Origin of the sequence: Klebsiella sp. CN_Kp097, from assembly GCF_040064495.1 — a bacterium.
In the GTDB taxonomy this organism is placed as follows: Bacteria; Pseudomonadota; Gammaproteobacteria; order Enterobacterales; family Enterobacteriaceae; genus Klebsiella; species Klebsiella aerogenes.
In genome coordinates, this window is sequence record NZ_JBEAIL010000023.1 from 57,672 (window position 1) to 112,697 (window position 55,026).

At 55.7% G+C, this 55,026-nt stretch carries 48 protein-coding genes (1 of these 48 cut by a window edge); 29 read left to right on the forward strand and 19 right to left on the reverse strand.

The window, feature by feature from the left end; all coding sequences use genetic code 11:
- From aroD to leuL, 9 genes are all read right to left on the reverse strand, one after another.
- Window positions 1-217, reverse strand: the start of a protein-coding gene (gene aroD, locus ABLV07_RS19240; protein WP_015704389.1) for a type I 3-dehydroquinate dehydratase. The gene continues 539 nt to the left of window position 1, outside the view; 217 of the gene's 756 nt are visible here — the first part of the coding sequence; the start codon lies at window positions 215-217; its stop codon lies off the left edge, out of view.
- 30 nt (window positions 218-247) lie between these two features.
- On the reverse strand, window positions 248-1,462 hold the full coding sequence (locus tag ABLV07_RS19245) for an MFS transporter (protein WP_320886032.1): 1,215 nt from the start codon (window positions 1,460-1,462) through the stop codon (window positions 248-250).
- A 10-nt stretch (window positions 1,463-1,472) separates the two neighbouring features.
- On the reverse strand, window positions 1,473-2,336 hold the full coding sequence (locus ABLV07_RS19250; protein ID WP_015368266.1) for a shikimate dehydrogenase: 864 nt from the start codon (window positions 2,334-2,336) through the stop codon (window positions 1,473-1,475).
- Window positions 2,337-2,347: 11 nt separating this feature from the next.
- Window positions 2,348-4,381, reverse strand: coding sequence for an FAD-dependent oxidoreductase (locus ABLV07_RS19255; protein WP_348853709.1), 2,034 nt, complete (start codon window positions 4,379-4,381; stop codon window positions 2,348-2,350).
- A 369-nt stretch (window positions 4,382-4,750) separates the two neighbouring features.
- Window positions 4,751-5,356 (reverse strand): 3-isopropylmalate dehydratase small subunit, encoded by a 606-nt coding sequence (gene leuD, locus ABLV07_RS19260; RefSeq protein WP_015704393.1) that lies wholly within the window; start codon window positions 5,354-5,356, stop codon window positions 4,751-4,753.
- A gap of 10 nt (window positions 5,357-5,366) precedes the next feature.
- Window positions 5,367-6,767 carry a 3-isopropylmalate dehydratase large subunit gene (gene leuC / locus ABLV07_RS19265; RefSeq protein ID WP_015368263.1) on the reverse strand — a complete coding sequence of 467 codons (1,401 nt, stop codon included), beginning with the start codon at window positions 6,765-6,767 and terminating at the stop codon, window positions 5,367-5,369.
- 2 nt (window positions 6,768-6,769) lie between these two features.
- On the reverse strand, window positions 6,770-7,861 hold the full coding sequence (gene leuB, locus ABLV07_RS19270; protein ID WP_015368262.1) for a 3-isopropylmalate dehydrogenase: 1,092 nt from the start codon (window positions 7,859-7,861) through the stop codon (window positions 6,770-6,772).
- Complete coding sequence (leuA, locus tag ABLV07_RS19275) at window positions 7,861-9,432, reverse strand: 2-isopropylmalate synthase (RefSeq protein WP_015368261.1); 1,572 nt, start codon at window positions 9,430-9,432, stop codon at window positions 7,861-7,863. The genes leuB and leuA overlap by 1 nt, the downstream gene beginning before the upstream one ends.
- Window positions 9,433-9,525: 93 nt before the next feature.
- A complete protein-coding gene (leuL, locus tag ABLV07_RS19280; RefSeq protein WP_020079614.1) occupies window positions 9,526-9,612 on the reverse strand; it encodes a leu operon leader peptide in 87 nt (28 codons plus the stop codon).
- Between the two features lie 603 nt (window positions 9,613-10,215).
- Between leuL and leuO the strand changes: the two genes are divergently transcribed.
- The 23 genes from leuO to mutT all read left to right on the forward strand — a co-directional run bounded on the left by leuO (window position 10,216) and on the right by mutT (window position 37,545).
- The gene (leuO, locus tag ABLV07_RS19285; RefSeq protein ID WP_015704394.1) at window positions 10,216-11,184 is read left to right on the forward strand and encodes a transcriptional regulator LeuO; all 969 of its coding nucleotides are present in this window, start codon (window positions 10,216-10,218) and stop codon (window positions 11,182-11,184) included.
- Between the two features lie 389 nt (window positions 11,185-11,573).
- Window positions 11,574-13,298: an acetolactate synthase 3 large subunit gene (gene ilvI / locus ABLV07_RS19290; protein ID WP_032706640.1), complete on the forward strand. Its 1,725-nt coding sequence runs from the start codon at window positions 11,574-11,576 to the stop codon at window positions 13,296-13,298.
- Window positions 13,299-13,300: 2 nt separating this feature from the next.
- Window positions 13,301-13,792, forward strand: a complete 492-nt coding sequence (gene ilvN / locus ABLV07_RS19295; RefSeq protein ID WP_015368257.1) for an acetolactate synthase small subunit — start codon at window positions 13,301-13,303, stop codon at window positions 13,790-13,792.
- Between the two features lie 197 nt (window positions 13,793-13,989).
- Entirely contained in the window at window positions 13,990-14,994 is a 1,005-nt protein-coding gene (gene cra / locus ABLV07_RS19300; protein ID WP_157195062.1) for a catabolite repressor/activator, read from the forward strand.
- A gap of 638 nt (window positions 14,995-15,632) precedes the next feature.
- Entirely contained in the window at window positions 15,633-16,091 is a 459-nt protein-coding gene (gene mraZ, locus ABLV07_RS19305) for a division/cell wall cluster transcriptional repressor MraZ (RefSeq protein WP_015368255.1), read from the forward strand.
- A gap of 1 nt (window position 16,092) precedes the next feature.
- Window positions 16,093-17,034 carry a 16S rRNA (cytosine(1402)-N(4))-methyltransferase RsmH gene (rsmH, locus tag ABLV07_RS19310; RefSeq protein WP_015368254.1) on the forward strand — a complete coding sequence of 314 codons (942 nt, stop codon included), beginning with the start codon at window positions 16,093-16,095 and terminating at the stop codon, window positions 17,032-17,034.
- Window positions 17,031-17,396 (forward strand): cell division protein FtsL, encoded by a 366-nt coding sequence (gene ftsL, locus ABLV07_RS19315; RefSeq protein WP_015704398.1) that lies wholly within the window; start codon window positions 17,031-17,033, stop codon window positions 17,394-17,396. The genes rsmH and ftsL overlap by 4 nt, the downstream gene beginning before the upstream one ends.
- 15 nt (window positions 17,397-17,411) lie before the next feature.
- A complete protein-coding gene (locus ABLV07_RS19320; protein WP_015368251.1) occupies window positions 17,412-19,178 on the forward strand; it encodes a peptidoglycan glycosyltransferase FtsI in 1,767 nt (588 codons plus the stop codon).
- Window positions 19,165-20,652: a UDP-N-acetylmuramoyl-L-alanyl-D-glutamate--2,6-diaminopimelate ligase gene (murE, locus tag ABLV07_RS19325; protein WP_015368250.1), complete on the forward strand. Its 1,488-nt coding sequence runs from the start codon at window positions 19,165-19,167 to the stop codon at window positions 20,650-20,652. Before ABLV07_RS19320 ends, murE begins: the two co-directional genes overlap by 14 nt.
- Window positions 20,649-22,007: a UDP-N-acetylmuramoyl-tripeptide--D-alanyl-D-alanine ligase gene (gene murF / locus ABLV07_RS19330; RefSeq protein ID WP_157195061.1), complete on the forward strand. Its 1,359-nt coding sequence runs from the start codon at window positions 20,649-20,651 to the stop codon at window positions 22,005-22,007. The genes murE and murF overlap by 4 nt, the downstream gene beginning before the upstream one ends.
- Window positions 22,001-23,083 (forward strand): phospho-N-acetylmuramoyl-pentapeptide-transferase, encoded by a 1,083-nt coding sequence (mraY, locus tag ABLV07_RS19335; protein WP_004204335.1) that lies wholly within the window; start codon window positions 22,001-22,003, stop codon window positions 23,081-23,083. Before murF ends, mraY begins: the two co-directional genes overlap by 7 nt.
- A gap of 2 nt (window positions 23,084-23,085) precedes the next feature.
- Window positions 23,086-24,402, forward strand: coding sequence for a UDP-N-acetylmuramoyl-L-alanine--D-glutamate ligase (gene murD, locus ABLV07_RS19340; protein WP_015704401.1), 1,317 nt, complete (start codon window positions 23,086-23,088; stop codon window positions 24,400-24,402).
- Window positions 24,402-25,676 (forward strand): cell division protein FtsW, encoded by a 1,275-nt coding sequence (gene ftsW / locus ABLV07_RS19345; protein WP_015368247.1) that lies wholly within the window; start codon window positions 24,402-24,404, stop codon window positions 25,674-25,676. The genes murD and ftsW overlap by 1 nt, the downstream gene beginning before the upstream one ends.
- Window positions 25,673-26,743 carry an undecaprenyldiphospho-muramoylpentapeptide beta-N-acetylglucosaminyltransferase gene (gene murG, locus ABLV07_RS19350; protein WP_015368246.1) on the forward strand — a complete coding sequence of 357 codons (1,071 nt, stop codon included), beginning with the start codon at window positions 25,673-25,675 and terminating at the stop codon, window positions 26,741-26,743. The genes ftsW and murG overlap by 4 nt, the downstream gene beginning before the upstream one ends.
- 47 nt (window positions 26,744-26,790) lie before the next feature.
- Window positions 26,791-28,266 carry a UDP-N-acetylmuramate--L-alanine ligase gene (gene murC / locus ABLV07_RS19355; protein WP_020079611.1) on the forward strand — a complete coding sequence of 492 codons (1,476 nt, stop codon included), beginning with the start codon at window positions 26,791-26,793 and terminating at the stop codon, window positions 28,264-28,266.
- Window positions 28,259-29,179, forward strand: a complete 921-nt coding sequence (locus tag ABLV07_RS19360) for a D-alanine--D-alanine ligase (RefSeq protein WP_045390016.1) — start codon at window positions 28,259-28,261, stop codon at window positions 29,177-29,179. The genes murC and ABLV07_RS19360 overlap by 8 nt, the downstream gene beginning before the upstream one ends.
- A gap of 1 nt (window position 29,180) precedes the next feature.
- Window positions 29,181-30,014 (forward strand): cell division protein FtsQ, encoded by an 834-nt coding sequence (gene ftsQ, locus ABLV07_RS19365; RefSeq protein WP_015368242.1) that lies wholly within the window; start codon window positions 29,181-29,183, stop codon window positions 30,012-30,014.
- Entirely contained in the window at window positions 30,011-31,273 is a 1,263-nt protein-coding gene (gene ftsA / locus ABLV07_RS19370) for a cell division protein FtsA (protein WP_002888625.1), read from the forward strand. The genes ftsQ and ftsA overlap by 4 nt, the downstream gene beginning before the upstream one ends.
- Window positions 31,274-31,335: 62 nt before the next feature.
- The gene (gene ftsZ / locus ABLV07_RS19375; RefSeq protein WP_004857884.1) at window positions 31,336-32,487 is read left to right on the forward strand and encodes a cell division protein FtsZ; all 1,152 of its coding nucleotides are present in this window, start codon (window positions 31,336-31,338) and stop codon (window positions 32,485-32,487) included.
- Between the two features lie 100 nt (window positions 32,488-32,587).
- On the forward strand, window positions 32,588-33,505 hold the full coding sequence (gene lpxC / locus ABLV07_RS19380) for a UDP-3-O-acyl-N-acetylglucosamine deacetylase (protein ID WP_015368241.1): 918 nt from the start codon (window positions 32,588-32,590) through the stop codon (window positions 33,503-33,505).
- Between the two features lie 322 nt (window positions 33,506-33,827).
- Entirely contained in the window at window positions 33,828-34,325 is a 498-nt protein-coding gene (secM, locus tag ABLV07_RS19385) for a secA translation cis-regulator SecM (protein ID WP_015368240.1), read from the forward strand.
- A gap of 61 nt (window positions 34,326-34,386) precedes the next feature.
- Window positions 34,387-37,092: a preprotein translocase subunit SecA gene (gene secA / locus ABLV07_RS19390; protein ID WP_015368239.1), complete on the forward strand. Its 2,706-nt coding sequence runs from the start codon at window positions 34,387-34,389 to the stop codon at window positions 37,090-37,092.
- 60 nt (window positions 37,093-37,152) lie between these two features.
- Complete coding sequence (gene mutT, locus ABLV07_RS19395) at window positions 37,153-37,545, forward strand: 8-oxo-dGTP diphosphatase MutT (RefSeq protein ID WP_015368238.1); 393 nt, start codon at window positions 37,153-37,155, stop codon at window positions 37,543-37,545.
- 67 nt (window positions 37,546-37,612) lie between these two features.
- On the opposite strand, the gene yacG is transcribed toward mutT, so the two are convergent.
- The 3 genes from yacG to coaE are packed head-to-tail and all read right to left on the reverse strand — an operon-like array spanning window position 37,613 to window position 39,180.
- Window positions 37,613-37,807 (reverse strand): DNA gyrase inhibitor YacG, encoded by a 195-nt coding sequence (yacG, locus tag ABLV07_RS19400; protein ID WP_015368237.1) that lies wholly within the window; start codon window positions 37,805-37,807, stop codon window positions 37,613-37,615.
- A 9-nt stretch (window positions 37,808-37,816) separates the two neighbouring features.
- On the reverse strand, window positions 37,817-38,560 hold the full coding sequence (gene zapD / locus ABLV07_RS19405; RefSeq protein WP_015368236.1) for a cell division protein ZapD: 744 nt from the start codon (window positions 38,558-38,560) through the stop codon (window positions 37,817-37,819).
- The gene (coaE, locus tag ABLV07_RS19410) at window positions 38,560-39,180 is read right to left on the reverse strand and encodes a dephospho-CoA kinase (RefSeq protein WP_042894009.1); all 621 of its coding nucleotides are present in this window, start codon (window positions 39,178-39,180) and stop codon (window positions 38,560-38,562) included. The genes zapD and coaE overlap by 1 nt, the downstream gene beginning before the upstream one ends.
- Window positions 39,181-39,517: 337 nt before the next feature.
- On the opposite strand from coaE, the gene ABLV07_RS19415 reads away from it, so the two are divergent.
- Window positions 39,518-40,561: a GMP reductase gene (locus ABLV07_RS19415; protein ID WP_015368234.1), complete on the forward strand. Its 1,044-nt coding sequence runs from the start codon at window positions 39,518-39,520 to the stop codon at window positions 40,559-40,561.
- A 30-nt stretch (window positions 40,562-40,591) separates the two neighbouring features.
- Here the strand turns inward: ABLV07_RS19415 and hofC are convergent, their stop codons facing one another.
- From hofC to nadC, 4 genes are all read right to left on the reverse strand, one after another.
- Window positions 40,592-41,797 (reverse strand): protein transport protein HofC, encoded by a 1,206-nt coding sequence (hofC, locus tag ABLV07_RS19420; protein ID WP_047041548.1) that lies wholly within the window; start codon window positions 41,795-41,797, stop codon window positions 40,592-40,594.
- Window positions 41,787-43,172, reverse strand: coding sequence for a type II secretion system protein GspE (gene gspE / locus ABLV07_RS19425; RefSeq protein WP_142689465.1), 1,386 nt, complete (start codon window positions 43,170-43,172; stop codon window positions 41,787-41,789). The genes hofC and gspE overlap by 11 nt, the downstream gene beginning before the upstream one ends.
- Window positions 43,173-43,182: 10 nt before the next feature.
- Entirely contained in the window at window positions 43,183-43,614 is a 432-nt protein-coding gene (gene ppdD / locus ABLV07_RS19430) for a prepilin peptidase-dependent pilin (RefSeq protein ID WP_032706647.1), read from the reverse strand.
- 180 nt (window positions 43,615-43,794) lie between these two features.
- Entirely contained in the window at window positions 43,795-44,688 is an 894-nt protein-coding gene (nadC, locus tag ABLV07_RS19435; RefSeq protein ID WP_015368230.1) for a carboxylating nicotinate-nucleotide diphosphorylase, read from the reverse strand.
- Window positions 44,689-44,825: 137 nt separating this feature from the next.
- On the opposite strand from nadC, the gene ampD reads away from it, so the two are divergent.
- Together ampD and ampE are read left to right on the forward strand one after the other, a co-directional pair.
- Window positions 44,826-45,389 (forward strand): 1,6-anhydro-N-acetylmuramyl-L-alanine amidase AmpD, encoded by a 564-nt coding sequence (ampD, locus tag ABLV07_RS19440; RefSeq protein WP_015704411.1) that lies wholly within the window; start codon window positions 44,826-44,828, stop codon window positions 45,387-45,389.
- Window positions 45,386-46,240, forward strand: coding sequence for a beta-lactamase regulator AmpE (gene ampE, locus ABLV07_RS19445; RefSeq protein ID WP_015368228.1), 855 nt, complete (start codon window positions 45,386-45,388; stop codon window positions 46,238-46,240). The genes ampD and ampE overlap by 4 nt, the downstream gene beginning before the upstream one ends.
- Before the next feature lie 178 nt (window positions 46,241-46,418).
- Here ampE and ABLV07_RS19450 read toward each other — a convergent pair whose 3' ends face one another.
- The 3 genes from ABLV07_RS19450 to aroP all read right to left on the reverse strand — a co-directional run bounded on the left by ABLV07_RS19450 (window position 46,419) and on the right by aroP (window position 50,320).
- The gene (locus tag ABLV07_RS19450) at window positions 46,419-47,369 is read right to left on the reverse strand and encodes a family 43 glycosylhydrolase (RefSeq protein WP_015368227.1); all 951 of its coding nucleotides are present in this window, start codon (window positions 47,367-47,369) and stop codon (window positions 46,419-46,421) included.
- Entirely contained in the window at window positions 47,369-48,775 is a 1,407-nt protein-coding gene (locus tag ABLV07_RS19455) for an MFS transporter (RefSeq protein ID WP_348853708.1), read from the reverse strand. The genes ABLV07_RS19450 and ABLV07_RS19455 overlap by 1 nt, the downstream gene beginning before the upstream one ends.
- A gap of 171 nt (window positions 48,776-48,946) precedes the next feature.
- Window positions 48,947-50,320, reverse strand: coding sequence for an aromatic amino acid transporter AroP (gene aroP, locus ABLV07_RS19460; protein WP_161798754.1), 1,374 nt, complete (start codon window positions 50,318-50,320; stop codon window positions 48,947-48,949).
- A gap of 645 nt (window positions 50,321-50,965) precedes the next feature.
- Between aroP and pdhR the strand changes: the two genes are divergently transcribed.
- From pdhR to ABLV07_RS19475, 3 genes are all read left to right on the forward strand, one after another.
- A complete protein-coding gene (gene pdhR / locus ABLV07_RS19465; protein ID WP_015368223.1) occupies window positions 50,966-51,745 on the forward strand; it encodes a pyruvate dehydrogenase complex transcriptional repressor PdhR in 780 nt (259 codons plus the stop codon).
- 140 nt (window positions 51,746-51,885) lie between these two features.
- On the forward strand, window positions 51,886-54,549 hold the full coding sequence (gene aceE / locus ABLV07_RS19470) for a pyruvate dehydrogenase (acetyl-transferring), homodimeric type (RefSeq protein WP_015368222.1): 2,664 nt from the start codon (window positions 51,886-51,888) through the stop codon (window positions 54,547-54,549).
- Window positions 54,550-54,563: 14 nt separating this feature from the next.
- On the forward strand, window positions 54,564-55,026 hold a 463-nt coding region (locus ABLV07_RS19475; RefSeq protein WP_348861485.1), incomplete at its 3' end, for a biotin/lipoyl-containing protein.

Genomic DNA, 55,026 nt, shown 5'->3' on the forward strand with positions numbered 1-55,026 from the left:
GGGTATGACGGATTTCCGCCAGTGCGGCCAGCACCTGGGGGATTTCCCGGACGTGAGTAAAATGGTCAACGCGCCATTCGATAATATCAGCGCCCGCGTCAACCAGGCCTTGAGCATTAGTCAGCAGTTCATCCAGCGTTTTTCCGATCAGCGGTACGCAAATTAAGGTTTCGCCTTCCTTGAAGGTGATGTTCTTTACGGTTACTGCAGTTGTCATGTAGGTATCCATTATTGTTGTCGTTGAACCTCAGGCGGTGACGGTGGTGCGAGACACTCTTTGCGCCGCGCGAGCCTGAAGTTGACGATAGCCGATGTACAGGGCGATCACAAAGCCGATGACGGCGATCAGGAAATCAAACCACATAATGCTGGCAATGCTAATCTGCGAAAGCTTTGCGGTGATAAGCGGGATCGTGAAGCTCGCGATGCTGCCTGCGGTGTAGAAGATCCCTGTTGCCTTGCCTTTGCCGTTCGGAAAGCTCATTGCCATGATGGTCGCCCCCAGCTGCAGTACCCCGCCCGCGGCGGCAAAGCCGATAATGAAGGCAAAACCGGTAACCATCACCGGTGTCGGGAATAAGCACACTAACAGCAGTGAGACCATCGACAGACAGGTGTAGATGATCATGGCTACCGCGGAACTGAACACCTCTTTGACGAAGGCGGCGGTCACGAAGACGCAGACCAGTGAACCGACGGTATAGATACTCAGCAGCTTGATCGCCGAGGCATAAGGCATACCGACCACGAACTGGCCATATTGCGCCAGCCACTGGCTTACCAGGTAAAAGGTCGCCATGCCGATATAGCCGTACAGGGTAAAGATTACCATGTCCAGTTTGTTGGCTTGCGGTTTAGCGGAAGCCGCTGCCTGCGCCGCGGGGATCTCTTCTTTTTTGGCCGCCTGGCTATCGGGGAACGGCATCTTGAGCAGATAGATTGCGCTCAAGATAAACAGAGCCGCCGCAATCACAAACGACCAGCCAAACCACAGATTTGCCCATATCAGCAGGCTGATAATGAACGGCAGCAGGAACTGCCCTGCGGAAACGAAGGCTTTGATGAGCACGTTAGCGCGGCTGGCGGAGTGCGGGAAAGACTCCATCAGCGCCGGATAGGTTCCGGAGTCGAGGAAGCTGTTCGCCAGACCAGCCATGATGCCGAACACGTAGGCCAGATAGATATTTTTGGTCAGCAGAATGCCGACGAAGAAGATCAGATAACTCAGGATCCCTAGATAGATAAAAGGCTTACGACCAAAGCGATCCGACAAAAAGCCGGTCACGATCGTCGCCAGCTTACCGATACCTAATGAGGAGATAACGATCGATACGCCGGCAGCGTCTGTTCCCCACTGTACCTGAAGATGGGCCATGTTGAGGGTGATTAACAGCACCCCCATGCCGTGGATCAGGTAGTTGAGATACAGCCCTGCCGCAGTAGGGATGTATTTATTTTTCATCTCTGGCCTCTTAGAACAGAATGCTCTTGACGTATTCAACCGGCATCTCTTTGCCCGTCCAGATTTCGAACGCGCGCGCGCCTTGCCACAGCATCATTCCCAGTCCGTTGAGGGTCCGGCAGCCTTTTTTCTCCGCCACTTCCAGCAGATAGGTTTTACGCGGGTTATAGACGACGTCGGAGACAATCAGATCCGGGCGCAGGAAGCTGTCGTTTGGCAGCAGCATTTGGCCTTCGAAAGGCTTCATACCGACGCCGGTGGCGTTGGTGAGGATCACGCTGCTGTCGATTTCGGCGCGCAGCTTGGCATGATCGTCGAGATCGAAAAGGTGGATCTCGCAGTCGGTGTTATCGCGGATCTTGGCGACGGTCTGCTCGGCATTGGCGAAGAACTTGTCTTTGCGGTTGAAGATCGAGATGGCCTTCACGCCGTCGAGCGCGGCCTGTACGCTGATGGCGGTAGCCGCGCCGCCTGCGCCGAGGATGGTCATCTTTTTGCCGATGATATCGATACCAGCCTCCGACAGCGCGCGCATATAGCCGGTGCCGTCGGTAATGTGGCCGGTTAACACGCCATTATCGTTGACCACGGTATTGACCGCGCCGACCAGCTGCGCCGCCGGCGAGAGCTTATCGAGATACTGGCAAATTTCGGTTTTATTCGGCATTGAGACGTTGTAACCGCGCAGCTTCAGCGCGCGGAAACCCTGTACGACATCTTTTAGCTCCTGGTTATCGACTTCGAACGCCAGGTAGGCGTAATCCAGGCCAAGATGGGCAAAGGCTTCGTTGTGCATAGTCGGCGACATGCTATGACGAATCGGGGTAGCGATTAAGCCAATCAGTTCGGTATGACCGGTAAGACGTTCTGCCATGATAAATATCCTCAATATGTTAAAAATGGAATCTGTTGCGCTTCGCGATTGCCGAGTACGCCCATGTCTTCGAGTATCTCCAGCACGTTGCGGCCTTCGCGCACGCCGTCGATAATTCGCCGGGCCGACAGGCTGTCGCCGATATTCATGATTTTTACGTTGTTGGCGGCGGCCCACTGGGCGATGTCGTCGAGACCAGCGCGGTTAGCGCGCATTCCCAGGCAGACAAAGCCGTAGTCGAAGGGAATATCGAACGTGCCGCTGGCGGTACTCACGGTGAAATGGTCTGGCGCTACGGCGGTTAATCGGGTCCGCATGTGCTGTTCCACCTGGTGTTCTTCCAGCATGGTCAACATCGCGTTTTTGGTAATAATGTCGAGGTCCTGTCCCGGCGCGTCTTGCATTTCAATTAGCACCGTCTCGGCGCCGCGCGCGGAGAAGTATTCAATGACGTCCAGGCCGACGGCGCCGCCGCCAACCACCACGATGCGTTTACCTGCGGCATCGGCAAAGGTGTCCAGATTGTTTATCATTCCGGTTATCGAGAACAGGCGACCACCTTCGGCGTCAATGTTCTCGCGCAGGCCGTCGATAGGCGGCAGCAGAGGAACCGAGCCGGTGGCATTGACGATGAGCTGTGGATGCAGCGCGGCGACTGAAGCGACATCGGCGCGTTTACCGACCTGCAGCATCAGATTGCTTAGCCCGGAAAGGCGGTTTTTCATAAACTGCGGGAAATCAGCGATCCGTTTTTTCTCCGGCAGCAGCGCAATGGTGCTGGCCAGGCCGCCGACGTGGCTTTTCTCTTCCAGCAGCCAGGTGTTGCAGCCGACTTCCGCGGCGGTACAGGCGGCTTCCATTCCGGCCGTGCCGGCGCCGATCACCACGACGTTGGTTTCTCGTGAGACACGCTGCTGCTTGTAAGCGTCGCCGTGGAGAATGTCCGGATTGATCGAGCAGCGCAGCGGGCGAGAGCGAGCGATACGGTGATCCGCACAGCCGATATTGCAGGAGATGCATTTGCGCATCAGACGCTCATTGCCGCTTTGTACTTTCTGCACCCATTCTGGCTCGGCAATCAACCCACGACCAATGGCGATCAGATCGGCATCGCCGGTAGCGAGGATATCTTCGGCGATTTTTGGCGAACGAATGTTGCCGGCGATGACCGTCGGCTTATGGAATTTGTCGCGTACCGCGCGAGAGAGGTAGCGCTTCCAGCCGTCTTCCAGCGACATCTGATCGATTTGCAGGTTCAGACTATCGTTCTGCGCGGCAGAGACGTTAATGATGTCGACTTTGTCCTGGCACAGTTCGAGGATGCGCAGCGAATCTTCCAGCGTGTTGCCGCCCTTTAAGAAATCGTCGGCGCTGATGCGCAGGCTGATTGGGAAACGCGGCCCGACGCAGGCGCGAACCTTATCGATAATCAGGCTTAATATGCGGGTGCGGTTTTCGATACTGCCGCCAAATTCGTCGGTACGTTTATTAAATAACGGTGACAAAAACTGGCTAATTAAATAGGAATGGCCGCCATGAATTTCTACACAGTCAAATCCGGCGCGGCGCACGCGCTCCGCGGCGTCGCCGAATTTGTCCACCGCGTGATAAATTTCCTCATGGGTCATTGGCCGCGGAATATTACCGTGCTTTTTCGACGGCGTGCTGGAAGCGGATAACGGCGTCTGTCCATTCAGGCGATAAGCATAAGCCGAAGCGCCCGCGTGGTTCAGCTGAATCGCTACGCAAGCGCCGTGTTTATGAAGGGTTTCGGTTAATTTAAACAGGCGTGGGATATATTGATCGTTATCGATGCGTAACTGCGTTGTACCATTGGAGGCGAAGGGAAAATCGATGCAGATATTTTCCACGGTAATGAGCCCGGTGCCGCCTTTCGCCCGCAGCTCGTAGTATTCAAGCTGTTCCTGCGAGACCTCGCCGTTGAGGGTAGCCATATTGGTGCCCATCGGCGGCATAATAATACGGTTTTTTATGGTCATCCCGTTGATGGTCAGCGGGCTGAATAGGTGAGGATAGTAGCTCATTTAGGCTCTCCACAAGAACGCCCGGCGACCCACGAGGTGATGTAGGCGGCGTGGCGTATCTAAAGTTAATATTTCTCTGTCTGGAAAGATAACGAGCCGGGGAGGGGAAAAATAATGCTTTTTTTTGCGCTGAGCTATAGGGGTTTTCTATGGAGTTAACCGTTAATTCACATATTGCTCGGTTTGTTTTAAATACTTCCGTTGATTATTTACTTGTCATTGTGGATATATACAAAAATAGCCTGCTAATGCCGGTATAAATGCACGATGAGGGATGGGAAGGATAAAATTATCTATTAATTATAGGTATTAATATGCGCCTGAGAGGGGCAAAAAGAGAAAGCCCGGCTTGTTCACCGGGCTTGAAGATTAGTTCATAAAGGCGGGCTGTTGGCGTTCGTAGGCGGAAATCGCCTCTTCATGCTGCAGCGTCAGGCCGATGCTATCCAGGCCGTTGAGCATACAGTGGCGGCGGAAGTCGTCGATTTTAAAGCTGTAGGTTTTATCCCCGGCTTTAACCACCTGCGCTTCAAGGTCTACTTCAAAGCTGATGCCCGGGTTCGCCTGTACCAGCTTGAACAGCTCGTCCACCTGCTCATCGCTGAGCGTCACCGGCAGCAGTTGGTTATTAAAGCTGTTGCCGTAAAAGATATCGGCAAAGCTTGGCGCAATTACCACTTTGAAACCGTAATCGGTCAACGCCCACGGCGCGTGCTCGCGCGAGGAGCCGCAGCCGAAGTTTTCACGCGCCAGCAGGATAGACGCTCCTTTATATTGCGGGAAGTTCAGCACGAACTCCGGGTTCGGTTGCTGCCCCTGGTCGTCGAGGAAACGCCAGTCGTTAAACAGGTGCGCGCCAAAGCCAGTACGCGTCACTTTCTGCAGGAACTGCTTTGGAATGATCGCATCGGTATCGACGTTTGCGGCATCCAGCGGAACCACCAGGCCAGTATGTTGGGTAAATTTCTCTGCCATGATGGTCTCCTTATTTCAAGTTACGGATATCGGCGAAATGGCCGGTAACCGCTGCTGCCGCGGCCATCGCCGGGCTGACTAAATGGGTGCGTCCGCCGCGGCCTTGACGGCCTTCAAAGTTACGGTTGCTGGTAGAGGCGCAACGTTCGCCGGGATTCAGGCGGTCGTTGTTCATCGCCAGGCACATGGAGCAGCCCGGTAAACGCCACTCAAAACCGGCGTCGATGAAAATCTTATCCAAACCTTCGGCTTCCGCCTGCGCTTTCACCGGGCCGGAGCCGGGAACGACCAGCGCCTGTACGCCCGGCGCCACTTTACGTCCTTTGGCGATTTCCGCCGCCGCGCGTAAATCTTCGATTCGCGAGTTAGTACAGGAACCGATAAAGACTTTGTCGATCGCGACCTCGGTCAACGGTACGCCAGATTTCAGACCCATATAGGCCAGCGCTTTTTCGGCGCTGGCGCGCTCGACCGGATCGCTGAACGACGCCGGATCCGGGATAATATCGGTAACCGAGATGACCTGGCCTGGATTGGTGCCCCAGGTGACCTGCGGCGCAATCTCTTCCGCCTGCAGCGTCACCACGGTATCGAAGGTGGCGTCATCATCGGTTTTCAGCGTTTTCCAGTATTCCACCGCGTCGGCGAAATCCTGGCCCTTCGGCGCGTGCAGGCGGCCCTGCACGTAATTGAATGTCGTCTCGTCAGGCGCGACCAGACCCGCTTTGGCGCCCATTTCGATTGCCATATTGCACAGAGTCATACGGCCTTCCATGCTCAGATCGCGAATGGCTTCGCCGCAGAATTCGACGACATGGCCGGTACCGCCGGCGCTACCGGTTTTACCAATGATTGCCAGCACAATGTCTTTCGCGGTAATGCCCGGCGCCGCTTTGCCACGGACTTCGATTTTCATGGTCTTCGCGCGCCCCTGTTTCAGGGTCTGAGTCGCCAGCACATGTTCAACTTCAGAGGTGCCGATACCGAATGCCAGCGCGCCGAATGCGCCATGGGTCGCGGTATGGGAATCGCCGCACACGATGGTCATCCCCGGCAGGGTGACGCCCTGTTCCGGGCCCATCACGTGTACGATGCCCTGGAACGGGTGATTTAAGTCATACAGCTCAACGCCAAATTCTTTGCAGTTCTTAATCAGTTCCTGCATCTGGATGCGGGCCATTTCGCCGGAGGCGTTGATATCTTTGGTCTGCGTCGAGACGTTGTGATCCATGGTGGCGAATGTTTTACCCGGCTGACGCACCTGGCGGCCATGGGCGCGCAGCCCGTCAAACGCCTGCGGAGAGGTGACTTCGTGCACCAGATGGCGGTCGATATACAGCAGCGGGGTTTCGTTCTGCGCTTCGTACACCACGTGCGCATCAAACAATTTTTCGTATAACGTCTTCGCCATGATTACACCCCTTCCGCGACATAGCGGGCAATGATATCGCCCATTTCATCTGTACTGACCGCTGCCGTACCGCGCGCTAAGTCGCCGGTACGAATGCCTTCTTCTAACGCGCGGTTGATAGCGCGTTCAATGGCGCTCGCCGCGTCGCCCGCATCCAGGCTGTAGCGCAGCAGCAGCGCCAGCGACAGGATTTGCGCAATCGGGTTGGCGATATTTTTGCCCGCGATGTCTGGCGCCGAGCCGCCCGCTGGTTCATACAGTCCAAAACCTTGCTCGTTGAGGCTGGCGGACGGCAACATGCCCATAGAGCCGGTGATCATCGCGCACTCGTCGGACAGGATGTCGCCAAACAGGTTGGAGCACAGCAGTACGTCGAACTGCGACGGATCTTTGATAAGCTGCATGGTGGCATTATCGATATACATATGCGCCAGCTCGACATCCGGATACTCTTTGCCAATCTCGTTGACGATTTCGCGCCACAAGATAGAAGACTGCAGGACGTTGGCTTTATCGATTGACGTCACTTTATGGCGACGCTTGCGCGCCGATTCAAAGGCAATACGCGCGATACGCTCGATTTCAAAGCGGTGGTATACCTCAGTATCGAAAGCTTTTTCATGCTGGCCGCTGCCTTCACGACCTTTCGGCTGACCGAAGTAGATGCCGCCGGTCAGTTCGCGCACGCACAGAATGTCGAAGCCATTGGCGGCGATATCGGCGCGCAGCGGGCAGAATGCTTCCAGCCCCTGATACAGTTTAGCCGGGCGCAGGTTGCTGAATAATTTGAAGTGCTTACGCAGCGGCAGCAGCGCGCCGCGCTCCGGCTGTTCGGCCGGCGGCAGATGTTCCCACTTCGGGCCGCCGACGGATCCGAACAGAATCGCGTCAGCCTGCTCGCAGCCATCAACGGTGGCTTGCGGCAGCGGCATGCCCTGACGGTCGATGGCGATGCCGCCCACGTCGTACTGGCTGGTGGTGATACGCATTGAAAAACGGTTACGAACGGCTTCCAGTACTTTCATCGCCTGGTTCATCACTTCCGGGCCAATTCCATCACCCGGCAAAACGGCAATATGATAATTCTTCGACATTACACGGTTTCCTTGTTGTTCTCTTTATTCTGAGCCTGGCGTTGCAATTCTTTTTCGACTTCGGCGGCGCGCCAGATGTTGTTAAGCACATGTACCATCGCTTTTGCTGAAGATTCGACGATATCGGTCGCGAGGCCGACGCCGTGGAAGCGGCGACCGTTGTATTCCACGACAATATCCACCTGACCCAGCGCATCTTTGCCGTGGCCTTTGGCGCTTAAGCCATACTTCACTAAGTCGATGTTGTAGTCTGTCACACGGTTGATTGCCTGGTAGATAGCGTCAACCGGGCCGTTGCCGTTGGCGGCTTCGGTTTTGATGTCATCACCGCAGGCCAGCTTGATAGAGGCGGTAGCGATATCGCTGGAGCCAGACTGGACGCTGAAGTAGTCCAGACGGAAATGCTCTGGCTCTTCCTGCTGTTTATTGATAAATGCCAGCGCTTCCAGGTCGTAGTCGAAGACCTGGCCTTTTTTATCCGCCAGCTTCAGGAACGCGTCATACAGATGATCCAGGTTGTAGTCGCTCTCTTTGTAGCCCATCTCTTCCATACGGTGTTTCACCGCCGCGCGACCGGAGCGTGAAGTCAGGTTCAGCTGTACCTGGTTCAGGCCGATGGATTCCGGGGTCATGATTTCGTAGTTTTCGCGGTTCTTCAGCACGCCATCCTGATGAATACCGGAAGAGTGGGCGAAGGCGCCGGTACCGACGATAGCTTTGTTAGCCGGGATCGGCATATTGCAGATTTGGCTGACGGTCTGGCTGGTACGCCAGATTTCATGGTGATTGATGTTGGTGTGCACGTTCATGATGTCTTTGCGCACCTTGATCGCCATGATGACTTCTTCCAGCGCGCAGTTACCGGCGCGTTCGCCGATACCGTTCATCGCGCCTTCTACCTGACGAGCGCCAGCGTGGACGGCGGCGAGGGCGTTGCCGACGGCGATACCTAAATCATCATGGGTGTGGACTGAAATAATTGCTTTATCAATGTTTGGTACGCGTTCATACAGGCCGCTGATGATGTTGGCGTATTCGAATGGCATGGTGTAGCCGACGGTATCCGGGATATTAATGGTCGTGGCGCCGGCGCGGATAGCCGCTTCAACGACGCGAGCCAGATCGTCGATCGGCGTACGGCCTGCGTCTTCACAGGAGAATTCCACGTCGTCGGTATAGTTACGCGCACGTTTCACCATATAAATAGCGCGTTCGATGACTTCATCCAGCGTGCTGCGCAGCTTGGTGGCGATATGCATCGGAGACGTGGCGATGAAGGTGTGGATGCGGAACGCTTCCGCCACTTTTAAGGATTCCGCCGCCACGTCGATATCCTTCTCAACGCAGCGCGCCAGCGCGCAAACGCGGCTATTTTTGATGGTGCGAGCGATGGTCTGTACCGATTCAAAATCGCCCGGGGAAGAAACCGGGAAACCGACTTCCATTACATCGACGCCCATACGCTCGAGGGCCATGGCGATCTGCAGCTTCTCTTTCACGCTCAGGCTGGCCTGTAACGCTTGTTCCCCATCACGTAAGGTCGTATCGAAAATAATGACTTGCTGGCTCATGGTTGAGATCCTTAATCTGTTGCCTGGCGCCTTGCTTCGAGCATAAAAAAACCCGCGCAATGGCGCGGGTTTAGTGTCTTGCTGGAAGATGACTTAACGCTGAACGTCGCCCAACAGCCTACCGCGCACAATGGATGCGTTTAGTAGTAGTAGGCTGGTGAAGCGAGTGGTGCGAATCATGCGTCATACTCCAGTTGAAATCGATATGCTTTTAGAGTTACTGGATAGCGGTTTTGATGTCAACCCCAGGCAAGATAAAAACTGTTTTTTACCTGTCAGGTGAATTAGCTAATTGTGCTGGATTATCCCTCATTTCGCCGACGATCCTATTTGAGACATTCATCGACTGCTGGAAAAATAAAACAATTAGAAAAAATAATTTTCATTCAAGGACTCAATGTCAATGGGGGATGCCTGGTTGATAAGGTAATGAAACATAAAGTGTTATATGCCTTTTACCTTTATGCGCTGCCGCATTGAGTCGTTCGAAAGGATAACGAAGTGTTAATTTTAATCAGGTAAAAAATAGATAGTTAATTAATACTTAAATTGCAATTAACTATTGGTGGTGTTGTTTATTCCTGTGATCTATGGGTACACTTTATATCATCAAGTAAATGATATGTTTTAGGCGGGTTCCGGTGATATCCAGTGAGGTTTTTCGTCGCTACTCATAACCTTGATATATTCCTAAAATTCCATTTTGCCCTTTTGCAGATTTAATATGCATGATAAATGATATTGTCTTAATTAATTACTGCACTTTGGTAAAAGGAATTTAGCGTGACGGTGGAGTTAGATATGTTAATTGAAAATACTGAATATAAATCAGCCCCGGGACAGGAAGTCGTCAAACCACAACTGCGGATGGTGGATCTCAACCTGCTGACCGTCTTTGATGCGGTGATGCAGGAACAAAATATTACCCGTGCGGCCCACACTCTCGGCATGTCCCAACCGGCGGTGAGTAACGCGGTATCTCGTCTCAAGGTGATGTTTAATGATGAACTGTTTGTTCGCTATGGGCGTGGCATTCAGCCAACGGCGCGGGCCTATCAGCTGTTCGGCTCAGTACGCCAGGCATTGCAACTGGTGCAAAATGAGTTGCCGGGTTCCGGTTTTGAACCGCTGAGCAGTGAGCGCGTATTTAACCTCTGCGTTTGTAGCCCATTGGATAATTACTTAACCTCGCTAATATTTAATAAAGTTGGTGAAATCGCGCCAAATATTCATCTGGTCTTTAAATCAGCGCTACATCAAAACACCGAACATCAGCTGCGTTATCAGGAAATTGAATTCGTTATCGGTTATGAAGAGTTCCGTCGCCCGGAGTTTGCCTGCATACCTTTATTCAAAGATGAAATGGTTCTGGTGGCCAACCGTAAACATCCGCGTATTTCCGGGCCGCTAACGGAAGCGGATATTTATCAGGAAGAGCACGCGGTCGTCGCATTGGATCGTTATGCGTCATTTAGCCAGCCGTGGTATGACTCCGTGGATAAACAATCCTGTATTGCTTATCAGGGTAATGCCATGGTTAGCGTATTAAACGTGGTGTCGCAAACCCACATGGTGGCAATAGCGCCACGTTGGTTGGCCAATGAATTCGCTGATAAATTAGATTTGCAGATCTTACCGTTGCCGCTGAAGGTCAACAGCCGTACCTGCTTCCTCTCCTGGCACGAAGCGGCCGGTCGTGATAAAGGCCATCAATGGATGGAAGAGTTATTGGCGAATATCTGTCAGCGCTAATCGACGTTATCGACCAACGGCGGCGAAAGCGCCAGCTTATCTGAGTAAACTTTAAAAAAGCAGAATATTATTCTGTTTATCACCGCGGGTTCTCGCAACCCGACGGTGAAAAATGGATGATTTTCTGCCGTAAGCCGTTTCTCCCGAGTATTGGCTATCTCATTTTGTTATTCCTGAAGCAATCCTCCATATATTTCTCCAGATGCTTTCTTTTCTGCTTTTAAGAGGCGCGCTATACGCTCTCAGGCGAATTGCCTGCCTGTTGGCGAGCAGTTATGTTAATGCACAGCAAGTCGTTCACCTCAATGCGCTGTCTTGACGGCGCATCATACGACGCGCGCGGAAAATGACTTCCGCCGTCGTGAAAACAATAAGCCTGGAGGCAAACCATGGAGATGTTGTCAGGAGCCGAGATGGTCGTCCAATCGCTTGTCGATCAGGGCGTCAAGCAAGTATTCGGCTATCCCGGAGGCGCGGTCCTCGATATCTATGATGCATTACATACCCTCGGCGGCATTGACCATGTGCTGGTCCGCCATGAGCAGGCGGCGGTGCATATGGCCGACGGACTGGCGCGCGCAACCGGCGAAGTCGGGGTGGTGCTGGTGACCTCCGGCCCGGGAGCGACTAACGCTATTACCGGTATCGCCACGGCTTACATGGATTCTATTCCGCTGGTCATTCTTTCCGGGCAGGTCGCCACCTCGCTGATTGGCTACGATGCCTTCCAGGAGTGCGATATGGTCGGTATCTCGCGCCCGGTGGTTAAACACAGCTTCCTCGTGAAACAGACTGAAGATATTCCCGGTATTTTAAAGAAAGCCTTCTGGCTGGCGGCCAGCGGCCGACCGGGGCCGGTAGTGGTCGATTTGCCGAAGGATATTCTCAATCCGGCGAAAAAGCTGCCTTATGTTTGGCCGGATGCGGTCAGCATGCGTTCCTATAACCCGACAACCAGCGGTCATAAAGGGCAGATCAAACGTGCGTTGCAAACGCTGGTGGCGGCGAAAAAACCGGTCGTATACGTTGGCGGTGGGGCAATCAATTCGCAGTGTGAAGCACAGCTGCGTACGCTGGTCGAAAAGCTGAAGCTACCGGTGGTCTCTTCATTAATGGGTTTAGGCGCTTTTCCGGCGACTCATCAGCAGGCGCTGGGGATGTTGGGGATGCACGGTACCTATGAAGCCAACATGACCATGCATCATTCCGACGTTATTTTTGCAGTCGGCGTCCGCTTTGACGATCGTACCACCAACAATTTGGCTAAGTACTGCCCGAACGCCACGGTGCTGCATATTGATATCGATCCCACGTCGATCTCCAAGACCGTCCCGGCGGATGTGCCGATCGTCGGCGACGCGCGCCAGGTGCTTGACCAGATGTTTGATCTGCTTGAGCAGGAAGAGAGCCAGCAGCCGCTGGATGAGATCCGCGACTGGTGGCAGCAGATCGAACAGTGGCGTTCCCGTCACTGTCTGCAATACGACACGCAAAGCGGCAAGATCAAACCACAGGCGGTAATCGAGGCTATCTGGCGCCTGACCAACGGTGATGCTTACGTGACTTCCGACGTTGGACAGCATCAGATGTTCGCCGCGCTCTATTATCCATTCGATAAACCACGGCGTTGGATTAACTCCGGCGGCCTCGGCACGATGGGCTTTGGCCTGCCAGCGGCACTGGGCGTGAAGATGGCGCTACCGCAAGAAACCGTTATCTGCGTGACCGGCGATGGCAGCATCCAGATGAACATTCAGGAGCTTTCCACCGCCCTGCAGTATGAACTGCCGGTGCTGGTGCTGAACCTGAATAACCGCTACCTCGGAATGGTAAAGCAGTGGCAGGATATGCTCTATTCTGGCCGCCATTCGCAGTCCTATATGGAATCGCTGCCGGACTTCGTTCGCGTCGCCGAGGCTTATGGCCACGTTGGTATTCGTATCAGCGAGCCGCAAGAGCTGGAAGCGAAGCTGGCGGAAGCCCTGGAGCAGGTGCGTAATAATCGTCTGGTGTTCGTTGATGTTACGGTTGATGGTAGCGAGCATGTTTATCCCATGCAGATCCGCGGCGGCGGCATGGACGAAATGTGGTTGAGCAAAACGGAGAGAACCTGATTATGCGCCGGATATTATCTGTATTACTGGAGAACGAATCGGGAGCGTTATCCCGGGTGATCGGCCTCTTTTCGCAGCGCGGCTACAATATTGAAAGCCTGACGGTAGCGCCAACCGACGATCCGACGTTGTCCCGCATGACCATCCAGACGGTGGGCGACGAAAAAGCCATTGAGCAGATTGAAAAGCAATTACATAAGCTGGTGGACGTGCTGCGGGTCAGCGAACTGGGTCAGGGCTCCCACGTCGAACGTGAAATCATGCTGGTGAAAGTGCAGGCCAGCGGTTATGGCCGCGAAGAGGTGAAACGCAACACCGAGATCTTCCGTGGGCAGATCATTGACGTCACGCCATCTATTTATACCGTGCAGTTGGCCGGAACCAGCGATAAGCTGGATGCGTTCCTGGCTTCTTTACGCGATGTCGCGCGCATTGTTGAAGTGGCGCGATCCGGAGTAGTCGGCCTGTCGCGCGGCGATAAAATCATGCGCTAACCCCTGACAAACTGACGTAAAAACAGCCCGACACGAACTGTCGGGTTATTTTTTTGCGAATTCCGTAGGAACTGTGGACGAAAGCGGTTGCCGCGCTATCTATTCTGCGTTTAGATGTTATAAAAATGGAACTCTATACTCTAATGAGTATGTCTATTTAATGGTTGTTTTTTGTACTTCTTACCCAAGGGGCAATTGTGAAACTGGATGAAATCGCCCGGCTGGCCGGTGTTTCAAGAACCACCGCGAGCTATGTGATTAATGGCAAAGCGAAGCAGTATCGCGTCAGCGATAAAACGGTCGAGAAGGTGATGGCGGTGGTGCGCGAGCACAACTACCACCCGAATGCGGTCGCTGCTGGCCTGCGCGCAGGACGCACGCGTTCAATCGGTCTGGTGATCCCGGATCTCGAAAATACCAGTTATACCCGTATTGCGAACTATCTGGAGCGCCAGGCGCGTCAGCGCGGCTACCAGTTGCTGATCGCCTGCTCGGAAGATCAGCCGGATAACGAAATGCGCTGTATTGAGCATCTGCTGCAGCGTCAGGTGGATGCAATTATCGTTTCGACTTCGCTGCCGCCGGAGCACCCGTTCTATCAGCGCTGGGCGAACGATCCTTTCCCGATTGTCGCGCTCGACCGCGCGCTCGATCGTGAACACTTTACCAGCGTCGTCGGCGCCGATCAGGACGACGCTGAGATGCTTGCCGCCGAGCTGCGCAAATTCCCCGGTGACCGATTGCTCTATCTGGGAGCGCTGCCGGAGCTGTCGGTGAGCTTCCTGCGCGAGCAGGGGTTCCGTTCAGCCTGGAAAGACGACCCGCGCGAGGTGAACTTCCTCTATGCCAACAGCTATGAACGCGAAGCCGCGGCCCAGCTGTTTGAAAAGTGGCTGGAAACGCATCCGATGCCGCAACTGCTGTTCACCACCTCTTTCCCGCTGCTGCAGGGGGTGATGGATGTCACGCTGCGCCGTGAGGGCAAACTGCCATCTGAGCTGGCCATCGCCACCTTCGGTGATAACGAACTGCTCGACTTCCTGCAGTGCCCGGTGCTGGCGGTCGCGCAGCGTCATCGCGACGTTGCCGAGCGCGTTTTAGAGATTGTACTGGCAAGCCTGGATGAACCACGTAAGCCGAAACCGGGCTTAAGTCGTATACGTCGTAACCTCTATCATCGCGGAAGTTTGAATCGTCGCTGATTCATTTGCGAAAAAAGGTTAAGATTCTTCGTAGGTTATTCGCCAGATGGATCAGCATCTGGCGATATTCCATACAATTTACGTAGAGATTCGTAAATCTATTCGCTTTCAGACAAATCCCTAAACTTCTTTACGCCTTATTTTGTTTTATTCTGGAGCAGGCTTTTTTTGTATCCAAATGGTGCAAGAAAAAGCGCAGCGGCATTAATTTGAATTGTTTTGTTACATTCTTCGTAATAATTGCTGAATTAACAATCGCTTTATCCCACCTTCCCCGCCGCTGAGAGCGTCAGGCCGCGGCACAAGTGCTTCTCCGTCCACAACCGGCACTGTTAACGGACATCAGAATGACCTAAAATGCCGCTCGCGTCGCAAACTGACACTTTATATTTTCCCGTTGAAGATATTTTGTCGTTTTTAACTGTTACGGGTTTGTTGGTTATTTTCTTACACGTATTCATAACGTTAATTTGCCTCGTTTGTTGGTGATTTATTCATCAGGGCTAATATCGGCTGTAAATAATGGGTTTTTGCGCTCCGTTGGCATTAGTGCTGGCTTGACAAGCTTTTCCTCCGCTCCGTAAACTCCTTTAGGTGGGAATTTGTGGGGTAAAGTGGCGAAAAGGGGTGAGGCTGGCATGTTCCGTGGAGCAACGTTAGTCAATCTCGACAGTAAAGGCCGTTTGGCCGTACCGACGCGCTACCGCGACGGGCTGATCGAGGATGCTTCTGGTCAAATGGTATGCACCATTGACATTCATCACCCGTGCCTGCTGCTTTATCCTTTGCCTGAATGGGAAATCATCGAGCAAAAATTGTCGCGTTTGTCGAGCATGAATCCCGTTGAGCGGCGCGTACAGCGCCTGCTTTTGGGGCATGCCAGCGAATGTCAGATGGATAGCGCCGGACGATTGCTAATCGCGCCGGTGCTGCGGCAACATGCCGGGCTGACAAAAGAAGTGATGCTGGTCGGACAGTTTAATAAATTTGAACTGTGGGATGAAACGACCTGGTATCAACGGGTCAAGGAAGATATCGACGCTGAGCAGTCCGCTACCGGTGAACTGTCGGAGCGCCTGCAGGATTTGTCTTTATAAAATGATGGAAAATTTTAAACATACTACGGTACTTCTGGATGAAGCCGTTAACGGCCTGAATATTCGTCCAAATGGTATCTACATTGATGGAACCTTTGGCCGCGGTGGTCACTCGCGTCTGATCCTCTCCCAACTGGGGGCGGAAGGGCGCCTGCTGGCAATCGATCGCGACCCGACGGCTATTGCCGTTGCGCAAACCATCGATGACCCACGCTTTTCCATCGTACATGGTCCTTTCTCGCAGCTGGCTGACTACGTCGCCGAGCGCAATCTTACCGGCAAGATCGACGGTATTCTTCTCGATCTTGGCGTTTCTTCACCGCAGCTGGACGACGCGGAACGCGGGTTCTCCTTTATGCGCGATGGTCCGCTGGACATGCGCATGGATCCGACTCGCGGTCAGTCCGCCGCCGAATGGTTACAGACCGCCGAAGAAGCCGACATCGCCTGGGTAATCAAAACCTTTGGCGAGGAGCGTTTCGGTAAACGTATCGCGCGCGCGATCGTTGAGCGTAACCGCATTGAGCCGATGACCCGTACCAAAGAGCTGGCGGAAGTTATCGCGGCGGCAACGCCGGTGAAAGATAAGCACAAACATCCCGCGACCCGTACCTTCCAGGCGGTGCGCATCTGGGTGAACAGTGAACTGGAGGAGATAGAGCAGGCGCTAAAAAGCTCGCTCGGCGTGCTGGCCCCCGGTGGTCGGCTGTCGATTATCAGTTTCCATTCGCTGGAAGACCGCATTGTGAAGCGCTTTATGCGTGAGCAAAGCCGCGGTCCGCAGGTTCCAGCAGGGATCCCGATGACTGAAGAGCAGCTCAGGAAACTGGGCGGCCGTCAGTTGCGAGCACTAGGCAAGTTGATGCCGGGCGAAGAAGAGGTGGCAGAGAATCCACGCGCCCGTAGTTCAGTGCTGCGTATCGCAGAGAGGACGAACGCATGATCGGCAGAGTGACAGTAGCCTTAAGCAAAGTTAAAGGATCGTTAGGAAGCAACGAGCGCCATGCCTTGCCTGGCGTTATCGGGGACGATCTTCTGCGGTTTGGGAAGCTGCCACTCTGCCTGTTCATTTGCATCATCATAACGGCAGTGACCGTGGTGACGACGGCGCACCATACCCGTCTGTTAACCGCGCAGCGTGAACAATTGGTTCTGGAGCGTGACGCTCTGGATATTGAATGGCGCAACCTGATCCTCGAAGAGAACGCCCTTGGCGATCACAGTCGGGTTGAGCGGATCGCGACAGAGAAGTTGCAGATGCAACACGTTGATCCATCACAAGAAAATATAGTGGTACAGAAATAAGGATTATTGCGACGCATGAAAGCAGCGCCGAAAACGCCAAAAGCAAAACGTCAGGAAGAACAGGCCAACTTTATTAGTTGGCGTTTTGCGTTGCTGTGCGGATGTATTTTAATCGCTCTCGCCTTCCTGCTTGGCCGCGTCGCGTGGCTGCAGGTGGTGAGCCCGGATATGCTGGTGCGTCAGGGAGATATGCGTTCCCTGCGTGTGCAGGAAGTGTCAACCGCGCGTGGCATGATTACCGACCGCTCCGGCCGCCCGCTGGCGGTCAGCGTGCCGGTAAAAGCCATCTGGGCCGACCCGAAAGAGCTGCATGATGCCGGAGGCGTGACGCTCGATAACCGCTGGAAAGCGTTAGCCGATGCGCTGAACATGCCGCTGGACCAGCTGGCATCGCGCATCAACAGCAACCCGCGGATGCGTTTTATCTATCTGGCGCGTCAGGTGAACCCTGACATGGCTGACTACATCAAAAAACTGAAGCTGCCGGGGATTCATCTGCGTGAGGAGTCTCGCCGTTACTATCCGTCAGGCGAAGTAACCGCTCACCTCATTGGCTTCACCAACGTCGATAGCCAGGGGATTGAAGGGGTTGAGAAAAGCTTTGATAAGTGGCTGACCGGCCAGCCGGGCGAGCGTATCGTGCGTAAAGACCGCTATGGTCGCGTGATCGAAGACATTTCTTCCACCGACAGCCAGGCGGCGCATAACCTCGCGCTGAGCATCGACGAGCGCCTGCAGGCGCTGGTTTATCGCGAACTGAATAATGCGGTGGCGTTCAACAAAGCGGAATCAGGCACCGCCGTTTTGGTCGACGTCAACACCGGTGAAGTGCTGGCGATGGCGAATAGCCCGTCGTACAACCCGAATAATTTCGCGGGTACGTCCAAAGATACCATGCGTAACCGCGCCATCACCGACGTATTCGAACCGGGTTCAACGGTCAAACCGATGGTGGTGATGACGGCGCTGCAGCGCGGCATCGTCAATGAAAATACCGTGCTGAACACCATTCCATATCGAATTAACGGCCACGAAATCAAAGACGTGGCGCGCTATAGCGAATTAACCCTGACCGGGGTGCTACAGAAGTCGAGTAACGTCGGCGTTTCTAAGCTGGCGTTAGCGATGCCGTCCTCAGCGTTAGTAGATACTTACTCACGTTTTGGGCTTGGAAAGGCGACCAATTTGGGGTTGGTCGGAGAACGCAGTGGCTTATATCCTCAAAAACAACGGTGGTCTGACATAGAGAGGGCCACCTTTTCTTTCGGCTACGGGCTAATGGTAACTCCGTTACAGTTAGCGCGAGTCTACGCAACGATTGGCAGCTACGGCATTTATCGCCCGCTGTCGATTACCAAAGTTGATCCACCGGTTCCGGGCGAGCGCGTGTTCCCGGAATCACTGGTTCGTACCGTCGTTCATATGATGGAAAGCGTGGCGCTGCCCGGCGGCGGCGGCGTGAAAGCGGCGATCAAAGGCTATCGCATCGCGATTAAAACCGGTACGGCGAAAAAAGTGGGGCCGGATGGCCGCTACATCAACAAATATATTGCTTACACCGCAGGCGTTGCGCCCGCCAGCCACCCGCGTTTCGCGCTGGTGGTGGTGATCAACGACCCGCAGGCAGGTAAATACTACGGTGGCGCCGTTTCCGCGCCGGTATTCGGTGCCATCATGGGCGGCGTATTGCGCACCATGAACGTCGAACCGGATGCGCTGGCAACGGGCGAAAAAAGTGAATTTGTGATTAATCAAGGCGAGGGAACAGGTGGCAGATCGTAATTTGCGCGACCTTCTCGCTCCGTGGGTGCCAAATGCGCCGGAGCGAATTCTGCGAGAGATGACGCTGGACAGCCGCGTAGCGGCGTCCGGCGACCTCTTTGTCGCGGTACAGGGTCATCAGGCGGACGGGCGTCGTTATATCCCGCAGGCGATAGCGCAAGGTGTTGCTGCCATTATTGCTGAGGCGCAGGGCGAGGCCGCAGACGGCGAAGTTCGCGAGATGCACGGCGTGCCGGTCATCTACCTGAGCCAACTAAACGAGCGGTTATCCGCGCTGGCCGGGCGTTTTTACCAACAACCTTCGCAGCAGATGCGTCTGGTGGGCGTCACCGGTACTAACGGTAAAACCACGACTACGCAGCTGTTGGCGCAGTGGGCAAAGCTGCTCGGCGAAACCAGCGCGGTGATGGGTACCGTCGGTAACGGCCTGCTGGATAAAGTGGTGCCGACCGAAAACACCACCGGCTCTGCGGTCGATGTTCAGCACGTGCTTTCCGGCCTGGTAGGGCAGGGGGCGACTTTCGGTGCGATGGAAGTCTCTTCTCACGGGCTGGTTCAGCATCGCGTGGCGGCGCTGCAGTTTGCCGCCTCGGTGTTTACCAACCTGAGCCGTGACCACCTCGACTACCATGGCGACATGGAACATTACGAAGCGGCGAAATGGCTGCTCTATTCCACTCACCATTGCGGCCAGGCCATTGTTAACGCTGACGATGAAGTCGGGCGTCGCTGGCTGGCGAAACTGCCGGATGCGGTGGCGGTGTCGATGGAAGATCATATCAATCCGAACTGCCACGGCCGCTGGCTGAAGGCGACCGCGGTCAACTATCACGACAGCGGCGCGACCATTCAGTTTGACTCGAGCTGGGGCAAGGGCGAAATCGAAAGCCGCCTGATGGGCGCCTTTAACGTCAGCAACCTGCTGCTGGCGCTGGCGACGCTGCTGGCGCTGGGCTATCCGCTGGCGGATCTGCTGAAAACCTCTTCGCGTTTACAGCCGGTGTGCGGCCGTATGGAAGTGTTCAGCGCGCCGGGCAAACCGACCGTGGTGGTTGATTACGCCCATACGCCTGACGCGCTGGAAAAAGCGCTGCAGGCCGCGCGTCTGCACTGCAGCGGCAAGCTGTGGTGCGTCTTCGGCTGCGGCGGCGACCGCGACAAAGGTAAGCGCCCGCTGATGGGCGCTATCGCGGAAGAGTTTGCCGATATCGTGGTCGTGACTGACGATAACCCGCGTACCGAAGAGCCGCGGGCGATTATCAATGACATTCTGGCTGGCATGCTTGATGCCGGGCAGGTGAAGGTGATGGAAGGCCGCGCGGAAGCGGTGACCGGCGCGGTGATGCAGGCGAAAGCGAACGACGTTGTGCTGGTAGCGGGCAAAGGCCACGAAGACTATCAGATAGTCGGCAACCGCCGTCTGGATTATTCCGACCGCGTTACCGTCGCGCGTCTGCTGGGAGCGGTAGCATGATTCGCTTTACATTAAGCCAGCTCGCCGAGATCACCCGCGGCGAACTGCAGGGTAGCGATATCGCTATCGATGACGTGACGTCCGATACCCGCAAAGTCACGGCAGGTTGCCTGTTTGTGGCGCTGAAGGGCGAGCGATTCGACGCGCATGATTTTGCCGAACAAGCGAAAGCGGCGGGCGCAGGCGCGCTGCTGGTTAGCCGCCCGCTGGCCTGCGATTTACCGCAGGTGGTGGTGAAAGATACCCGTCTGGCTTTCGGCGAGTTAGCGGCCTGGGTGCGTCAGCAGGTGCCGACCCGCGTCGTTGCGCTCACCGGTTCGTCCGGTAAGACCTCGGTGAAAGAGATGACCGCGGCGATCCTCAGCCAGTGCGGCAACACGCTGTATACCGCCGGTAATCTGAACAACGATATCGGGGTTCCGATGACGTTGCTGCGTCTGAATAAAGATCACCAGTATGCGGTGATTGAACTCGGCGCCAACCATCAGGGCGAAATCGCCTGGACCGTCAGCCTGACGCGTCCGGAAGCGGCGCTGGTCAACAACCTCGCCGCCGCGCACCTCGAGGGCTTCGGCTCGCTGGCGGGCGTGGCGAAAGCGAAGGGTGAAATCTTTACCGGCCTGCCGCAAAACGGCACCGCGATTTTGAATGCCGACAACAATGACTGGCTGAACTGGCAGAGCGTGATTGGCGATCGCAAAGTGTGGCGCTTCTCGCCGAACGCGGCGAACAGCGACTTCACGGCGACCAACGTGAATATCACCAGTCATGGTACCGAATTTACGCTGCAGACCCCGTTCGGGAATGTCGACGTACTGCTGCCGCTGCCGGGGCGCCATAACATCGCTAACGCGCTGGCGGCAACATCGCTGGCGATGGCGGTCGGCGCCGATCTGGCCGCGGTGAAAACCGGGCTGGCGCAGCTGCAAGCGGTGCCGGGACGTCTGTTCCCGATTCAACTGGCGGAAAACCAGCTGTTGCTGGATGACTCCTACAACGCCAACGTCGGTTCGATGACCGCCGCGGTACAGGTGCTGGCGGAAATGCCGGGCTTCCGGGCGATGGTGGTCGGCGATATGGCGGAGCTCGGCGCTGAAAGCGCGGCCTGTCATCGCGAAGTTGGCGAAGCGGCGAAAGCGGCGGGGCTGGATTGCGTCCTCAGCGTCGGTTCCCTGAGCGCGGATATCAGCAGCGCCAGCGGCGTGGGCGAACATTTTAACGATAAAGCCGCCGTGGTAGCTCGCCTGCGCGAGCTGCTGGCAGAGCATAAAATCATGACCATTTTAGTGAAGGGTTCACGTAGTGCCGCTATGGAAGAGGTAGTACGCGCATTACAGGAGATTGCGACATGTTAGTATGGCTGGCCGAACATCTGGTCAAATATTATTCCGGCTTTAACGTCTTTTCCTATCTGACGTTTCGCGCCATCGTCAGCCTGCTGACCGCGCTGTTCATCTCTCTGTGGATGGGCCCGCGCATGATCGCCCGTCTGCAAAAACTGTCCTTTGGTCAGGTCGTTCGTAACGACGGCCCGGAGTCCCACTTCAGCAAACGCGGTACCCCAACCATGGGCGGGATCATGATCCTTACCGCGATTACCGTTTCCGTCCTGCTGTGGGCCTATCCGTCCAACCCGTACGTCTGGTGCGTGCTGACGGTATTAATCGGCTACGGCATCATCGGGTTTGTCGATGATTACCGTAAAGTCGTGCGCAAAGACACCAAGGGCCTGATTGCCCGCTGGAAGTATTTCTGGATGTCGGTGATTGCGCTGGGCGTAGCGTTCGCGCTGTATCTGGCGGGGAAAGACACCCCGGCGACCGAGCTGGTAGTGCCATTCTTTAAAGACGTGATGCCGCAGCTGGGACTGTTTTACATCCTGCTGGCTTACTTCGTCATCGTCGGTACCGGCAATGCGGTCAACCTGACCGACGGCCTCGACGGCCTGGCGATTATGCCGACCGTCTTCGTCGCCGCCGGCTTTGCGCTGGTGGCGTGGGCCACCGGGAACATGAACTTCGCCAACTACCTGCATATTCCTTATCTGCGTCACGCCGGCGAGCTGGTTATCGTCTGTACGGCGATTGTCGGCGCGGGCCTGGGTTTCCTGTGGTTCAACACCTACCCGGCGCAGGTCTTTATGGGCGATGTCGGTTCGCTGGCGCTCGGCGGCGCGCTGGGCATTATCGCCGTACTGCTGCGCCAGGAATTCCTGCTGGTGATTATGGGCGGCGTTTTCGTCGTGGAAACCCTGTCGGTTATCCTGCAGGTCGGCTCGTTCAAGCTGCGCGGCCAGCGCATCTTCCGTATGGCGCCCATTCACCACCACTATGAACTGAAAGGCTGGCCGGAACCGCGCGTTATCGTGCGCTTCTGGATTATTTCGCTGATGCTGGTGCTGATTGGCCTGGCGACGCTGAAGGTACGTTAATCATGGCAGATTATCAGGGTAAAAAAGTCGTCATTATTGGGCTGGGTATGACCGGCCTGTCATGCGTGGACTTTTTCATGGCGCGCGGCGTAACCCCGCGCGTGATGGATACCCGCGTCGCCCCAGCCGGGCTTGATAAGCTGCCGGAAGCCGTTGAGCGCCACGTGGGCGGTCTTAACGACGATTGGCTGCTGGCGGCGGATCTGATTGTCGCAAGCCCCGGGATTGCCCTTGCGCACCCTTCACTGAGCGCTGCGGCCGACGCTGGCGTGGAAATCGTCGGCGATATCGAGCTGTTTTGCCGCGAGGCGCAGGCGCCGATTATCGCCATTACCGGCTCTAACGGAAAAAGCACCGTCACTACCCTGGTGGGCGAGATGGCGAAGGCGGCGGGCGTGAACGTCGGCGTTGGCGGCAATATCGGCCTGCCGGCGCTGATGTTGCTGGATCCGGCGCGCGAACTGTACGTGCTTGAACTTTCCAGCTTCCAGCTGGAGACGACCTCCAGCCTGAAAGCCGTCGCGGCAACCATCCTCAACGTGACTGAGGACCATATGGACCGCTATCCGCTGGGGCTGCAGCAGTATCGCGCGGCGAAACTGCGGGTCTATGAAAATGCTAAAACCTGCGTGGTGAATGCCGATGATGCGCTGACCATGCCGGTACGCGGCGCTGACGAACGCTGCGTCAGCTTCGGCGTCGATGTTGGCGACTATCACCTTAACCGCCAGCAGGGCGAAACCTGGCTGCGGGTGAAGGGTGAGAAAGTGCTGAACGTGAAGGAAATGACCATCAGCGGCCAGCACAACTACAGCAATGCCCTGGCGGCGCTGGCGCTGGCGGATGCCGCGGGCTTGCCGCGCGCCAGTAGCCTGAAGGCGCTGACCACCTTCACCGGCCTGGCGCACCGTTTCCAGCTGGCGCTGGAGCATAACGGCGTGCGTTGGATCAATGACTCCAAGGCGACCAACGTCGGCAGTACCGAGGCGGCGCTAAACGGCCTGCATCTCGACGGCACGCTGTATCTGCTGTTGGGCGGCGACGGTAAATCCGCCGACTTCACGCCGCTGAAACGCTATCTTGGCGGCGATAACGTTCGTCTGTACTGCTTCGGCCGCGACGGCGCTCAACTGGCGGCGCTGCGTCCGGAAATCGCGGTGCAAACCGAAACCATGGAACAGGCGATGCGGCAGATCGCTTCGCAGGTCAAATCAGGCGATATGGTCTTACTGTCGCCAGCCTGCGCGAGCCTGGACCAGTTTAAAAACTTTGAACAACGGGGTGATGTCTTTACCCGTCTGGCGAAGGAGTTAGGTTGATGCGTTTCTCTCTCCCACGCCTGAAAATGCCACAGCTGGGCCTGCCCCGGTTGAAGCTGCCGCGACTGCCGGGAATGTTTATTTTTGCCTGGCTGTTCGCCGCGCTGAAAGGTTGGGTGATGGGCTCGCGCCCGAAAGATAACGATAGCCTGGTCATGTATGACCGGATGCTGCTGTGGCTGACCTTCGGCCTGGCGGCGATCGGTTTTATCATGGTGACCTCGGCATCAATGCCGGTCGGACAGCGTCTGGCGAACGATCCGTTCCTGTTTGCTAAGCGTGATGGTCTGTACATTGTGCTGGCCTTCGCGCTGGCGATGATTACGCTCCGTCTGCCGATGGAGTTCTGGCAGCGCCACAGTACCGCGATGCTGATCGCCTCGATTGTGATGCTGCTGATCGTACTGGTGGTGGGGAGTTCGGTTAACGGCGCCTCGCGTTGGATCGCGCTCGGGCCGCTGCGTATTCAGCCGGCGGAGTTTACCAAGCTATCGCTGTTTTGCTACATCGCCAACTATCTGGTGCGTAAAGCGGATGAGGTGCGTAACAACCTGCGCGGCTTCTTAAAACCGATGGGCGTGATTTTCGTACTGGCGATTCTGCTGCTGGCGCAGCCTGACCTCGGTACGGTTGTCGTACTGTTCGTGACCACGCTGGCGATGTTGTTCCTGGCCGGCGCCAAGCTCTGGCAGTTTATCGCCATTATCGGCATGGGGATCTCGGCGGTGGTGCTGCTGATCCTCGCCGAACCGTATCGTATTCGCCGCGTCACTTCCTTCTGGAACCCGTGGGAAGACCCGTTTGGCAGCGGCTATCAGCTGACCCAATCGCTGATGGCCTTTGGTCGCGGCGAGATGTGGGGACAGGGCCTCGGCAACTCGGTGCAGAAACTGGAGTATTTACCGGAAGCGCACACCGACTTTATCTTCGCCATTATCGGCGAAGAACTCGGTTATATCGGTGTGGTACTCGCGCTTTTAATGGTATTCTTCGTCGCCTTTCGCGCCATGTCGATTGGTCGCAAAGCGCTGGAGATTGACCACCGCTTCTCCGGCTTCCTGGCCTGTGCAATCGGCGTGTGGTTTAGCTTCCAGGCGTTGGTTAACGTCGGGGCGGCGGCGGGGATGCTGCCGACCAAAGGTCTGACCCTGCCATTGATTAGTTATGGTGGTTCCAGTCTGCTGATTATGTCGACGGCCATTATGTTTTTATTGCGAATTGATTATGAAACGCGCCTCGAGAAAGCGCAGGCGTTTACACGGGGTGTTCGATGAGCGGTCAGGAAAAGCGGTTAATGGTGATGGCGGGCGGCACTGGCGGACACGTGTTCCCGGGGCTGGCGGTCGCGCACCATTTAATGGACCAGGGCTGGCAGGTTCGCTGGCTGGGCACCGCCGATCGTATGGAAGCGGATTTAGTGCCGAAACACGGCATTGATATCGATTTTATCCGCATCTCCGGCCTGCGTGGCAAAGGGCTAAAAGCGCAACTGTTAGCGCCGGTGCGGATCTTCAACGCCTGGCGGCAGGCGCGGGCGATCATGAAACGTTTCCAGCCGGATGTGGTGCTGGGCATGGGCGGTTATGTTTCCGGGCCTGGCGGCCTGGCGGCATGGTCGCTCGGGATCCCTGTGGTGCTGCATGAACAAAACGGCATTGCCGGCCTGACTAATAAATGGCTGGCAAAGATTGCGAAGAAAGTGATGCAGGCGTTTCCCGGCGCCTTCCCGCATGCAGATGTCGTCGGGAATCCGGTGCGTACTGACGTTCTCGCGCTACCGCTGCCGGGACAGCGTCTGGTGGGCCGGCAGGGGCCGATTCGCGTGCTGGTGGTTGGCGGCTCTCAGGGCGCGCGCGTGCTGAACCAGACTATGCCGCAGGTGGCCGCGAAGCTTGGCGATGCGGTGACTATCTGGCATCAGAGCGGGAAAGGCGGCATGGATACCGTGCGCCAGGCGTACGCCGCCGCCGGTCAGCCGCAGCATAAAGTGACTGAGTTTATTGATGATATGGCGGCAGCCTATGCCTGGGCCGATGTGGTTGTTTGTCGTTCCGGCGCGCTGACGGTCAGCGAAATCGCCGCCGCAGGTTTACCGGCATTGTTCGTCCCGTTCCAGCACAAAGATCGTCAGCAGTACTGGAATGCGCTGCCGCTGGAAAAAGCCGGCGCGGCGAAAATTCTCGAACAACCCGAGTTCACGGCGGATGCTGTGGCGGCCACCCTGGCCGGTTGGGATCGGGAAACCCTGATGGATATGGCGGAACGAGCGCGTGGCGCTTCGATTCCGGATGCTACCGAGCGGGTAGCGGAAGAGGTCAGCGCCGTAGCTTTGGCGCGCTAATCGCGGTGATTTTCACCGCCCGAATAAAGAAGTTGATGGCGTAAAGAATGAATACACAAGATTTGGCAAAACTGCGTTCCATAGTGCCCGAGATGCGTCGCGTCCGGCACATTCACTTTGTCGGCATCGGCGGTGCCGGTATGGGCGGTATTGCCGAAGTGTTGGCGAATGAAGGCTACCAGATTAGCGGCTCCGATCTCGCGCCGAATCCGGTGACTCAGCAATTGTCGCAGCTTGGCGCCACCATTTATTTCAACCATCGCCCGGAAAACGTGCGCGATGCCAGCGTTGTCGTGGTGTCCAGCGCGATCTCCGCGGATAACCCGGAAATCGTCGCCGCGCACGAAGCGCGCATTCCGGTGATCCGCCGCGCGGAAATGCTGGCGGAACTCATGCGTTTCCGTCACGGGATTGCGATTGCCGGTACTCACGGCAAAACCACCACCACCGCGATGGTATCCAGCATTTACGCCGAGGCCGGCCTCGATCCGACCTTCGTCAACGGCGGGCTGGTGAAGGCGGCGGGCGTGCATGCCCGTCTTGGCCATAGCCGCTATCTGATTGCGGAAGCGGATGAGAGCGATGCGTCGTTCCTGCATCTGCAGCCGATGGTCGCCATTGTGACCAACATTGAAGCTGACCATATGGATACCTATCATGGCGACTTCGAGAACCTGAAGCAGACCTTTATTAACTTCCTGCACAACCTGCCGTTCTACGGGCGCGCGGTGATGTGCGTGGATGACCCGGTGATTCGTGAACTGCTGCCGCGCGTCGGCCGCCAAATCACCACCTATGGTTTTAGCGATGACGCCGACGTACGCATTGAAGAGTATCGTCAGGTCGGCGCGCAGGGCCATTTCCGCCTGGTACGCCAGGACAAAGAGGTCATGCAGGTGACGCTGAACGCGCCGGGTCGCCACAATGCGCTTAACGCTGCCGCGGCCGTTGCCGTCGCGACGGAAGAGGGCATTGAAGACGAGGCGATTCTGCGCGCGCTGGAAAGTTTCCAGGGCACCGGCCGCCGCTTCGACTTCCTTGGCGAATATCCGCTGGCGGAAGTCAACGGCAAGAGCGGTAGCGCGATGCTAATCGACGATTACGGTCATCACCCGACGGAAGTCGACGCCACTATCAAAGCGGCGCGTGCCGGCTGGCCGGATAAAAATCTGGTGATGGTATTCCAGCCGCACCGTTATACCCGTACTCGCGATCTGTACGATGATTTCGCCAACGTGCTGACCCAGGTCGATGCGCTGCTGATGCTGGATGTGTATCCGGCGGGCGAAGCGCCGATCCCAGGCGCCGATAGCCGCTCGCTGTGCCGTACGATCCGCGGTCGCGGCAAAGTTGACCCGATTCTGGTTTCCGATCCGGCGCAGGCCGCGGAGATGCTGGCGTCGGTATTGACCGGCGACGATCTGGTGCTGGTGCAGGGCGCCGGCAACATAGGAAAAATCGCACGTCACCTGGCTGAAATCAAACTGGTACCGCAAAAAACGGAGGAGGACCGCCATGGCTGATAAAATCGCGGTTCTCTTCGGCGGAACCTCCGCTGAACGTGAAGTCTCGCTGAATTCAGGCGCGGCGGTGTTGGCCGGGCTGCGTGAAGGCGGGGTGGATGCCCACCCGGTCGATCCGCGCGACGTTGATATCACCCAGCTAAAAAACATGGGCTTTCAGAAAGCGTTTATTGCCCTGCACGGGCGCGGCGGCGAAGATGGCACGCTGCAAGGCCTTCTTGAGCTCATTCAACTGCCGTACACCGGTAGTGGCGTAATGGCTTCCGCCATTTCGATGGATAAACTGCGCAGCAAATTACTGTGGCAGGGGGCGGGATTACCGGTCGCGCCGTGGGTTGCATTGACCCGCGCCCAGTTCAACGCAGGACTTTCTGCTGGCGTTAGTGAGCAGATTGCGGCTCTGGGGCTGCCGGTTATCATCAAGCCGAGCCGCGAAGGGTCCAGCGTCGGCATGTCGAAAGTTAGCGAAAGTTGTGCAATGCAGGATGCATTGGCGCTGGCTTTTCAGCATGATGATGAAGTTCTGATTGAGAAATGGCTTAGTGGCCCGGAATTTACCGTCGCTATCGTCGGTGAAGAAATTTTACCGTCAATTCGTATCCAGGCGGCTGGAACCTTCTATGATTATGAGGCGAAGTATCTCTCTGATGAGACGCAATATTTCTGCCCTGGTTTTGAGGAACCTGCCCGCGAGACAGAAATCCAGAGCCTGGTGCTTAAAGCCTGGAATGTTCTGGGTTGCAAAGGATGGGGACGTATTGACGTGATGCTGGACAGCGATGGCCAGTTTTATCTGCTGGAAGCGAACACCTCACCGGGGATGACCAGCCATAGTCTGGTGCCGATGGCGGCCCGCCAGGCGGGGATGAGCTTCTCGCAGCTTGTTGTACGAATTCTGGACCTGGCGGGGTGATATGTCGCAGGCGGCGCTGAATACGCGGAACCAGGAAGAAGAATCGATTGCTTCTTCGCGTCGGAATAATGGAACCCGGCTGGCAGGGATCGTTTTCCTGCTGGCGGTGTTGTGTACCGTGTTGGTCAGCGGATGGATGGTTCTTGGTTGGATGGAAGATGCGCAGCGTCTGCCGTTGTCGAAAATGGTCGTCACCGGCGAACGTCACTACACGCGTAACGATGATATCCGTCAGGCTATTCTGGCGTTGGGCTCGCCGGGCACCTTTATGACTCAGGATGTCAACATCATCCAGAGCCAAATTGAGCGCCTGCCGTGGATTAAACAGGCGAGCGTAAGAAAACAATGGCCCGATGAATTGAAGATTCATCTGGTTGAATATGTGCCGATTGCGCGCTGGAATGATCAACATATGGTAGACGTCGAAGGAAATTCTTTCAGCGTGCCGGCGGATCGTACCAGCAAACAGAACTTACCGATGTTATACGGCCCGGAAGGCAGCGAAAATGAAGTGCTGCAGGGATACCGCGACATGGGACAGGTGCTGGCAAAGAATAAGTTCACGTTGAAAGTGGCGGCAATGACCGCGCGTCGCTCCTGGCAGTTGACGCTTAATAACGATATTAAGCTCAACCTTGGCCGCGGCGACACCATGAAACGGCTTCAGCGCTTTATGGAACTCTACCCGGTTCTTCAGCAGCAGGCACAGACCGACGGCAAACGGATAAGCTACGTTGATTTGCGCTATGACTCGGGTGCGGCGGTAGGTTGGGTACCTGCTCCCGTAGAGGAAAATAATCAACAACAGAATCAGGCACAGGCAGAACAACGATGATCAAGGCGACGGACAGAAAACTGGTAGTTGGACTGGAGATTGGCACCGCGAAGGTTGCCGCTTTAGTAGGGGAAGTTCTGCCCGACGGTATGATTAATATCATTGGCGTGGGCAGTTGCCCATCGCGCGGCATGGATAAAGGCGGGGTGAATGACCTCGAGTCGGTAGTGAAATGCGTACAGCGCGCTATCGACCAGGCTGAACTGATGGCCGATTGCCAGATCTCATCAGTGTATCTGGCGCTTTCAGGTAAGCATATTAGCTGTCAAAATGAGATTGGCATGGTGCCTATCTCCGAAGAAGAGGTGACGCAGGATGACGTGGAAAACGTCGTTCATACCGCGAAATCGGTACGCGTACGCGACGAACATCGCGTTCTGCACGTCATCCCGCAGGAATACGCCATCGACTACCAGGAAGGCATTAAAAATCCGGTAGGGTTATCCGGCGTGCGTATGCAGGCGAAGGTACATCTGATTACCTGCCATAACGATATGGCGAAAAACATTGTTAAAGCGGTTGAACGTTGTGGTCTGAAAGTTGACCAACTTATTTTCGCCGGTTTAGCGGCCAGTTATTCCGTATTAACGGAAGACGAACGTGAGCTGGGTGTCTGCGTCGTGGACATCGGCGGTGGTACAATGGATATCGCCGTGTATACCGGCGGCGCGCTGCGTCACACCAAAGTGATCCCTTACGCGGGCAACGTGGTGACCAGCGATATCGCCTATGCCTTCGGTACGCCGCCGAGCGACGCCGAAGCCATCAAGGTTCGTCACGGTTGCGCATTAGGTTCAATCGTCGGTAAAGACGAAAACGTGGAAGTACCGAGCGTGGGCGGACGTCCGCCGCGCAGCCTGCAGCGTCAGACGCTGGCAGAGGTGATTGAACCGCGTTATACCGAACTGCTCAATCTGGTTAACGAAGAAATCCTGCAGCTGCAGGAACAGCTCCGTCAGCAAGGGGTCAAACACCATCTGGCGGCGGGGATTGTATTAACCGGCGGCGCCGCGCAAATTGAAGGCCTGGCGGCCTGCGCGCAGCGCGTGTTCCATACGCAGGTGCGCATTGGCGCGCCTCTGAACATCACCGGTTTAACGGATTACGCTCAGGAGCCGTACTATTCGACGGCGGTTGGGCTGCTGCACTACGGAAAAGAGTCACATCTCAGTGGTGAAGCAGAAGTAGAAAAACGCGTGACGGCGTCAGTGGGCTCGTGGATTAAGCGACTCAACAGCTGGCTGCGAAAAGAGTTTTAATTTTTTAAGAGAACGCAGACAATTAGCGTTCTCAGGCGACAGGCACAAGACGGAGAGAAACTATGTTTGAACCTATGGAACTGACCAACGACGCGGTGATTAAAGTCATCGGCGTCGGTGGCGGCGGCGGTAATGCCGTTGAACACATGGTGCGCGAGCGCATTGAGGGTGTTGAATTCTTCGCGGTGAACACCGATGCGCAGGCGCTGCGTAAAACGGCTGTTGGCCAGACTATCCAGATCGGTAGCGGTATTACCAAAGGTCTGGGTGCAGGCGCGAACCCGGAAGTGGGCCGTAATGCGGCTGACGAAGACCGTGAAGCGCTGCGCGCTGCGCTTGATGGCGCGGACATGGTCTTTATCGCGGCGGGTATGGGCGGCGGTACCGGTACCGGTGCGGCGCCAGTGGTCGCGGAAGTGGCGAAGGATCTGGGTATCCTGACCGTTGCGGTCGTCACTAAGCCATTTAATTTCGAAGGCAAGAAGCGCATGGCGTTTGCTGAGCAGGGGATCACCGAGCTGTCCAAGCACGTTGACTCACTGATCACCATCCCGAACGACAAGCTGTTGAAAGTACTGGGCCGCGGTATCTCTCTGCTCGACGCTTTCGGCGCGGCAAACGACGTACTGAAAGGCGCGGTGCAGGGTATTGCCGAACTGATTACCCGTCCGGGTCTGATGAACGTCGACTTCGCGGACGTCCGTACCGTGATGTCGGAAATGGGCTACGCGATGATGGGCTCCGGCGTGGCGAGCGGTGAAGACCGTGCGGAAGAAGCGGCTGAAATGGCTATCTCTTCTCCGCTGCTGGAAGATATCGATCTGTCCGGCGCGCGCGGCGTTCTGGTCAACATCACCGCTGGCTTCGACCTGCGTCTGGATGAGTTCGAAACCGTTGGTAACACTATCCGCGCCTTTGCTTCGGATAACGCGACCGTGGTTATCGGTACCTCTCTGGACCCGGATATGAACGACGAGCTGCGCGTAACCGTTGTTGCCACCGGTATCGGTATGGACAAGCGTCCGGAAATTACCCTGGTGACCAACAAACAGGTACAGCAGCCGGTAATGGATCGCTACCAGCAGCACGGTATGGCTCCATTAACGCAAGAGCAGAAACCGGTGGCGAAAGTGGTGAACGACAATACGCCGCAAACCGCGAAAGAGCCGGATTATCTGGATATTCCAGCTTTCCTGCGTAAGCAAGCCGATTAAGAATTGGCTGGAAGTTGGGCATCTGCGCTCTTTGTGCTAAACTGCCCTGCCGAATGTATAGTACACTTCGGTTGGATAGGTAACTTGGCGAGATTATACGATGATCAAACAAAGGACTCTTAAACGTATTGTTCAGGCGACTGGTGTCGGTTTGCATACCGGCAAGAAAGTCACGCTGACTTTACGCCCTGCGCCGGCAAATACCGGGGTCATCTATCGTCGCACCGACTTGAATCCACCGGTTGATTTTCCGGCTGATGCCAAATCTGTGCGTGATACCATGCTCTGTACTTGCCTGGTGAACGAGCATGACGTGCGGATTTCTACAGTCGAGCACTTAAATGCCGCACTGGCTGGCCTGGGCATCGACAACATTATTGTTGAAGTCGATGCGCCGGAAATCCCGATTATGGACGGTAGCGCCGCTCCGTTCGTTTATCTGTTGCTGGATGCCGGCATCGATGAACTGAACAGCGCCAAGAAATTTGTGCGTATCAAAGAGACGGTTCGCGTTGAAGATGGCGACAAATGGGCTGAGTTTAAGCCGTATAATGGTTTTTCGTTGGACTTTACCATCGACTTTAACCATCCGGCGATCGACTCCAGCACCCAACGCTATGCGCTGAACTTCTCGGCCGATGCGTTCATGCGTCAGATTAGCCGTGCTCGTACTTTCGGTTTCATGCGTGATATCGAATATCTGCAGTCCCGTGGCCTGTGCCTGGGCGGCAGCTTCGATTGTGCCATCGTTGTTGACGATTATCGCGTACTGAACGAAGACGGTCTGCGCTTTGAAGATGAATTTGTTCGCCACAAAATGCTGGATGCGATCGGTGACCTGTTTATGTGTGGTCACAACATTATCGGCGCATTCACGGCGTTCAAATCCGGTCACGCGTTAAATAACAAACTGCTACAGGCTGTTCTGGCAAAACAGGAAGCCTGGGAGTATGTGACCTTCGAAGACGACGCAAAACTGCCGCTGGCATTCCGCGCACCGTCAATGGTTCTGGCGTAAGCCTGACCATTCAGTAAATTCGACTGGTAACCTGGTACTCTCTCCGTCCAGGGAACCAGTCGTTTTTCTTTTTAGCCTCCCTAAACCGCTTTTCACTGTGTTTCGCCGGCAATAATATGTGCGCGTTCGCTGCTTTATTAAGCGTTTTCCCGCAGCATTAGCGTTCATTCCTGCTGTCTCGGCGCGGTATTAATGTTAGTATTTGGGCGCAAAATTTTTCTCTGGGTTGCTTTATCCTGTCGATTTCAGGCTGTACTGCGAAGACCGCCAATAAAATGGACCGCCTGAAAGGACGCAGGAATACCAACTAAAGGTAAAGAAAGTGAGTGGATTGCTGACGCGTTGGCGACAGTTTGGCAGACGGTATTTTTGGCCGCATCTCCTGTTGGGGATGGTCGCGGCTAGCCTCGGCCTGCCTGCGCTTAACAACAGCCACGAAACCACTACGCCGGCGAAAGCCACGGCCAGCAACCATAATCCGAATAAAGTTAACTTCTCCCAGCTGGCGCTGCTGGAGGCCAATCGTCGGCCGAACTTTACCGTCGATTACTGGCATCAGCATGCGATTCGCACCGTCATTCGCCATCTGTCGTTTGCGATGGCGCCGCAGGCTTTGCCGGTGGCGGAAGAATCATCGCCGCTGCAGGCCCAGCATCTGGCCCTGCTCGATACGCTCAGCGCGCTGCTGACCCAGGACAGCAAACCGCCGGTGGTTATCCGCCAGGCGGCTTATATCCCTTCTTCTTACTCTGCCTTCCGCGTCAGCGCCTGGATAAGCCAGGTAGCGGGGATCCGCGCAGGGCCTCAACGTCTCAGCTGAAAATAAACACGGACCATCCTATTTTTTTGACTCCGCACCGCGGGGCGTTTGAGATTTTATTATGCTAATTAAAATGTTAACTAAAGTGTTCGGTAGCCGTAACGACCGTACGCTGCGTCGTATGCGCAAAGTCGTCAACATCATCAACGGTATGGAACCGGCGATGGAAAAGCTCTCTGATGACGAGCTGAAAGCCAAAACCGGAGAATTCCGCGCGCGTCTGGAGAAAGGTGAAAGCCTGGAAAGCCTGATCCCGGAAGCGTTTGCCGTGGTGCGTGAAGCGAGTAAACGCGTCTTCGGCATGCGCCACTTCGACGTGCAGCTGCTGGGCGGTATGGTACTGAACGACCGCTGCATCGCGGAAATGCGTACCGGTGAAGGTAAAACCCTGACCGCGACGTTACCGGCGTACCTTAACGCGCTGACCGGTAAAGGCGTTCACGTCGTTACCGTCAACGACTATCTGGCGCAGCGTGACGCCGAAAACAACCGTCCGCTGTTTGAATTCCTTGGTATGAGCGTGGGCATCAATATGTCCGGCCTGCCTGCGCCGGCGAAGCGTGAAGCCTACGCGGCCGACATCACTTACGGCACCAACAACGAATACGGCTTCGACTACCTGCGCGATAACATGGCGTTCAGCCCGGAAGAGCGCGTACAGCGTAAACTGCACTATGCGCTGGTGGATGAGGTGGACTCCATCCTGATCGACGAAGCGCGTACGCCGCTGATCATTTCCGGCCCGGCTGAAGACAGCTCCGAAATGTATCGCAAGGTAAACAAAATTATTCCGCACCTGATCCGCCAGGAAAAGGAAGACTCCGACACCTTTACCGGTGAAGGCCACTTCTCCGTAGATGAGAAAGCTCGCCAGGTTAACCTGACCGAACGCGGTCTGGTACTTATTGAAGAGCTGTTGGTGCAGGAAGGCATCATGGAGGAAGGCGAATCACTGTATTCTCCGACCAACATCATGCTGATGCACCATGTTACCGCCGCGCTGCGCGCCCACGCGCTGTTTACCCGCGACGTTGACTACATCGTGAAAGATGGCGAAGTCATCATCGTCGATGAACACACCGGCCGTACGATGCAGGGGCGTCGCTGGTCCGATGGCCTCCACCAGGCGGTAGAAGCCAAAGAAGGGGTGGAGATCCAGAATGAGAACCAGACTCTGGCATCCATCACCTTCCAGAACTACTTCCGCCTGTACGAGAAACTGGCGGGGATGACCGGTACCGCGGATACCGAAGCCTTTGAATTCAGCTCCATCTATAAACTGGATACCGTTGTCGTCCCGACTAACCGTCCGATGATCCGTAAGGATATGGCGGATCTGGTCTACATGACCGAAGCGGAAAAAATCCAGGCGATTATCGAGGATATTAAAGATCGTACCGCTGCCGGTCAGCCGGTGCTGGTCGGTACTATCTCAATCGAAAAATCTGAAGTGGTTTCCCGTGAACTGACGAAAGCCGGCATCAAGCACAACGTCCTGAACGCCAAGTTCCACGCCAGCGAAGCGGATATCGTCGCCCAGGCGGGTTATCCGGCTGCGGTTACCATCGCCACCAACATGGCGGGCCGTGGTACCGATATTATGCTCGGCGGTAGCTGGCAGGCAGAAGTCGCCGCGCTGGAAAATCCAACGCCGGAGCAGATTGAAAAAATCAAAGCTGACTGGCAGGTGCGCCACGATGCGGTCCTGGCCGCAGGCGGTCTGCACATCATCGGTACCGAGCGTCATGAATCCCGTCGTATCGATAACCAGCTGCGTGGCCGTGCTGGCCGTCAGGGTGATGCCGGTTCTTCCCGCTTCTATCTGTCGATGGAAGATGCTCTGATGCGTATCTTCGCCTCCGATCGCGTATCCGGCATGATGCGTAAACTGGGGATGAAGCCGGGCGAAGCTATCGAGCACCCGTGGGTGACCAAAGCGATTGCCAACGCCCAGCGTAAAGTGGAAAGCCGCAACTTCGACATTCGTAAACAGCTGCTGGAATATGATGACGTCGCCAACGATCAGCGTCGCGCTATCTATACCCAGCGTAACGAGCTGTTGGATATCTCCGACGTGAGCGAAACCATCAACAGCATCCGCGAAGACGTCTTCAAAGCCACTATTGATGCGCATATCCCGCCGCAGTCGCTGGAAGAGATGTGGGATATTGAAGGCCTGCAGGAACGTCTGAAAAACGACTTCGACCTTGAGCTGCCAATCAAAGAGTGGCTGGATAAAGAGCCGGAGCTGCACGAAGAGACCCTGCGTGAACGTATTCTGCAGAGCGCGGTAGAAACCTACCAGCGTAAAGAAGAAGTGGTCGGCGCCGAAATGATGCGTCACTTCGAGAAAGGCGTCATGCTGCAAACGCTGGATTCCTTGTGGAAAGAGCACCTGGCGGCGATGGACTACCTGCGCCAGGGTATCCATCTGCGCGGCTACGCGCAGAAAGATCCGAAGCAGGAGTACAAGCGCGAATCCTTCTCGATGTTTGCCGCTATGCTCGAATCGCTGAAGTATGAAGTTATCAGCACGCTGAGCAAGGTACAGGTGCGGATGCCGGAAGAAGTCGAAGAGATGGAACAGCAACGTCGCGAAGAGGCAGAGCGTCTCGCGCAGATGCAGCAGCTGAGCCATCAGGATGACGATACACTGGCTGCCGCCTCGCTGGCTGAACAGACCGGCGACCGTAAAGTCGGGCGTAACGATCCGTGCCCGTGCGGTTCCGGTAAAAAATACAAACAGTGCCACGGCCGTCTGAGCTAAGGGCTGATAAAAAGAAAACCAGGGCGCAGATTTCTGCGCCTTTTTTATGGAGCTGTTTCAATGAAAAAACTGCAAATCGCCGTCGGGATAATTCGCAATCCGCAAGGCGAAATTTTTATTACCCAGCGTGCTGCAGACGCGCATATGGCCAATAAACTGGAATTCCCCGGCGGCAAAATAGAATCAGGTGAGACGCCGGAACAGGCGCTGGTACGTGAACTGCAGGAAGAGGTCGGGATTACGGTGACGACGTCCACGTTGTTCGACAAACTGGAGTATCAATTCCCGGATCGCCATATCACGCTATGGTTCTTCCTGGTGGAAAACTGGCAAGGCGAGCCGTGGGGCAAAGAAGGACAACCGGGGCAGTGGATGGCGCAGCAGGCGTTGGATCCGCAGGCATTTCCGCCGGCGAACGAGCCGATAATTAATAAACTTATTACGCTTGCCTGAGCGCCGGGCAACCCGGCGCAGGCCTGAAACGCTAATCCGGAACGTCCCGGATTAGCGATAGGAAAGGTTACTGCTGCGGCTCGCTCCAGTCATCGCTGTCGGATAAGTCGCCGGAACTGGGGATACGTTTCTCTTCCGCCGCCCACTCGCCAAGATCGATCAGCTGGCAGCGCTTCGAGCAAAACGGGCGAAACGGGCTTTGCTCGCTCCAGACGACGTTTTTACCGCAGGTTGGGCAGTTAACGATAGTCTCTTCTGACATAGTGTCTCCTTAGCAACAAGCCAGTTCAAAATCAAAGCGTTCCGGCACGATACCATGCTCGCTGTCCAGCGGCAGGAAGCGGATGGCGAAGCGGCTTTTATGGCCGGAAATTTGCGGGTATAGCTGGCTTGCGAGATCCAGGCGCAGGCGCAGCAGATCGGCATCGTCGCCATTATCCTGATAAAAGCCATTGAGGCTGGTCTGCTTACGGAAAGGCGCGGAGTTACGAATCAAATCAAGGATCAGCTCCAGCGACTGCATCAGCGGCGTCAGGCTCGCTAACCATTTTGCCACCTGCTCATCGCGATACTCTTGCGGCATATGCAGCCAGATATGCAGAGTTGGCAAATCAAAGCCGCAACAGCCGCCAGGGATGCTCAGACGCTGGCGCACCAGGCCAATCAGCCGATCTTCACGAAGAAACTGGCCAATACGCGGAGCGGAGATCAAGGTGCTGCCGGACAGTTTGAGCTGCTGACGTAGGGCTTCAATACGCTGCTGATCGACGCCGGGCACTTCGGCCCAGGTTTGTAATTTCCGCTGTTGTCGCTCCAGCTCTTTCAGCAAATCGGTACGCACTTCGCCACGTTCCAGCACGTCCAGTAGATCGCCGGTATTGCGGAAAAAATGGAGAGCGTCCGCGTAGCTGGCAATGGCCGGGCGGGAAGAGAGCTGCTGAAATAAAAATTCAATGCGCAGCCAGGTGCGCATTTTCTCATTGAGCGGATGTTCGAAGAGAACAGGGGTATGCATTACGGTTTTTCCTGTGAGGCGGCCTGCGATGCCAGCATTAAATACTTATCGTGCAGGCGGGCGACGTGGGATGCGACGGCATCCGCGGAGCCCATGTTTTCAATAACATCATCCGCTGCGGCAAGACGCTGTTCGCGCGTCGCCTGGGCGGCAAGAATATGTTCAGCGTGTTCACGACTGACCCCATCGCGGCGTATGGTGCGCTCGATTTGCGTCTCTTTTGGCACATCGACAACCAGTATGCGATCGGCTTTATCGGTCAGGCGGTTTTCGACCAGCAAGGGTACGACCCAGAGGAGATAAGGTGAGGTTGAGGCCTGCATCTGACGGCGCGTTTCTTGCTGAATCAGCGGATGCAGCAGCGCGTTAAGCCAGGCCTTGTCCTCGCTATGAGCAAAAATGCGTTCGCGTAAGCGGCGGCGATTCAGACTGCCATCGTCGTTGATCATCTGTGGACCAAACCTTTCAGCGATAGCAAGCAGGGCGGGAGTACCGGGCTCTACAACCTGACGCGCAATAATATCGGCGTCGATGACGGTTACGCCCAGGTGAGCAAATTCGTCGGCGACGGTACTTTTACCGCTACCGATGCCGCCTGTTAACGCTACCGTATACCCCATACACTTCAATCCCGATGTCACATTATTGTTCAAAACCCTGGCGATTCACCGCGCCATTCAGACCCAGAGGATAGCTTAATCAAGATTTTGTTAAATCGAAAAAGTATCCATAATGTGAATTGTGATTCACTTTATATATAAAAAACAATTGGTTAAAAATGACGCAATGGTAAGGAAAGCACACGAACGTGTTTTTCGCTATTCACCAGGTAAATTTTAACGATTGTAGCGTAAAAAAAGTGAAAATCGCAGTCTTGCGCGGCTATGATTCGTGCGTATGATAGCGTCACTGGAGTTGTGCTCTCACATTAATGCAATTAACCCCAGGAATTCGCACATGCGTATTGAAGAAGATCTGAAGCTAGGTTTTAAAGACGTTCTTATCCGCCCGAAACGCTCTACCCTCAAAAGCCGTTCTGATGTTCAACTGGAACGTGAATTCACCTTTAAGCATTCAGGCCAGACCTGGTCCGGCGTACCGATTATCGCTGCTAACATGGATACCGTCGGTACCTTCAGCATGGCGAAAGCCTTGTCCGCTTTTGGAATTCTGACCGCCGTGCACAAACACTACAGCGTTGAAGAATGGCAGGCGTTTGTGCAGAGCGAGTCCGCAGAAGTGCTGCAGCATGTGATGGTTTCCACCGGTACCTCTGACGCGGACTTTGAAAAAACTCAGCAGATCCTGACCCAGAATCCACAGCTGAACTTCGTCTGCATAGACGTGGCTAACGGCTACTCTGAACACTTCGTTCAGTTTGTGGCGAAAGCGCGCGCCGCCTGGCCACAAAAAACCATTATCGCCGGCAACGTGGTGACCGGTGAAATGTGTGAAGAACTGATTCTCTCCGGCGCTGATATCGTTAAAGTGGGCATTGGCCCTGGCTCCGTCTGTACTACCCGCGTGAAAACCGGCGTTGGCTACCCGCAGCTGTCTGCGGTGATTGAATGTGCCGATGCCGCGCACGGTCTCGGCGGCCAGATCATCAGCGACGGCGGCTGCACCATGCCGGGTGATGTTGCGAAAGCTTTTGGCGGCGGTGCCGATTTTGTCATGCTCGGCGGGATGCTGGCGGGTCACGAAGAGAGCGGCGGTACCGTGGTTGAAGAGAACGGTGAAAAATTCATGCTGTTTTACGGTATGAGCTCTGAATCGGCGATGACTCGCCACGTCGGCGGCGTCGCGAAATATCGTGCCGCGGAAGGTAAAACCGTTAAGTTGCCGCTGCGCGGCCCGGTTGATAATACCGCGCGTGATATCCTCGGCGGCCTGCGTTCAGCATGCACCTATGTTGGCGCTTCCCGCCTGAAAGAGCTGACCAAACGTACAACCTTTATCCGCGTACAAGAACAAGAGAACCGCGTGTTCAACAGCCTGTAATGACGATGGCTGGCGCTCTGGCGCCAGCCATTAACTCCCCATTGTGCCCAGCGCGTCCCCCAGATGAAAAACAGGTAGGTACATCGCTATCACCAGCACACCGACGATCGTTCCGGTCACCACCAGCAGTATTGGCTCCAGCAGCGTCGCCAGATTATCCACCTGCTGATGAGTTTGCTCGCTATGATGGCGCGCCAGGTTATCGAGCATCGTATCCAGCGCTCCAGAAGCCTCGCCGGTACGAATGAGCTGCAGGCACAGCGAGGTAAATCCGCCACAATTCGTCAGCGCCTGCCAGATTGGTTGGCCATGGATAATCTCTGCGCGCGCCTGTGCAATCCGCTGCCGCCATAGCGGGCAGCCCAAGGTTTCCTCGACGCTCTCCAGCCCCTGGACAAAGCTTATACCCGCGCTTTGGGTCAGTGAAAGAATGGTAAATATCTGGCTCAGTTGCTGACCGTTGATCAGCCGACCCGCTATTGGAATCGCGTGAAATAATCTTTGCCTTAACAGCAGCCAGCGTGGCCGACGCCGGGCTAGCCGGTTGAGAAAAAGTAGAATAGCAAAAAGAGGCGGCAGCAAGGGCCAGTAGCGGGCTAACGCGTCGCCAAGGTGAATGACCATTTGCGTCAGCAAGGGGAGCGGCGTGTTGAAGGTCCGATAGATGGCGGTAAATTCAGGCAGAACGAAAAACAGCATCGCCACGACCAGCGCCAGCGCTAATGTCAGGATAACGATCGGATAGCGCAGCGCCTTCTTTACCTTTTCTGTCAGACGCTGTTGTTCTTGCTGCTGTTGCGCGAGTTGAAAGCAGCAGCGTTCCAGCTTACCGGTGAGCTCGCCGGTGCGGATCATCGCCAGATAGAGCGGAGGGAAGACCTGCGGCCATTGCGCCAGGCCGCTGGAGAGAGAAACGCCATTTGCCAGTTCCTGCGCCAGCACTCGTAGCAACGCCTGCCACTGTTTGTGCGGCTGTTGTTGGGCCAGCAGCTCCAGCCCTTCAGCCAGCGGTAAACCAGCCTGCAGCAGCGTGGCAAGCTGGCGGATAACCTCACCGCTGTAGCGCGGGCGCCACAGCGAATTCTGTACCGTTTTACGCCGTAGCGCCAGCGGCAGGATCCGCTGCTGTTCCAGTGATGCCAGCGCCTGCCCACGCGTTTCTTGCCACAGGGCGCCCTCGCACATCATTCCTTGCTTATTCATCCCCCGCCACTGCCAAAGCTGCTTAGTCGCCATGTGGGATCCCCAGAACGCGCACGACTTCTTCCAGGCTGGTCAACCCGCGCTCCACCGCTTCACAGCCGCTTTCAAACAGTGTCATCATGCCGGCTTCGCGGGCCAGCGTTTCGATTTCCGCCGCGCTGAGATCGCGATTAATGGCCTGACGCAGCGCGCTATCCACCGGCAGCAGTTCGAATAAGGCCAGGCGGCCGTAGTAACCGTGGTAGCACTGTGGGCAGCCAACCGCCAGCCAGCCGGGTAATGGGCGTGGCCAAAGACTGTGCGGCACCTCGGTAGGGCGGCCGCCATCGCGCCGGCAGTGGGGACACAGTTTTCGCACCAGCCGCTGGGCGACTACCAGCGATAGCGCCGAGGAGATCATCCAGCGCGCTACGCCCATTTGTTGCAGGCGAATTAACGTTTCGCTGGTGGAGTTAGTATGCAATGTAGAGAGCACCAGATGCCCGGTTTGTGCGGCTTTAATGGCGATTTCCGCGGTTTCGGCATCGCGAATTTCTCCGACCATGACGATATCCGGATCCTGACGCAGCAGCGCCCGCAGGACGCTCTGGAAGGTAAGCCCGGATCGCGGGTTGATCTGCGTTTGGTTGAGCCCGGTAAGCGGGATCTCCAGCGGATCTTCCACGCTGCAGATATTGACCTCTTCGCGGTTTCGCGCCTGCAGCGCGCTGTACAGGGTGACGGTTTTACCACTCCCCGTAGGCCCGGTAACCAGTAGCAACCCCTGCGGCTGGTTCAATGCGGCGCGGAAAAAAGCCAGCTGACGAGAGGAGAGCCCCAGAGCTTCCAGATCCAGCGCCTGCTCCACCTGGTGTAATAAACGCAGGACGATTTTCTCCCCGCCGCGGCAGGGGAGGGTTGCGATGCGAAAGGAGACCGTGCGCCCGGTAAGCGTCAGAGTGAACTGTCCATCCTGCGGTAGACGATGCTCGGCAATATCGAGGTTGCCCAGCACCTTAAGCCGTGCGGCTATTGGCGCAGCCAGCGCGGCCTCAAGTAACGGTAGGGCATGCAACACGCCATCGACACGCAGGCGTATCCGCAGCTGATTTTCCGCCGGCTCAATATGGATATCAGAGGCTCGCTGGCGCAGCGCCTGCTCCAGAATTTGATTCAGTAGATCGGTTACGCCCTGGGGGTTACCCGTGGCGGAGTCTGCTGCTGACCGCGGTGCCTCATGCTGATGCTTATCCATCCGCTCCTGGCTCCAGCATTCAATATCGATGCGCTTTTGGGTAGCGAAGCGCAGCGCTTCCATCAGTTCTGGCGACGGCGTATCCACAACGGCGATAACAATGGTCTGCTCGTCGCTCTTCAACAACAGTGCGTGATGGCGCTGACAGAGTGAGAGTAGCTGTTCGGTTTTCATGGCTGTCACCTCAGTTAAAGCGGAAGACATCTTCGCAGGCCTGCTTTAACGCGCTGTCATCGCTGATGGCGCAGACGCGCTGCCAACCGGTGATACCGTTGGCGTTATCCCAGGAAGGGGTCAGGGTGACGGCCAGCCCGTTCAGACTCTCCTGCCCGGTCAGCGTGACCACGCCCTGGGCGACGCTCATCGCTGATACATAGCGGGTAGTCGACGGTGAAGGGATTCCGTTACTGCCGCCATCGCAGCTGGTTAGTCCGCCGTGGTCCAAGGCGCACAGCTCTATTGCCGTGCGGTAGGGCACAAAGGTTTGCAGCATATCGGTGAGGGCGGCTTTGCGTAGGTAGTTTTGGTAGGCAGGGATGCCGATGGCGCTGAGGATGGCGATAATGCCGATAACCACCATTAATTCGATCAGGGTAAAACCACGTTGCTTATCCATAAGTCACTCCTTGTTGGTTGTGGGGTGACTTTGGCGCGATTACGTCGCGGCGGCGAGGAGGAAAAATACGCTTAGGATGCAGGCATCCAGCTTTTCGGTAGCATTTTCAAAGATGCGCGGGAAGCGTGCGAGGCGTCTCGCAAAAATATCCCCGATACCCGGTGGATATCGGGGAGAGAATTAACGAAAACGCATGGACAGGTCGAGGGCCCGTACGTGCTTGGTGAGTGCGCCGACGGAAATATAGTCAACGCCGGTTTCCGCGAATTCGCGAATGGTATCGAAGGTAACGTTGCCGGAGACTTCCAGCGCCGCCTGGCCGTTGGTACGTTTCACCGCCTCACGCATCAGGTCGGTGGTGAAATTGTCGAGCATGATGATATCAGCGCCGGCTTTTAACGCTTCATCCAGCTCATCCAGCGTTTCGACTTCGACTTCCACCGGTACGTCCGGGTGCAGCCAGAAGGCTTTTTCCACCGCCTGACGTACCGAACCAGAGGCGATGATATGGTTTTCTTTGATCAGGAAAGCGTCGAAGAGGCCCAGACGGTGGTTCGCGCCGCCGCCGCACAGCACCGCATACTTCAACGCGGTGCGCAGGCCTGGTAACGTTTTACGCGTATCAAGCAGTTGCGTTTTGGTGCCTTTGAGCAGGTCGACGTAGCGGCGTACTTCGCTTGCTACCCCGGAGAGGGTCTGCACGAAATTCAGCGCGGTGCGTTCGCCGGTCAGCAGCACCCGCGACGGCCCGTCCAGTTCGAACAGCGGCTGATCGGCTTTTACCGTATCGCCGTCAGCCACGTGCCAGGTGATGCTGACATCGTCGCCGGCAAGCTGAATGAAAACTTCTTCTACCCAACGCTTACCGCAGAATACCCCATCTTCGCGGGTGATAACGACGGCGTGAGAGCGCGCGTCCGATGGCAGTAATTGCGCGCTAATATCGTTGTTAGCGTCAACTTCGCCGCCCAGATCTTCGCGTAGTGATTGCGCGACGGCGTCGGTAATATCGAGATTAATACGTTCCAGCAGCGCGTCACGGCGGCGGTCGGGGCTGTAGCGACGAGGCGTCATGATAAAGCTCCAGATAGATAAGATTCAGAAGTGGGAAACATGCTAACCTGAACCACGTTTCTGTACCACACATACCCAATGGATTTCGCGTCGCCTGTGGGGCCGCCGGGATCCACGTTTGCGAAAGGAGATTCCCCATGCAGTTGAATGGCGGATGGCTGGTGGGCGCGCGTCGGGTGCCTTCGCCGCATCACGATTGCCGCCCGGACGATGAAAACCCTTCTTTACTGGTGGTACATAATATCAGCCTGCCGCCGGGGGAGTTTGGCGGCCCGTGGATTGACGCGCTATTTACCGGTACATTGGATGCCGACGCGCATCCTTACTTCGCCGGGATTGCTCATCTGCGCGTTTCGGCGCATTGTCTGATTCGCCGCGATGGCGAGATAGTCCAGTATGTACCCTTTGATAAGCGCGCATGGCATGCGGGCGTCTCCAGCTATCACGGCCGCGAGCGCTGCAATGATTTTTCGATCGGCATTGAGCTGGAAGGGACGGATACTCAGGCTTACACCGAGGCGCAGTACCAGCAGTTAGTGGTGATTACCCAGGCGCTTATCCAGCGTTATCCTGGTATTGCTGATAATATTACCGGCCATTGCGATATCGCGCCGATACGTAAAACGGATCCCGGCCCGGCCTTTGATTGGGCAAAATACCGCGGTATGTTGGCCGCATCGTCACATAAGGAGATACCATGACGTTGTTTACTACGCTGCTGGTTCTCATCGCCGAGCGTCTGTTCAAGCTTGGTGAGCACTGGCAGCTCGATCATCGCCTGGAGGTACTGTTCCGCCGCGTGAAGCATTTCTCGCTGTTCGGCACCGTGCTGATGACCGTCGTCGCGGTGGCGGTGGTATACGTTATTCAACGCCTGCTACAGGGACAGCTATTTAACGTACCGCTGCTGGTGTTCTGGATTTTGCTCGGCCTGCTGTGTATCGGTGCGGGCAAGGTGCGCCTGCATTATCATGCCTATCTGAAGGCGGCGGCGAACAACGATAGCCACGCCTGCGATTCTATGGCCAGCGAGCTAACGCTTATTCACGGCGTGCCGCCGGGCTGCGATCGTCAGGAGTATCTTCGCGAGCTGCAAAACGCACTGCTATGGATCAACTATCGCTACTATCTCGCGCCGCTGTTCTGGCTGGTGGTCGGCGGCCCGTGGGGGCTGTTGACGCTAACCGCTTATAGCGTCCTGCGCGCCTGGCAGACCTGGCTTGCGCGCTATCAGACGCCGCGCCATCGTTTACAGTCCGGCATTGACGGTATTCTGCATATTGTCGATTGGGTGCCGGTGCGCCTGGTTGGCGTGGTATACGCGCTGCTGGGGCACGGCGAAAAAGCGCTGCCGGCGTGGTTTGCCTCGCTAGGCGATCGTCACTCTTCACAGTATCAGGTATTAACTCGTCTGGCCCAGTTCTCATTGGCCCGCGAGCCGCACGTCGATGCGGTTGAGACACCAAAAGCGGCGGTTTCCATGGCGAAGAAAACCTCGCTGGTGGTGGTGGTGATTATGGCGCTGCTGACCATCTACGGAACGTTGATTTAACGGCCCGAAGCCTGGCGCTGCTAGGCTTGGCGCACTCATGTCGCCGGATGGCGCTGCGCTTATCCGGCCTACGCTCCGCGGCCCGGTAAGCGCAGAAGCGGTAGCCCTGCTAAGCGCAGCGCAAGCAGGGAAAATCCCAGTGGTGGTATTGGATCCCGGACGGCTCGCTGTTCACTCGCTACAGCGTATCAGCAGGCGGGATGCCGAAGTCGGGCATCCCGTTTTCTTGCCAGCGCACTAACTTCAGCCGGGTGTGACGGTTAGGATCGTACAGCGGGTCGCCTTCGATTTCGGTGTAGTTGCGCGCGTGGTACACCAGCACATCTTCCCCCTCCGGCGTTTGCGTAAAGCTATTGTGGCCGGGACCATACTGGCGGTTTTCGTAGCTGGTGCGAAATACCGGCTGCGGGGATTTGTGCCAGTTAGCCGGCTGTAGCGGATCGGCCTGAATATCTATCCATAATAATCCCATGCAGTAGTTTTCATCGGTCGCGCTGGCGGAATAGCTGATAAACAGCTTATCGCCGTGTACCAGCACCGCAGGCCCCTCATTGACCATAAATCCCCGGCATTCCCAGGCGAACTCCGGCTTGCTCAGCATGATCGGCGTGCCTTTTAGCGTCCACGGGTTTTCCAGCTCCGCCAGATAGAGATTGGTATTGCCGGCGATCTGCGGGTCTTTCTGCGCCCATAAATACCAGCGTTTCCCTTGATGGCAGAAAGTGGTGGCATCGAGGGCGAAGGTATCGAAGGGGGTGATAATTTGCCCTTTTTCCTGCCAGCGGCCGCTGAGCGGATCGCTGTCGGTACACTCAAGGGCGAACATCCGGTGCTGGAACATCCCCTGGGCGTCGAGGTCATGGGTCGGGGCGGCGGCGAAATAGATATACCACTTGCCGTCGATGTAGTGGAGCTCCGGTGCCCAGATCAGCTGGCTCATCGGACCGCTTTGCGGCTTGCGCCAGACGGTCACCGGCTCGGCTTCACGCAGGCCTTCCAGCGTGGCGGCGCGGCGAATCTCCAGCCGATCGTATTCCGGCACGGAGGCAATAAAATAGTAGCTGTCGTGATGGCGCAGGATAAAAGGGTCCGCGCGTTGTTCAATAAAGGGATTCGGCCAGTTGTTCATCAGGCTTTCCTTACGTGTTCACTGGTTTTCAATTCCTGGAGTTCATTCAGTTCGCTGTAGTTACTGCGGCGTTTTTCCAGATCGCTCTGGATTTGGCGCATCAGATCACGGTCAACTTTCAACAGGCGTACGACGCCTGCGGTAATCAGGTAGCCAACGCCGGGGATCACTGAGAACAGCAGTACGATACCGTTTAGCGCCGAGGTGCTTTGCTGCTTCGCGCCGGCATCGTAGCCGTACCACGACAGCAGGAAACCCACCATGGCCCCGGCGACCGCCAGCCCCACTTTCAGGAAGAACAGGTTACCGGAGAAGCTGATGCCGGTGATCCGTTTACCGGTTTTCCACTCGCCGTAGTCATCAACGTCGGACATCAGCGACCAGTGCAGCGGCGACGGGATTTGATGCAGGATATTGAGCAGGAAGTAGAGCACCAGAATCAGCGTTGTGGCATGCGGATTAAAGAAGTAGAACGCACAGGAGAAGACTGCCAGTACAATGTTGGTCCAGAAAAAGACCTGCAGTTTACACCAGCGGTCGGTCAGCACTTTCGCCAGCATGCTGCCGATCATCATGCCGACCACGCCAAGGCTGATAAACAGAGTGGCGAAGTGGGTGCTTTGCCCCATCACCCAGGTGACGTAGTACATGGTGGCGGCCATGCGGATAAAGCCGGGGCAAACGTTACATAGGGTTAAGAGCAAAATGCGAACCCACTGGTCGTTTTTCCACACGTCTTTGAGGTCTTTTTTCAGCTCGTCGTTGGTTTGTACCGCAGGACGTATGCGCTCGCGTACGGTGGCGAAGCAGAACAAAAACATACACATGCCGATGAACGCCAATACGGTCATCGCCATTTGATAACCTTTCGCTTTATCGGCGCCGCCGAACCACTCCGCCATAGGCAGCAGAGTCAACGAGAGCAGAAGCGTCGCGATACCGACCAGCACAAAGCGGTATGACTGGCAGGCGACACGTTCTTGCGGGTCGGATGTCATCACCGTCCCCAAAGAGCAGTAGGGGATGTTAATCGCGGTATAGGTTATCGACAGCAGGAAGTAGGTGACGAAGGCATAGATAACCTTGCTGTTGTAGGTCCATTCCGGGGTGGTGAACATCAGCACGCTGAACAGGGCGTAGGGGAAGGCCATCCACAGCAGCCATGGGCGAAAGCGGCCATATTTACTGCGGGTGCGGTCGGCCATCGCCCCCATGATCGGGTCGGTGACGGCATCGATGACGCGCACCGAAAGCAGCAGCACCCCAACCAGCGCCGGCGCAAGACCAAAAATATCCGTATAAAAATAGTTAACGAACAACATGATGGCGCCAAAGATAATGTTACATCCGGCATCGCCCATCCCGTAGCCAATCTTTTCTTTCAGCGAAAGTGTATTGCCTGTCATCCTGGAACTCTCCATTGCAGTCTGGAGAGAATTATTGGTCTTAGCGTCGGGAATTACGTTGCAGTAATCCGTCATCGATATGGATAAAACTGTTACAGGAAGGAAAGTGTGAAGCAGATAACAATGCGCCGTGCCCGTCGCTCGAGGACGGACACGGCGTGACGAGATGTATTATTGTGCTTTTACGACGCCGGCGCTTTTCTGCTTAAACAGATAGCCAACGCCGAGAACGGCAATCCACACCGGTATCAGCCACACCGAAATCGCCATTCCCGGGGTCATCAGCATGATGGCCAGTACCGCGACCATAAATAGCAGGCATATCCAGTTACCCAGCGGGTAGAACAGCGCCGGGAAACGTGTTTTCACGCCTTCCTGCTGCTTAGCGCGACGGAATTTGATGTGCGCGAGGCTAATCATCGCCCAGTTAATTACCAGAGCGGAGACCACCAGCGCCATCAGCAGTCCGAACGCCGATTCCGGCGCCAGGTAGTTGATCAGCACGCACAGCGCGGTGACTACGGCGGATACCAGAATGGTGTTGACCGGTACGCCGCGTTTATCGAGAGTCAGCAGCGCTTTCGGCGCATTACCCTGCTGCGCCAGGCCGAACAGCATACGGCTGTTACAGTACACGCAGCTGTTGTAAACCGAGAGCGCGGCGGTCAGCACCACGATGTTGAGGGCATTTGCCACCAGTGTGTCGCCGAGTTCGTGGAAGATCAGCACGAATGGGCTGGTATCGGCGGTGACGCGCGTCCACGGCAGCAGGGAGAGCAGCACGGCCAGGGAGCCTACATAGAAAATAAGGATACGGTAGATAACCTGGTTGGTGGCTTTCGGGATGCTCTTTTCCGGGTTGTCCGCTTCTGCCGCGGTGATGCCCACCAGTTCCAGACCGCCGAAGGAGAACATAATGATCGCCATCATCATCACCAGCCCGGTGAAGCCGTGCGGCAGGAAACCGCCCTGATCCCACAGGTTACTGACCGTCGCCTGCGGGCCGCCGTTGCCGCTGAACAACAACCAGGCGCCGAACAGAATCATGGCCACTACTGCGACGACTTTAATAATCGCGAACCAGAACTCCATTTCACCGAACACTTTTACGTTGGTCAGGTTAATGGCGTTAATGGCGATGAAGAAGACCGCCGCGGAGGCCCAGGTAGGGATTTCCGGCCACCAGAACTGGATATATTTGCCCACGGCGGTCAGTTCCGCCATGGCGACAAGCACATACAGCACCCAATAGTTCCAGCCGGAGGCAAAGCCGGCAAAGCCGCCCCAGTATTTATAAGCAAAATGGCTGAATGAACCGGCTACCGGTTCTTCGACGACCATCTCGCCGAGTTGACGCATGATCAGGAAGGCGATAAACCCGGCGATAGCGTAGCCGAGAATAATACCAGGACCTGCAGATTGAATCACTGACGCACTACCCAGGAATAAGCCCGTACCAATAGCGCCTCCTAGCGCAATGAGCTGTATATGGCGGTTCTTCAAGCCGCGCTTGAGTCGATCGCCATGCTGTTGACCTTCCATCATGAAACCTCGTGTGTGGTTATTATGTTTATACGCTTCATCCTTCAGGTTGCTGCTTTGCTGTCCGTCTCTGCCAAATAGCATAGTTAGCTAATTTCAAGGCGTTTGAGGCCAGTTTTTACCCGAGTGACGCAACGCACACATTGTTGTGTTTGTGTAATTATGAAATTCCATTTTTGTATTGATTTCTTTACGGAAAGCAAAGCGGAAATTCCCTCAAAGACCTTTCGCCTGATGCAGAATAATGGTAAGGGCGTGCGAATGCACCTGCTTTATGAAGGGATGATGACGGAACGAACAAAAAGACACCGTTTGTCATTTTTTCTTACCACCGCCACCGCTACCCTTAATTGGTTATCTATTCACTTTATTGGTTTATAAATGCACTTTTTAGCTTCTTGAATCGGTTCAGAAAGCGTAATTTTTCGTTTATATAAAGTTAATGCTACCCCTTGCTGGGTAAATGTAAGTTTTGTGCAAGGTTACATTTCTGAAACGTTATTTCTGTAAGGTTGTTAAAAAAGGCCAGGTTTACTGATTTCAATCAAAACCTGTATGGACAGGAGGTGAATACTTTGTTACTTTAGCGCTACGAACTTTAAATTGGTAAGACCAATTGACTCCGGGCGAATGGCAGAGACAGGGAATATGGCCTACAGCAAGATCCGCCAACCAAAACTTTCTGATGTGATAGAGCAGCAGCTGGAGTTTCTGATTCTTGAGGGGACGTTGCGCCCCGGTGAAAAACTCCCGCCTGAACGCGAACTGGCAAAACAGTTCGACGTTTCCCGTCCCTCGCTCCGTGAGGCGATTCAACGCCTCGAAGCCAAGGGCCTGTTGCTTCGTCGCCAGGGCGGTGGAACCTTTGTACAAAGCAGCCTGTGGCAGAGCTTTAGCGACCCGTTGGTCGAGCTCCTGTCCGACCACCCTGAATCCCAATTCGATTTGCTGGAAACCCGTCACGCGCTGGAAGGCATCGCGGCTTATTACGCGGCGCTGCGCAGCAATGATGAAGATCGCGACCGTATTCGCGAGCTGCATCAAGCCATTGAGCGGGCCCAACAGTCCGGCGATCTCGACGCCGAATCCGGCGCTGTCGTCCAGTACCAAATCGCCGTCACCGAAGCGGCGCACAATGTGGTGTTGCTCCATCTGCTAAGGTGTATGGAGCCGATGCTGGCACAAAACGTTCGTCAGAACTTTGAATTGCTGTATGCCCGCCGGGAAATGCTCCCGTTGGTCAGCAACCATCGTACTCGCATTTTCGAGGCGATAATGGCCGGGGAGCCGGAGCAGGCGCGTGAGGCGTCGCACCGTCACCTGGCGTTCATTGAGGAAATTTTGCTGGATCGTAGCCGTGAACAGAGTCGTAGAGAACGTTCACTGCGTCGTTTACAGCAACGAAAGGACGAGAACTCCGGTTCTTAAGCGCCATTTTTTAGAGCGCGGCAACTAAACGCAGAACCTGTCTTATTGAATTCTTGGTTGTTCATCAGAGTGAAACGCTAAAGAGTTCAATGGGACAGGTTCCAGTTAAATCAACGATTAGATAGATAAGGAATACCCCCATGTCAGAACGTTTCCAGAATGACGTGGATCCGATCGAAACTCGCGACTGGCAACAGGCGATCGAATCGGTCATCCGTGAAGAAGGTGTTGAGCGTGCTCAGTATCTGATCGACCAGCTTCTTTCTGAGGCCCGCAAAGGCGGCGTGAAAGTAGCGGCCGGTGCGGCAGCGCATAATTACGTCAACACTATTGCCGTTGAAGATGAACCGGAATACCCGGGCAATCTGGAGCTGGAACGCCGTATTCGTTCAGCGATCCGTTGGAACGCCATCATGACCGTTCTGCGCGCATCGAAGAAAGATCTGGAGCTGGGTGGCCACATGGCATCCTACCAGTCTTCCGCTACCTTCTACGAAGTTTGCTTCAACCACTTCTTCCGTGCGCGCACTGAGAAAGACGGCGGCGATCTGGTTTACTTCCAGGGCCACATCTCTCCGGGCGTATATGCACGTGCCTTCCTGGAAGGTCGTCTGACTGAAGAGCAGATGAACAACTTCCGTCAGGAAGTTCACGGTAATGGTCTGTCCTCTTATCCGCACCCGAAACTGATGCCGGAATTCTGGCAGTTCCCGACCGTATCAATGGGTCTGGGGCCGTTGGGCGCAATCTATCAGGCTAAATTCCTGAAATATCTGGAACACCGTGGTCTGAAAGACACCTCTGCGCAAACCGTTTACGCCTTCCTGGGCGATGGCGAGATGGATGAGCCGGAATCTAAAGGCGCTATCACCATCGCGACCCGTGAAAAACTGGATAACCTGGTCTTCGTCATCAACTGCAACCTGCAGCGTCTGGACGGCCCGGTCACCGGTAACGGTAAAATCATTAACGAACTGGAAGGCATCTTCGGTGGTGCTGGCTGGAACGTTATCAAGGTTATCTGGGGCGGTCGTTGGGATGAGCTGCTGCGTAAAGACACCAGCGGTAAGCTGATTCAGCTGATGAACGAAACCGTTGACGGCGACTACCAGACCTTCAAATCCAAAGACGGCGCCTACGTTCGTGAGCACTTCTTCGGTAAATATCCGGAAACCGCCGCGCTGGTTGCCGACTGGACTGACGAGCAGATCTGGGCCCTGAACCGTGGCGGTCACGATCCGAAGAAAGTCTACGCTGCACTGAAAAAAGCGCAGGAAACCAAAGGCCAGCCGACTGTGATTCTGGCGCATACCATTAAAGGTTATGGTATGGGCGACACCGCGGAAGGTAAAAACATCGCGCACCAGGTTAAGAAAATGAACATGGACGGCGTTCGCTACGTCCGCGATCGTTTCAACGTGCCGGTGGCTGATGCCGATATCGAAAAACTGCCGTACGTGACCTTCCCGGAAGGTTCCGAAGAGCACACTTACCTGCACGCTCAACGTGAAAAGCTGAACGGCTACCTGCCGACTCGTCAGCCGAAATTCACTGAGAAACTGGAGCTGCCGACTCTGGCCGACTTCAGCGCGCTGCTGGAAGAGCAAAACAAAGAAATCTCTACCACTATCGCTTTCGTTCGTGCCCTGAACGTGATGCTGAAGAACAAGTCGATCAAAGATCGTCTGGTGCCGATCATCGCCGATGAAGCGCGTACTTTCGGTATGGAAGGTCTGTTCCGTCAGATCGGTATCTACAGCCCGAACGGCCAGCAGTACACCCCGCAGGACCGTGAGCAGGTTGCATACTACAAAGAAGACGAGAAAGGCCAGATTCTGCAGGAAGGTATTAACGAGCTGGGCGCAGGCGCATCCTGGCTGGCTGCTGCGACCTCCTACAGCACCAACGACCTGCCGATGATTCCGTTCTACATCTACTACTCGATGTTCGGCTTCCAGCGTATCGGCGATCTGTGCTGGGCGGCTGGCGATCAGCAGGCTCGCGGCTTCCTGATTGGCGGTACTTCCGGTCGTACTACGCTGAACGGCGAAGGTCTGCAGCACGAAGATGGTCACAGCCACATTCAGTCGCTGACTATCCCGAACTGTATCTCCTACGACCCGTCTTACGCGTACGAAGTCGCTGTCATCATGCATGACGGTCTGGTACGTATGTACGGCGAAGCGCAAGAGAACGTTTACTACTACATCACTACACTGAACGAAAACTACCACATGCCGGCCATGCCGGAAGGCGCCGAGGAAGGTATCCGTAAAGGTATCTACAAACTCGAAACCCTCGAAGGTAGCAAAGGTAAAGTTCAGCTGCTGGGCTCCGGTTCTATCCTGCGTCACGTTCGTGAAGCAGCGCAGATCCTGGCGAAAGATTACGGCGTAGGTTCTGACGTGTATAGCGTCACCTCCTTCACCGAACTGGCGCGTGATGGCCAGGATTGCGAACGCTGGAACATGCTGCACCCGCTGGAAACTCCGCGCGTACCGTACATCGCTCAGGTGATGAACGACGCTCCGGCTGTAGCATCCACTGACTATATGAAACTGTTCGCCGAGCAGGTTCGTACTTACGTACCGGCTGATGATTACCGCGTACTGGGTACCGATGGCTTCGGTCGTTCCGACAGCCGTGAAAACCTGCGTCACCACTTCGAAGTTGATGCTTCCTACGTGGTCGTTGCGGCGCTGGGCGAACTGGCTAAACGTGGTGAAATCGATAAGAAAGTTGTGGCTGACGCCATTGCTAAATTCGACATCGATGCAGAAAAAGTTAACCCGCGTCTGGCGTAAGAGGTAAGAGAATAATGGCTATCGAAATCAAAGTACCGGACATCGGGGCTGATGAAGTTGAAATCACCGAGATCCTGGTCAAAGTTGGCGACAAAGTTGAAGCTGAACAGTCGCTGATCACCGTAGAAGGCGACAAGGCCTCTATGGAAGTTCCGTCTCCGCAGGCTGGCGTCGTGAAAGAGATTAAAGTCTCCGTCGGCGACAAAACCGAGACTGGCAAACTGATCATGATTTTCGATTCCGCCGAAGGTGCAGCAGCCGCTGCACCTGCGCAGGAAGAGAAAGCGGCTGCTCCGGCACCGGCAGCAGCGCCGGCGGCAAGCGCAGCGAAAGAAGTTCACGTACCGGATATCGGCGGCGATGAAGTTGAAGTCACCGAGATCATGGTTAAAGTGGGCGACACTATTGCCGCTGAGCAATCCCTGATCACCGTCGAAGGCGACAAAGCTTCTATGGAAGTTCCGGCGCCGTTCGCGG

What these genes read in the sequence shown, in the direction of transcription:
- ABLV07_RS19245 (WP_320886032.1), bottom strand. Translation starts at nt 1,462, where the DNA reads ATGAAAAATAAATACATCCCTACTGCGGCAGGGCTGTATCTCAACTAC.
- ABLV07_RS19250 (WP_015368266.1), bottom strand. Translation starts at nt 2,336, where the DNA reads ATGGCAGAACGTCTTACCGGTCATACCGAACTGATTGGCTTAATCGCT.
- ABLV07_RS19255 (WP_348853709.1), bottom strand. Translation starts at nt 4,381, where the DNA reads ATGAGCTACTATCCTCACCTATTCAGCCCGCTGACCATCAACGGGATG.
- leuD (WP_015704393.1), bottom strand. Translation starts at nt 5,356, where the DNA reads ATGGCAGAGAAATTTACCCAACATACTGGCCTGGTGGTTCCGCTGGAT.
- leuC (WP_015368263.1), bottom strand. Translation starts at nt 6,767, where the DNA reads ATGGCGAAGACGTTATACGAAAAATTGTTTGATGCGCACGTGGTGTAC.
- leuB (WP_015368262.1), bottom strand. Translation starts at nt 7,861, where the DNA reads ATGTCGAAGAATTATCATATTGCCGTTTTGCCGGGTGATGGAATTGGC.
- leuA (WP_015368261.1), bottom strand. Translation starts at nt 9,432, where the DNA reads ATGAGCCAGCAAGTCATTATTTTCGATACGACCTTACGTGATGGGGAA.
- leuL (WP_020079614.1), bottom strand. Translation starts at nt 9,612, where the DNA reads ATGATTCGCACCACTCGCTTCACCAGCCTACTACTACTAAACGCATCC.
- ilvI (WP_032706640.1), top strand. Translation starts at nt 11,574, where the DNA reads ATGGAGATGTTGTCAGGAGCCGAGATGGTCGTCCAATCGCTTGTCGAT.
- ilvN (WP_015368257.1), top strand. Translation starts at nt 13,301, where the DNA reads ATGCGCCGGATATTATCTGTATTACTGGAGAACGAATCGGGAGCGTTA.
- mraZ (WP_015368255.1), top strand. Translation starts at nt 15,633, where the DNA reads ATGTTCCGTGGAGCAACGTTAGTCAATCTCGACAGTAAAGGCCGTTTG.
- rsmH (WP_015368254.1), top strand. Translation starts at nt 16,093, where the DNA reads ATGATGGAAAATTTTAAACATACTACGGTACTTCTGGATGAAGCCGTT.
- ftsL (WP_015704398.1), top strand. Translation starts at nt 17,031, where the DNA reads ATGATCGGCAGAGTGACAGTAGCCTTAAGCAAAGTTAAAGGATCGTTA.
- ABLV07_RS19320 (WP_015368251.1), top strand. Translation starts at nt 17,412, where the DNA reads ATGAAAGCAGCGCCGAAAACGCCAAAAGCAAAACGTCAGGAAGAACAG.
- murF (WP_157195061.1), top strand. Translation starts at nt 20,649, where the DNA reads ATGATTCGCTTTACATTAAGCCAGCTCGCCGAGATCACCCGCGGCGAA.
- mraY (WP_004204335.1), top strand. Translation starts at nt 22,001, where the DNA reads ATGTTAGTATGGCTGGCCGAACATCTGGTCAAATATTATTCCGGCTTT.
- murD (WP_015704401.1), top strand. Translation starts at nt 23,086, where the DNA reads ATGGCAGATTATCAGGGTAAAAAAGTCGTCATTATTGGGCTGGGTATG.
- ftsW (WP_015368247.1), top strand. Translation starts at nt 24,402, where the DNA reads ATGCGTTTCTCTCTCCCACGCCTGAAAATGCCACAGCTGGGCCTGCCC.
- murG (WP_015368246.1), top strand. Translation starts at nt 25,673, where the DNA reads ATGAGCGGTCAGGAAAAGCGGTTAATGGTGATGGCGGGCGGCACTGGC.
- murC (WP_020079611.1), top strand. Translation starts at nt 26,791, where the DNA reads ATGAATACACAAGATTTGGCAAAACTGCGTTCCATAGTGCCCGAGATG.
- ABLV07_RS19360 (WP_045390016.1), top strand. Translation starts at nt 28,259, where the DNA reads ATGGCTGATAAAATCGCGGTTCTCTTCGGCGGAACCTCCGCTGAACGT.
- ftsQ (WP_015368242.1), top strand. Translation starts at nt 29,181, where the DNA reads ATGTCGCAGGCGGCGCTGAATACGCGGAACCAGGAAGAAGAATCGATT.
- ftsA (WP_002888625.1), top strand. Translation starts at nt 30,011, where the DNA reads ATGATCAAGGCGACGGACAGAAAACTGGTAGTTGGACTGGAGATTGGC.
- ftsZ (WP_004857884.1), top strand. Translation starts at nt 31,336, where the DNA reads ATGTTTGAACCTATGGAACTGACCAACGACGCGGTGATTAAAGTCATC.
- lpxC (WP_015368241.1), top strand. Translation starts at nt 32,588, where the DNA reads ATGATCAAACAAAGGACTCTTAAACGTATTGTTCAGGCGACTGGTGTC.
- secA (WP_015368239.1), top strand. Translation starts at nt 34,387, where the DNA reads ATGCTAATTAAAATGTTAACTAAAGTGTTCGGTAGCCGTAACGACCGT.
- mutT (WP_015368238.1), top strand. Translation starts at nt 37,153, where the DNA reads ATGAAAAAACTGCAAATCGCCGTCGGGATAATTCGCAATCCGCAAGGC.
- yacG (WP_015368237.1), bottom strand. Translation starts at nt 37,807, where the DNA reads ATGTCAGAAGAGACTATCGTTAACTGCCCAACCTGCGGTAAAAACGTC.
- zapD (WP_015368236.1), bottom strand. Translation starts at nt 38,560, where the DNA reads ATGCATACCCCTGTTCTCTTCGAACATCCGCTCAATGAGAAAATGCGC.
- coaE (WP_042894009.1), bottom strand. Translation starts at nt 39,180, where the DNA reads ATGGGGTATACGGTAGCGTTAACAGGCGGCATCGGTAGCGGTAAAAGT.
- ABLV07_RS19415 (WP_015368234.1), top strand. Translation starts at nt 39,518, where the DNA reads ATGCGTATTGAAGAAGATCTGAAGCTAGGTTTTAAAGACGTTCTTATC.
- hofC (WP_047041548.1), bottom strand. Translation starts at nt 41,797, where the DNA reads ATGGCGACTAAGCAGCTTTGGCAGTGGCGGGGGATGAATAAGCAAGGA.
- gspE (WP_142689465.1), bottom strand. Translation starts at nt 43,172, where the DNA reads ATGAAAACCGAACAGCTACTCTCACTCTGTCAGCGCCATCACGCACTG.
- ppdD (WP_032706647.1), bottom strand. Translation starts at nt 43,614, where the DNA reads ATGGATAAGCAACGTGGTTTTACCCTGATCGAATTAATGGTGGTTATC.
- nadC (WP_015368230.1), bottom strand. Translation starts at nt 44,688, where the DNA reads ATGACGCCTCGTCGCTACAGCCCCGACCGCCGCCGTGACGCGCTGCTG.
- ampD (WP_015704411.1), top strand. Translation starts at nt 44,826, where the DNA reads ATGCAGTTGAATGGCGGATGGCTGGTGGGCGCGCGTCGGGTGCCTTCG.
- ampE (WP_015368228.1), top strand. Translation starts at nt 45,386, where the DNA reads ATGACGTTGTTTACTACGCTGCTGGTTCTCATCGCCGAGCGTCTGTTC.
- ABLV07_RS19450 (WP_015368227.1), bottom strand. Translation starts at nt 47,369, where the DNA reads ATGAACAACTGGCCGAATCCCTTTATTGAACAACGCGCGGACCCTTTT.
- ABLV07_RS19455 (WP_348853708.1), bottom strand. Translation starts at nt 48,775, where the DNA reads ATGACAGGCAATACACTTTCGCTGAAAGAAAAGATTGGCTACGGGATG.
- aroP (WP_161798754.1), bottom strand. Translation starts at nt 50,320, where the DNA reads ATGATGGAAGGTCAACAGCATGGCGATCGACTCAAGCGCGGCTTGAAG.
- pdhR (WP_015368223.1), top strand. Translation starts at nt 50,966, where the DNA reads ATGGCCTACAGCAAGATCCGCCAACCAAAACTTTCTGATGTGATAGAG.
- aceE (WP_015368222.1), top strand. Translation starts at nt 51,886, where the DNA reads ATGTCAGAACGTTTCCAGAATGACGTGGATCCGATCGAAACTCGCGAC.